The sequence below is a fragment of the Clostridium beijerinckii HUN142 genome (genome assembly GCF_000621745.1).
Taxonomy (GTDB): domain Bacteria; phylum Bacillota; class Clostridia; order Clostridiales; family Clostridiaceae; genus Clostridium; species Clostridium beijerinckii_A.
Genome location: NZ_JHXK01000030.1, coordinates 1 through 57,671, shown reverse-complemented (window position 1 = coordinate 57,671; position 57,671 = coordinate 1). Strand labels below are relative to the sequence as shown.

General features: G+C 29.7%; 53 protein-coding genes, 2 other RNA genes and 2 riboswitches (1 of these 57 running past the window's edge). Of the genes, 15 read left to right on the top strand and 40 right to left on the bottom strand.

Features of this window, described 5'->3' with window-relative positions; all coding sequences use genetic code 11:
* Together T483_RS0114140 and T483_RS0114135 are read right to left on the bottom strand one after the other, a co-directional pair.
* On the bottom strand, positions 1-296 hold the 5' portion of the coding sequence (locus tag T483_RS0114140; protein ID WP_026887453.1) for a hypothetical protein. 163 nt of this gene lie to the left of the window's left edge; only the first 296 of its 459 coding nucleotides appear in the window; its start codon is at positions 294-296; the stop codon falls past the left edge of the window.
* Positions 297-462: 166 nt separating this feature from the next.
* On the bottom strand, positions 463-831 hold the full coding sequence (locus T483_RS0114135; protein ID WP_026887452.1) for a hypothetical protein: 369 nt from the start codon (positions 829-831) through the stop codon (positions 463-465).
* 422 nt (positions 832-1,253) lie between these two features.
* Here T483_RS0114135 and pknB point away from each other — a divergent pair, with 422 nt between their 5' ends.
* Complete coding sequence (gene pknB, locus T483_RS0114130) at positions 1,254-2,747, top strand: Stk1 family PASTA domain-containing Ser/Thr kinase (protein WP_026887451.1); 1,494 nt, start codon at positions 1,254-1,256, stop codon at positions 2,745-2,747.
* 34 nt (positions 2,748-2,781) lie between these two features.
* On the opposite strand, the gene T483_RS0114125 is transcribed toward pknB, so the two are convergent.
* Complete coding sequence (locus T483_RS0114125; RefSeq protein WP_026887450.1) at positions 2,782-3,888, bottom strand: DUF3810 domain-containing protein; 1,107 nt, start codon at positions 3,886-3,888, stop codon at positions 2,782-2,784.
* A gap of 277 nt (positions 3,889-4,165) precedes the next feature.
* Complete coding sequence (locus T483_RS0114120) at positions 4,166-6,160, bottom strand: FAD-dependent oxidoreductase (protein WP_026887449.1); 1,995 nt, start codon at positions 6,158-6,160, stop codon at positions 4,166-4,168.
* 215 nt (positions 6,161-6,375) lie between these two features.
* Between T483_RS0114120 and T483_RS0114115 the strand changes: the two genes are divergently transcribed.
* Together T483_RS0114115 and T483_RS0114110 are read left to right on the top strand one after the other, a co-directional pair.
* The gene (locus T483_RS0114115; RefSeq protein WP_026887448.1) at positions 6,376-6,921 is read left to right on the top strand and encodes a PadR family transcriptional regulator; all 546 of its coding nucleotides are present in this window, start codon (positions 6,376-6,378) and stop codon (positions 6,919-6,921) included.
* A gap of 573 nt (positions 6,922-7,494) precedes the next feature.
* The gene (locus T483_RS0114110) at positions 7,495-8,013 is read left to right on the top strand and encodes a hypothetical protein (RefSeq protein ID WP_026887447.1); all 519 of its coding nucleotides are present in this window, start codon (positions 7,495-7,497) and stop codon (positions 8,011-8,013) included.
* A 49-nt stretch (positions 8,014-8,062) separates the two neighbouring features.
* On the opposite strand, the gene aspD is transcribed toward T483_RS0114110, so the two are convergent.
* Positions 8,063-9,700 carry an aspartate 4-decarboxylase gene (gene aspD, locus T483_RS0114105; RefSeq protein WP_026887446.1) on the bottom strand — a complete coding sequence of 546 codons (1,638 nt, stop codon included), beginning with the start codon at positions 9,698-9,700 and terminating at the stop codon, positions 8,063-8,065.
* 230 nt (positions 9,701-9,930) lie between these two features.
* On the opposite strand from aspD, the gene ffs reads away from it, so the two are divergent.
* An RNA gene (ffs, locus tag T483_RS30505) (signal recognition particle sRNA large type) lies at positions 9,931-10,196 on the top strand.
* A gap of 275 nt (positions 10,197-10,471) precedes the next feature.
* Here the strand turns inward: ffs and T483_RS0114100 are convergent.
* Positions 10,472-11,677: an MFS transporter gene (locus T483_RS0114100; protein WP_026887445.1), complete on the bottom strand. Its 1,206-nt coding sequence runs from the start codon at positions 11,675-11,677 to the stop codon at positions 10,472-10,474.
* Between the two features lie 398 nt (positions 11,678-12,075).
* Here T483_RS0114100 and T483_RS0114090 point away from each other — a divergent pair, with 398 nt between their 5' ends.
* A complete protein-coding gene (locus tag T483_RS0114090) occupies positions 12,076-13,119 on the top strand; it encodes an agmatine deiminase family protein (RefSeq protein ID WP_026887444.1) in 1,044 nt (347 codons plus the stop codon).
* Between the two features lie 22 nt (positions 13,120-13,141).
* Complete coding sequence (gene aguB / locus T483_RS0114085; protein ID WP_026887443.1) at positions 13,142-14,020, top strand: N-carbamoylputrescine amidase; 879 nt, start codon at positions 13,142-13,144, stop codon at positions 14,018-14,020.
* A gap of 119 nt (positions 14,021-14,139) precedes the next feature.
* On the opposite strand, the gene T483_RS31025 is transcribed toward aguB, so the two are convergent.
* From T483_RS31025 to murQ, 5 genes are all read right to left on the bottom strand, one after another.
* Positions 14,140-14,301 (bottom strand): hypothetical protein, encoded by a 162-nt coding sequence (locus tag T483_RS31025; RefSeq protein WP_155268480.1) that lies wholly within the window; start codon positions 14,299-14,301, stop codon positions 14,140-14,142.
* Positions 14,302-14,668: 367 nt separating this feature from the next.
* The gene (locus T483_RS0114075; RefSeq protein WP_026887442.1) at positions 14,669-15,520 is read right to left on the bottom strand and encodes a MurR/RpiR family transcriptional regulator; all 852 of its coding nucleotides are present in this window, start codon (positions 15,518-15,520) and stop codon (positions 14,669-14,671) included.
* 38 nt (positions 15,521-15,558) lie between these two features.
* A complete protein-coding gene (locus tag T483_RS0114070; RefSeq protein ID WP_026887441.1) occupies positions 15,559-16,632 on the bottom strand; it encodes a MupG family TIM beta-alpha barrel fold protein in 1,074 nt (357 codons plus the stop codon).
* A 151-nt stretch (positions 16,633-16,783) separates the two neighbouring features.
* Positions 16,784-18,148, bottom strand: a complete 1,365-nt coding sequence (locus T483_RS0114065; protein ID WP_026887440.1) for a PTS transporter subunit EIIC — start codon at positions 18,146-18,148, stop codon at positions 16,784-16,786.
* Between the two features lie 14 nt (positions 18,149-18,162).
* Positions 18,163-19,083 carry an N-acetylmuramic acid 6-phosphate etherase gene (murQ, locus tag T483_RS0114060; protein ID WP_431603154.1) on the bottom strand — a complete coding sequence of 307 codons (921 nt, stop codon included), beginning with the start codon at positions 19,081-19,083 and terminating at the stop codon, positions 18,163-18,165.
* Positions 19,084-19,460: 377 nt separating this feature from the next.
* On the opposite strand from murQ, the gene ssrS reads away from it, so the two are divergent.
* Positions 19,461-19,653: non-coding RNA, 6S RNA (ssrS, locus tag T483_RS30500), on the top strand.
* Between the two features lie 137 nt (positions 19,654-19,790).
* Here ssrS and T483_RS0114055 read toward each other — a convergent pair.
* Together T483_RS0114055 and T483_RS0114050 are read right to left on the bottom strand one after the other, a co-directional pair.
* Positions 19,791-20,471: an SIMPL domain-containing protein gene (locus tag T483_RS0114055; protein WP_026887438.1), complete on the bottom strand. Its 681-nt coding sequence runs from the start codon at positions 20,469-20,471 to the stop codon at positions 19,791-19,793.
* A gap of 291 nt (positions 20,472-20,762) precedes the next feature.
* A complete protein-coding gene (locus tag T483_RS0114050; protein WP_026887437.1) occupies positions 20,763-21,227 on the bottom strand; it encodes a hypothetical protein in 465 nt (154 codons plus the stop codon).
* A gap of 297 nt (positions 21,228-21,524) precedes the next feature.
* Between T483_RS0114050 and bioB the strand changes: the two genes are divergently transcribed.
* Together bioB and T483_RS0114040 are read left to right on the top strand one after the other, a co-directional pair.
* Entirely contained in the window at positions 21,525-22,487 is a 963-nt protein-coding gene (bioB, locus tag T483_RS0114045) for a biotin synthase BioB (RefSeq protein ID WP_026887436.1), read from the top strand.
* A gap of 35 nt (positions 22,488-22,522) precedes the next feature.
* Entirely contained in the window at positions 22,523-23,071 is a 549-nt protein-coding gene (locus T483_RS0114040; protein ID WP_026887435.1) for a biotin transporter BioY, read from the top strand.
* 201 nt (positions 23,072-23,272) lie between these two features.
* Here T483_RS0114040 and T483_RS31620 read toward each other — a convergent pair whose 3' ends face one another.
* From T483_RS31620 to T483_RS0114000, 7 genes are all read right to left on the bottom strand, one after another.
* Complete coding sequence (locus T483_RS31620) at positions 23,273-23,446, bottom strand: hypothetical protein (protein WP_196244878.1); 174 nt, start codon at positions 23,444-23,446, stop codon at positions 23,273-23,275.
* 212 nt (positions 23,447-23,658) lie between these two features.
* On the bottom strand, positions 23,659-23,862 hold the full coding sequence (locus tag T483_RS0114025) for a hypothetical protein (RefSeq protein WP_026887434.1): 204 nt from the start codon (positions 23,860-23,862) through the stop codon (positions 23,659-23,661).
* A 126-nt stretch (positions 23,863-23,988) separates the two neighbouring features.
* A riboswitch (cyclic di-GMP riboswitch) is annotated at positions 23,989-24,072 on the bottom strand.
* A gap of 544 nt (positions 24,073-24,616) precedes the next feature.
* Entirely contained in the window at positions 24,617-26,011 is a 1,395-nt protein-coding gene (locus T483_RS0114020) for an NAD(P)/FAD-dependent oxidoreductase (protein ID WP_026887433.1), read from the bottom strand.
* A gap of 26 nt (positions 26,012-26,037) precedes the next feature.
* A riboswitch (purine riboswitch) is annotated at positions 26,038-26,142 on the bottom strand.
* Between the two features lie 247 nt (positions 26,143-26,389).
* The gene (locus T483_RS0114015; RefSeq protein WP_026887432.1) at positions 26,390-27,001 is read right to left on the bottom strand and encodes an ECF transporter S component; all 612 of its coding nucleotides are present in this window, start codon (positions 26,999-27,001) and stop codon (positions 26,390-26,392) included.
* Positions 27,002-27,232: 231 nt separating this feature from the next.
* On the bottom strand, positions 27,233-28,633 hold the full coding sequence (locus T483_RS0114010; RefSeq protein WP_196244877.1) for a hypothetical protein: 1,401 nt from the start codon (positions 28,631-28,633) through the stop codon (positions 27,233-27,235).
* A gap of 127 nt (positions 28,634-28,760) precedes the next feature.
* Positions 28,761-29,042 (bottom strand): SoxR reducing system RseC family protein, encoded by a 282-nt coding sequence (locus T483_RS0114005; protein ID WP_051560391.1) that lies wholly within the window; start codon positions 29,040-29,042, stop codon positions 28,761-28,763.
* Positions 29,043-29,282: 240 nt separating this feature from the next.
* Positions 29,283-31,769 carry a CoA-disulfide reductase gene (locus T483_RS0114000; protein ID WP_026887429.1) on the bottom strand — a complete coding sequence of 829 codons (2,487 nt, stop codon included), beginning with the start codon at positions 31,767-31,769 and terminating at the stop codon, positions 29,283-29,285.
* A gap of 350 nt (positions 31,770-32,119) precedes the next feature.
* On the opposite strand from T483_RS0114000, the gene T483_RS0113995 reads away from it, so the two are divergent.
* A complete protein-coding gene (locus T483_RS0113995; RefSeq protein WP_026887428.1) occupies positions 32,120-32,329 on the top strand; it encodes a cold-shock protein in 210 nt (69 codons plus the stop codon).
* Positions 32,330-32,494: 165 nt separating this feature from the next.
* Here the strand turns inward: T483_RS0113995 and T483_RS0113990 are convergent, their stop codons facing one another.
* Both T483_RS0113990 and T483_RS0113985 read right to left on the bottom strand, forming a co-directional pair.
* Complete coding sequence (locus T483_RS0113990) at positions 32,495-32,650, bottom strand: zinc-ribbon domain-containing protein (protein WP_026887427.1); 156 nt, start codon at positions 32,648-32,650, stop codon at positions 32,495-32,497.
* Positions 32,651-32,794: 144 nt separating this feature from the next.
* Positions 32,795-33,292 carry a CarD family transcriptional regulator gene (locus tag T483_RS0113985; RefSeq protein ID WP_026887426.1) on the bottom strand — a complete coding sequence of 166 codons (498 nt, stop codon included), beginning with the start codon at positions 33,290-33,292 and terminating at the stop codon, positions 32,795-32,797.
* A 494-nt stretch (positions 33,293-33,786) separates the two neighbouring features.
* Here T483_RS0113985 and fba point away from each other — a divergent pair, with 494 nt between their 5' ends.
* Entirely contained in the window at positions 33,787-34,653 is an 867-nt protein-coding gene (gene fba / locus T483_RS0113980) for a class II fructose-1,6-bisphosphate aldolase (RefSeq protein ID WP_026887425.1), read from the top strand.
* Positions 34,654-34,783: 130 nt separating this feature from the next.
* Here fba and T483_RS32165 read toward each other — a convergent pair whose 3' ends face one another.
* Positions 34,784-35,446: a hypothetical protein gene (locus tag T483_RS32165; protein ID WP_242841864.1), complete on the bottom strand. Its 663-nt coding sequence runs from the start codon at positions 35,444-35,446 to the stop codon at positions 34,784-34,786.
* A gap of 247 nt (positions 35,447-35,693) precedes the next feature.
* Between T483_RS32165 and T483_RS0113970 the strand changes: the two genes are divergently transcribed.
* Positions 35,694-37,043, top strand: a complete 1,350-nt coding sequence (locus tag T483_RS0113970; RefSeq protein ID WP_026887424.1) for a [Fe-Fe] hydrogenase large subunit C-terminal domain-containing protein — start codon at positions 35,694-35,696, stop codon at positions 37,041-37,043.
* Between the two features lie 118 nt (positions 37,044-37,161).
* Here the strand turns inward: T483_RS0113970 and T483_RS0113965 are convergent, their stop codons facing one another.
* Together T483_RS0113965 and gloA are read right to left on the bottom strand one after the other, a co-directional pair.
* Complete coding sequence (locus tag T483_RS0113965) at positions 37,162-39,195, bottom strand: penicillin-binding transpeptidase domain-containing protein (RefSeq protein ID WP_026887423.1); 2,034 nt, start codon at positions 39,193-39,195, stop codon at positions 37,162-37,164.
* Positions 39,196-39,360: 165 nt separating this feature from the next.
* A complete protein-coding gene (gene gloA / locus T483_RS0113960; RefSeq protein WP_026887422.1) occupies positions 39,361-39,738 on the bottom strand; it encodes a lactoylglutathione lyase in 378 nt (125 codons plus the stop codon).
* A gap of 347 nt (positions 39,739-40,085) precedes the next feature.
* Here gloA and cax point away from each other — a divergent pair, with 347 nt between their 5' ends.
* Complete coding sequence (gene cax, locus T483_RS0113955) at positions 40,086-41,132, top strand: calcium/proton exchanger (protein WP_026887421.1); 1,047 nt, start codon at positions 40,086-40,088, stop codon at positions 41,130-41,132.
* An 82-nt stretch (positions 41,133-41,214) separates the two neighbouring features.
* Here cax and T483_RS0113950 read toward each other — a convergent pair whose 3' ends face one another.
* Positions 41,215-42,135, bottom strand: a complete 921-nt coding sequence (locus T483_RS0113950; protein ID WP_026887420.1) for a magnesium transporter CorA family protein — start codon at positions 42,133-42,135, stop codon at positions 41,215-41,217.
* Between the two features lie 277 nt (positions 42,136-42,412).
* Here T483_RS0113950 and T483_RS0113945 point away from each other — a divergent pair, with 277 nt between their 5' ends.
* Together T483_RS0113945 and T483_RS0113940 are read left to right on the top strand one after the other, a co-directional pair.
* The gene (locus T483_RS0113945) at positions 42,413-42,979 is read left to right on the top strand and encodes a LemA family protein (RefSeq protein ID WP_026887419.1); all 567 of its coding nucleotides are present in this window, start codon (positions 42,413-42,415) and stop codon (positions 42,977-42,979) included.
* On the top strand, positions 42,976-43,770 hold the full coding sequence (locus T483_RS0113940; protein WP_026887418.1) for a TPM domain-containing protein: 795 nt from the start codon (positions 42,976-42,978) through the stop codon (positions 43,768-43,770). The genes T483_RS0113945 and T483_RS0113940 overlap by 4 nt, the downstream gene beginning before the upstream one ends.
* Before the next feature lie 98 nt (positions 43,771-43,868).
* Here T483_RS0113940 and T483_RS0113935 read toward each other — a convergent pair whose 3' ends face one another.
* The 14 genes from T483_RS0113935 to T483_RS0113870 form a co-directional block, all read right to left on the bottom strand.
* A complete protein-coding gene (locus T483_RS0113935) occupies positions 43,869-44,138 on the bottom strand; it encodes a late competence development ComFB family protein (RefSeq protein ID WP_026887417.1) in 270 nt (89 codons plus the stop codon).
* Between the two features lie 233 nt (positions 44,139-44,371).
* Entirely contained in the window at positions 44,372-45,331 is a 960-nt protein-coding gene (locus T483_RS0113930; RefSeq protein ID WP_026887416.1) for a methyl-accepting chemotaxis protein, read from the bottom strand.
* Positions 45,332-45,346: 15 nt separating this feature from the next.
* Complete coding sequence (locus tag T483_RS0113925) at positions 45,347-46,378, bottom strand: FIST signal transduction protein (protein WP_026887415.1); 1,032 nt, start codon at positions 46,376-46,378, stop codon at positions 45,347-45,349.
* Between the two features lie 273 nt (positions 46,379-46,651).
* On the bottom strand, positions 46,652-47,977 hold the full coding sequence (locus tag T483_RS0113920) for a CCA tRNA nucleotidyltransferase (RefSeq protein ID WP_026887414.1): 1,326 nt from the start codon (positions 47,975-47,977) through the stop codon (positions 46,652-46,654).
* A gap of 107 nt (positions 47,978-48,084) precedes the next feature.
* Positions 48,085-48,981 carry a MurR/RpiR family transcriptional regulator gene (locus T483_RS0113915; RefSeq protein WP_026887413.1) on the bottom strand — a complete coding sequence of 299 codons (897 nt, stop codon included), beginning with the start codon at positions 48,979-48,981 and terminating at the stop codon, positions 48,085-48,087.
* A gap of 228 nt (positions 48,982-49,209) precedes the next feature.
* Positions 49,210-49,920 (bottom strand): pseudouridine synthase, encoded by a 711-nt coding sequence (locus T483_RS0113910; protein ID WP_026887412.1) that lies wholly within the window; start codon positions 49,918-49,920, stop codon positions 49,210-49,212.
* 378 nt (positions 49,921-50,298) lie between these two features.
* Positions 50,299-50,553 carry a ground-like protein gene (locus T483_RS0113905; RefSeq protein WP_080696996.1) on the bottom strand — a complete coding sequence of 85 codons (255 nt, stop codon included), beginning with the start codon at positions 50,551-50,553 and terminating at the stop codon, positions 50,299-50,301.
* A gap of 170 nt (positions 50,554-50,723) precedes the next feature.
* Positions 50,724-51,791 carry a hypothetical protein gene (locus T483_RS0113900; protein ID WP_026887410.1) on the bottom strand — a complete coding sequence of 356 codons (1,068 nt, stop codon included), beginning with the start codon at positions 51,789-51,791 and terminating at the stop codon, positions 50,724-50,726.
* Positions 51,772-52,668, bottom strand: a complete 897-nt coding sequence (locus T483_RS0113895; RefSeq protein WP_026887409.1) for an ABC transporter ATP-binding protein — start codon at positions 52,666-52,668, stop codon at positions 51,772-51,774. The genes T483_RS0113900 and T483_RS0113895 overlap by 20 nt, the downstream gene beginning before the upstream one ends.
* A complete protein-coding gene (locus tag T483_RS0113890) occupies positions 52,652-53,050 on the bottom strand; it encodes a GntR family transcriptional regulator (protein WP_026887408.1) in 399 nt (132 codons plus the stop codon). Before T483_RS0113890 ends, T483_RS0113895 begins: the two co-directional genes overlap by 17 nt.
* On the bottom strand, positions 53,043-53,573 hold the full coding sequence (locus T483_RS0113885; protein ID WP_026887407.1) for a hypothetical protein: 531 nt from the start codon (positions 53,571-53,573) through the stop codon (positions 53,043-53,045). Before T483_RS0113885 ends, T483_RS0113890 begins: the two co-directional genes overlap by 8 nt.
* A gap of 337 nt (positions 53,574-53,910) precedes the next feature.
* Positions 53,911-55,407, bottom strand: coding sequence for a glutamate/gamma-aminobutyrate family transporter YjeM (gene yjeM / locus T483_RS0113880; protein WP_026887406.1), 1,497 nt, complete (start codon positions 55,405-55,407; stop codon positions 53,911-53,913).
* A 285-nt stretch (positions 55,408-55,692) separates the two neighbouring features.
* A complete protein-coding gene (locus T483_RS0113875; RefSeq protein WP_026887405.1) occupies positions 55,693-56,103 on the bottom strand; it encodes a YmaF family protein in 411 nt (136 codons plus the stop codon).
* A gap of 237 nt (positions 56,104-56,340) precedes the next feature.
* Complete coding sequence (locus T483_RS0113870) at positions 56,341-57,570, bottom strand: FAD-dependent oxidoreductase (RefSeq protein WP_051560389.1); 1,230 nt, start codon at positions 57,568-57,570, stop codon at positions 56,341-56,343.
* Positions 57,571-57,671 lie beyond the last annotated feature (101 nt).

The following is a 57,671-nucleotide window of genomic DNA, read 5'->3' as shown; positions in this document are numbered from 1 at the left end:
ACAATTACCTTATAATTTACATCAGCTATTTCCTCAAAACCGCCCATACCGCTTACCATTGGATTTGCAGCTGCCATTGGTCCATAACCCTGATCAACTGTAGGATTATCATTGGATAATATTAAATTTGCCAAACTGTTTGTGCTGCTTTCAGTGCCTGGCCTGTTTTGTCCTGGGTTATCATTTGTATAGTGATCATTTATATCTGCAACCGCATCTTTTATACCTATTTTATTTAATGCTTCTACAGCTTGATTAGCTGCTTTTATACCACTAAAGTAACCTTCTATTTTCATAAAAAACACCTCCTATTATAATTAAACTCAATGGTATTTTTTCAATATGTTTAAACTATTATTCCTAAATCTTGAATATCAAAATATCTTTTTAAAATCCTTTGCAATAAAAAGCAATTGCAGGTTGCTTTTATTTACTTATCCTGCAATTGCTTTTTATAATTACCTATTTATTGGGTTCACATGGATATATATAATTGCCTATAGTACGGACTCTCAATCTTTCTGGGTCACATTCTTCATGATCTGGAATTACGAAGACTATTTTACGTTCGATAGTTCCGCATGCATCACGATCACAAGGATCTTCCTGTGCCATTGTTACAAATCCTTTGAACGCAAGTATTCTATCACAATCATCATATAAAATAGCTGCAATAGCTACTTTTTTGCCTAAGCAAACATTATTTACTTTTATTTTTACAGTTACTAATTTTGCACCATGCTTTTCCAAATTAATTGGTTTTGACTTGATTGTACTACATAATTCGCAGTCATGCTTAGTACACTTACACTTATTTTCATATCTTTCCATTCTATACAACTCCTTGCATATAAACTCAAAATGAAATAAAAGTTACTTATATTGATTTGGTCATTTTAAATTTTTATAGTTACATATATCATTAAAATATATCTTCAACATAAAGTATAAGTTGATATATGTTCTCCAAAATCAAATGAGTATCTTAAGACGCTTTTATTGCATATATGCAATGTTTTATTAATAACGAATTATCAATGAAAATATTTAATGCGCTTCCTATGTTTATAATATATTCTATAATAAATATTTATGTGAAAGAAAACGACATTTTTTCCTATAAAATAAAATCATCAATTCAAATAAGAATGATATTTCCCGTAATAACCTTCTTTTTTCTTTTCTATTATTTGAAAACAAATATAAAATTAGTTATGATATAATAGATATACAACTGTTTTAGGGGGACATATATGATTGGAACATTACTTATAAACAGGTATGAGTTGCTTGAAAAAATAGGTGAAGGCGGCATGGGAATTGTCTATAAAGCAAAATGCCATTTATTAAATAGATTTGTAGCTGTAAAAATATTAAAATCAGAGTTAAGCAATAATGAAGAATTTATTCTCAGATTTAAGAGAGAGGCAAATTCAATTGCAAGTTTATCCCATCCAAATATAGTAAATATTTATGATATTGGTTCAGAGAATGATATTAATTTTATTGTTATGGAATATATTAATGGTAAAACATTAAAGCAAGTATTAAAAGATAATATAAGACTCAGCCCTGCTAATACCTTAAATATATCTTTACAAATAGCCAAAGCTTTAATATATGCTCATAAAAATAATATAATTCATCGAGATATAAAGTGTGATAATATTTTAATTTCAGATGATAACATCGCAAAATTAGCAGACTTTGGAATTGCAAAACTTCCAAATTCTTCAACAATAACAAATTCAAATAAAATTATAGGTTCAGTACACTACTTTTCACCAGAACAAGCTAAAGGAGAATACGTTGACTTCAGAACTGACATCTACGCTCTTGGCATTGTCATGTATGAAATGATTACAGGCAGCGTTCCTTTTAATGGAAACACATCCATTTCAGTAGCCATTATGCATATACAAGAACCTGTTATTCCGCCAAAGTATGTTATTTCAGATATACCTGAGAACATTAATTTAGTAATTCTAAAAGCCTTAGAAAAAGATCCGGTCAATAGATTTAAATCAGCCAAAGAATTTGCTAATGTTTTAAGTTCAATAAAAGAAAATCCTAACTTTAAAATAGACTTTAACAGCACATTAATAGAGGATTCAACCGTGATGATTGAACCTTATAAGGAAATTGACCCCACTGTGATTATGAATAAAGAGCCGATGCAAGAAACTGTGCTATTAAAAAACGTCACTGATACTTTACATAAAAATAATCTAAAAAGTAAAATCAAAAAAGTTATTTTGCCAATTGGGCTGATTGCTTTTTGCATTGCTGCCTTTGCCTTAGGAAAGTATTTCTATGGAGGATTCTCTAAAAATACCGAATACAAAGTTTCTCCTATAAATAGCAGCATTGAAGAAAATACTTTAGGAACCACTAGTCAAGAAAATAATAACAAGTTACAGTCAAGTAAAAAGGAGCAGCAGGTACCACTATTAGTTGGAAAATCTAAAGATACTGCTGAATCTATTATAAATAGTAATGATTTTTTACTTGGAACCATCAGTTATGAATACAGCGATAACGTATCAAATGGCCTAGTTATAAGTCAATCTCCCACTGTGGGTACGTCTTATGAAAAAAGTGGAAAGATAGATTTGATTATAAGTCAGGGACAAAAAATTACTCAACCTGCACCAGAAACAAAGAAAAATAATGCCAATAATAATATTAATAACGGCAATGGTAACGGTAATGGCAAAGAAAAAGAAAAAAAGCAAAAAAATAAATGACCAAAGGAAAATTTATCTCCTTGGTCATTTTTTATTAAAATTGAACTTTATATCCCGATATTAGTAGTTTCACGACAGCATTATAACTTTTAATTCCTTCTGTTTGACCGCCAGCTTTTAGTATCTTATCATATACATTATCATACAGCTTTGATATTTTACCTCTGTAATTGTTCCAGTATAGTGAATCATTTTTTAATTCTAATTTCACATTATCTGAAAGCTCATTGTTTATTCTTTTAAAGGCTTCTTGATTGAAATAATACAAGTCATTCATACAGTAAGAATATGCCATAAGATATCCACTATATTGGTATTCATAATTTTTAGAGTTAACACATGCAAGAAAACTTATATAATTTGCCTCATTTTCACTATTAAAACCTCTTACATGGCTCAATTCATGGCAAATTGTACTCGGAACATTCCATTTTGGCATATCATTATTATAATTAGCTTCAAGGGTAAAAGTTGTTTCTCCCTCCAATAATTGATATGACATAAGCTTTGAAAAAACAATCGGCTTCGGATTTGGATAAAATCCTTGCAAAGATGGATAAATTTCTCCTATATGTTCCATACTGATTATTCCTTCTTTTTTTGCATCATAATCTAGCTTTAATGATCCATTTTCATCTCTTTTTATCTTTCCATCTAACTCATTTAATCTAACTTTTAAATAGTCGCAAAGTTCGATTAATTTTTCTTCTGAATTATCCTGCACTTTTAATCCAGTTAATTCAATAAAGTTTGATCTAAATGAATTTACCCCTAGAGTCATTATATTTAAAAATATAAACGCTGATATATATACAAGTACATTTGAAGTGGCTCGTATTATCACTTTTTTTAATGAAAGTTGTTTTGAAAGAAGTAAATAGGCATAAATTACTATTCTTACAAGAATATATATAAAAAAGACATATAATATTATTTCGTATACTGAAAATGGTATTAATGATAAACATCTTGAAAATGTATTTACCAGTGTTAAATAAACATACTTATAATAGAAATTTGAAAATCCATATATATATCGTGCCATTGCAAATAAAATGATACTAAATCCCAGTAGTAATCCACTTATTATAACCTTATTTTTAATTGATATTATCTTTTTTCTTTTTGATAAATTGCCCATTCTTAATGTTCCTTTCTTGCTAAGAAACTAACCCTTCTAATATTGTAAATCAGTTCCAATATTATTATAATATCACTTTTTATTTGTACATTCTATATAAAAAAAGATAGTAAATTTATAAATACAAATTCACCATCTTTTTATAATTCATATATGTAACTTACAATATTGATTTTGAAAATAGAACATACTCCTGTAAAATTTTTTAAAAATGTACTTACCAAATATAAAGTGCCATATAAATAACTTATATGGCACTTTACTATAATTAAATTAATTATATATGGTTTGCAACTTCATATGCATCCCAGATAGCATACATGATATTTGAAACCTTACGTGCATCTCCTAAAAGATAAATTTCTGGAATTTCAAATTCTAATTCTTTATATAAAGAATTTTCTTCTTTGTATCCTACTGAAAGTATTACTGAATCGCATTTAATTTTCTCTACTCCATTTTTTGTTTCTATCTCAAGATTTCCATCTTTATAAGCTTTAACTTTTGAATTTACTTTTACTTCTATACCGTTAAATGGTATTAATTTTTCAAGCATTTCACTATTTGCAGAACATAAAGGTCCATTTAGTGCAAGAATCTTATGCAATGCTTCTACTATAGTAACTTTCTTACCCTTCTTAGCTAGATCAAGCGCTAATTCACAACCAACTAATCCACCGCCAACTACTACAGTATTACTACCTGACTCTTTCTTTCCTAATAATACATCTACTGCTGTAAATACTTTCTCATCATCTCCCAATGAAAATACTTTAGGAGTAGATCCTGTTGCTATAATCACAGAATCTGCCTTATAACTTAATATTTGTTCTTTTGTGGTTTCACTATTTAAATTAACTTCCACATTTAGTTCATTCAATGTGTTTGCATACCAATTAGCTAATGCAATATCATCTTCCTTAAAGTCTGGCGAACCTCCTGGTATAAGATTTCCACCTAATCTATCAGTCTTTTCATAAAGTACTGGTTCATGCCCTCTAAGAGCTAAAACTCTTGCAGCTTCACAACCTGCAACTCCGCCACCAACTATAAGTACTTTTTTCTTTCCTAATATAGGAGTTAATGCATTGTCCTTTTCTTTACATGCTTGTGGATTTACTGCACAGTTAAGCATAGCATAATTTTGAAGACGTCCCATACATCCTTGTTGACATGATATACAAGGTCTAATTGAATTGCACTTATTTGCCCTTAATTTATTTACATAATCAGGATCTGCAAGAAGTGGCCTTCCAAGACTCACAATATCACAAGTTCCATTTTCAATTGCCTCAAGAGCCATATCAGGATTGTCCATTCTTCCAGCGCATATTACTGGAACATCAACAGTTTCTTTCATTAATTTAGCATATGGTCTGTATAACCCCTTTTCTTGATACATTGGTGGGTGACTCCACCACCATGAATCATAAGATCCAACGTCTGTATCTAATGAATCATATCCATAAGACACAAGTAACTTAGCAGCTTCAATACCTTCTTCTAAATCTCTTCCTTTTTCAATAAATTCTTCTCCTGGAAGTGCTCCATCTCTTAAATCTTTAATAAAACTCTTTGGAGAATATCTAAGAGTTACAGGGAAATCCTCTCCACATCTATCTTTAATTTCTTCTACTATTTCACGTGCAAATCTAAGTCTATTTTCTAGGCTTCCACCATATTCATCAGTTCTATGATTAAATAATGAAATAGCAAATTGATCTATTAAATAACCTTCATGTACAGCATGAATTTGCACTCCATCAAATCCTGCTCTCTTTGCGTTATAAGCCCCATCTCCAAATTTTTTAACTATAGATTTAATTTCATCTATTGTAAGCTCACGACATATTTTATCAAGCCATCTATGTTGAATTGCTGATGGTGCAACTGGTGGATATTCTCCAAGATTAGTAGGAATAGTAACTCTACCAAATCCACCTGACATTTGTAAAAATACTTTTGCATTATATGCATGTATCCTTTCAGTCATTTCTTTGCTTGTTCTAACAAAATGTACTTGATTATGTGTAGGACATGGAGTACTTGGCATACCATGTTCTTCTACTTCATTATCTACAAAAGTAACTCCAGTGATAATTAAGCCTGTCCCACCTTTGGCTCTTTCAGTATAGTAGTCAATTCCTCTTTGATTAAATCCACCTTCGCTGTCAGCTAGTCCAAGTGGCCCCATTGGTGCTAATGCAAAACGATTCTTTATCTCACAGCTACCAATTTTAATAGGTTCAAATAGCTTTTTATACTTATTCATAAATTTCCTCCTATAATGTTTAAACGTTTAATTATCTGATTAATTGGGTACCTCTAATCAATTATAATACTGAAAAAATAAACATGTCAATATTTACATGTTTGGTGCTTAATATCTTTCTGTTTCACTTTATATTTTACTATGCTAAAATTGTCATTGAATAAACTTAAACAAATAACATTTAGATAAGATATAGAAATATTAGAGGTGCATGTATGAGAACTTTAAAATATGCTATTTTAGGACTTATTAATAGAAATCCTTTAACTGGATATGATATAACAAAAGAATTTAATTCTGGGTTAGTTGAATTTTGGTATGCTAAGCATAGCCAAATATATCCTGAATTAAAGAAATTAACCGACGAAGGGCTAATTTCCTACGAAACGGTTATACAGGGAGAAAAATTAGAAAAAAAGTTGTATAGTATAACTGAAAAAGGACGAAAATCATTGCAAAAATGGCTTTCAAAAGATGATCCTTTAGAACCAACACCAAAGGATATTTTTAAGCTTAAGGCTTATTTTTGTGATGAGATGGATCACGATACCTTAATAAAGCAGTTTAAAAATACATTAACTAAACACATGGAAAGATTAGAATACTTAGAAAATTCAATGGATGAGCTTTTAAAGACAAAAGACATCTCAACACTGTCATCTCCTGGCTTCGGAGACTATATAATATTAAATGGCGCTATCATGAGAGAGAAATCATACATAGAATGGCTGGAAGATTGTTTAAAAAAAATACATTCATAATATGCAATTTTCTCAGTAAATAAATCACTAAATGCTTAAACAATATAGATAAACCAATTATAAGCTAGATTTATACTATGGAATATATCCCAGCTAAAAAGCAGAAACATTTTTATGTAGCAGACATTTAAAAATGAGCTGCTAAAAGTTCTTAATTGTAGGTTGTTCCTCTAACGCTTGTCAAACTGAAAGTTGGGGCATGCTAAAGTTGATACAACCTGCTGCTTAGAACCTTCAGCGATATTTTCATAGATTTTGGGAACAAAATATTTATGATTTCGGTAAGTATGGAAATATTTCTATATACCTTAGATTTATTCATCTCGCCGAAATAAGAAGCATGCTTTAATCGTCTTTCCCAACTCCAAATGAAGCCTCCATTATAAAAGGATGTATACTCGCCTTGTCATATAATCTTATGTTACTATTTGAAGTACATCAACATGAATTTTCTAGTCCCATCTTCTTTACACAAATAAACTTGAAATTCAAATTATTTTTATGAATAAATCAGAATTATTTTTTAAATGTAAAAAAACTATATAATAGAATATGGTAAGGAGGCTCAAAAAAATGAAAAACTCTAAATCAAAAAAATTTTATATACTACTAATAATATTACTTATAGTACTCATAGCTGCATTTTCTTTTTTTAGATATTCTAATAGCAATCCCCCCAAGGACAATAACGATTCATCAAACAGTGAAAGTCAAGATTCTTCATATTATAGAAGTCTATATGGGACCTGGACTATTGAAAAGCATATACCTTCTAATATAAAAACAACTCTAAGCGAGTCTACTCTCTCTCTATGCATAGGTCAAAAATTTACTATAGAGAAAGATAAAATTTCTTCAATAATTGGATCTGTATCTGACCCAATTATTAATGAAGGAACAATTGCATCCTCAGAATTTTATAACACTTATAATGATACTTTCAAAAATATTGGTATTTCAGGTGATAAAATTAAATATATAAAAATAACTCAGCCGGAAAAGGCAGGTCATTCTGCAACTCTTTTTATTACAGATGATAAAAAGGTCTATGCCTTATTAGGTGGAGCACTTTTTGAGTTAAAGAAACAGTAAGAAAACTAAGAAGATAACTAAATCAACACTAGTTATCTTCTTAGTTTTCTTACAACTTATTTCCTTGATTTCTCCACGAATTAACATATTCATCTAAAATTTTATGAAGTGCCTCTCCAATTCTTGAATATGCATCGTCATTAAGATTAGCCAGAGATATTCTAATTGACCACTCTGGGCCTTTAAATCCTCCACCACTTAATAGAACTATGGCTGATTCCTCAGCTAATTTATATAAAATATCTACCGGCTTATAGTTAATTTGAAGATATTCGCCAAATTCACTTCCATAATAGCAAGTAGCCCATTCTAATAAATCAAATTCAGTATAATATGCAGCATCATACGGATCTTCTCTTAAATCTAATCCTAAACCCTTAAACAAAAGTTTTTGTCTTCGTTTGCAAATATCTTTTGTTTGTTTCTTATATATGTTTTCTTCGTCTAATAGAGCAAACGTACAAAAGAAGGCCATTTGGACTTGCTGTGGAGTTGATAATCCTGCCGTATGATTGAGGGCCACTTGACGACTGTCCGCTACAATTCTATCTATAAATTTTATATCATCCGGAGTTGTTGAAAGTGCTCCATACCTCTGCCTTAACTCAACCTTTTTATCTTCCGGCAAATTCTTTAATAATTTATCAAAGATATTCTCTGTATAAAGTGATACTGTTCCAAGCCTCCAGCCGGTTACTCCAAAATATTTCGAAAAAGAATAAACACCTATCGTATTATATGGTAAATCCGCCATTAGAGATCTATAATTATTTACAAATGTACTATAGACATCATCTGAAATAATCATTAAATCAGGGTTACAATTTTCTACTATATTTACTAACTGCCTAATACTCTCTGGCTTAATTGCCACAGAAGGCGGATTGCTTGGATTAACAACAAATAACGCTTTAATACTTGAATCTTTAAGCTTATTAAGTTCTGATTCTGGGTATTGCCAAGTATGAGTTCCATCCCTAGTTAATTCTATTGCTTTAATGTGTATAATTTCAAAATTATAACGTGGTAAATGTGGTATTTCTAAATAAGGTGTAAAAACTGGAACCATTAGTCCTATTTTATCTCCAGGGGCTAATAATTCATTTGCAATTAAACTATCGAATATATAGCACATTGCTGCAGTAGCCCCCTCAACAGCAAAGATATTAAATCTACCTACAGGAGGTTTATTATAGCAAAGTTCTGAGACAAGATACTCATGAACAATTTTTTCAATATGTATTAGCATTCTATCTGGTACTGGATAATTATCTCCTATAATCGAATCTGCAAGCTCAAATATCCATGAGTCTGCATCAAAACCTTGATTTTTAATACCATAATCAATTATTCTTCTTAAAAGCCCTATTCCTGCCATCTCTTTATTTTTATCTAAAAATTTATAAAACCTTTCTGCTATCCCCTCTTTTTTAGGCATACCAGCTAAATCGCCGTCATTCCAAACTCTTCTTGTTTCTTCTACCGCAAAAATTCCAAAAGTAAAAAAAGCCTCTCTAGGTGTTGCAGCCGTCCAGTTAGGATTACCTCTTCCTGCATTTAATAACGTACGGGCGCTCTTTTTTCTTTGCCCCTCAGCTAAATTTATTAATTCATTTTTGAATTCAAATGGACTTATTTTACCATAAACTTTTTCTATTTCTTGACGCTGAACATTTTTAATACTCATAAATAGTACTCCTTACTCAAGTTATATGAACATATTTGTTATTATTGTTCAACAAGTTATGATAATTTATTCCTAACTAATCATACAACTTTTTAGAAGAATATTTTTCCAAATACTGTAAACTTATCAAATATGCACTTAAATTCCCACGGAAATATCTCTTGAATATAAGCTTCAAAGATGTTATTATTATTTCACGGCAAGAAAATACTTGTCATTATAAGTAATTTTCGTGCTAGATGGGGAGATAGCGGTGCCCTGTAACCTGCAATCCGCTATAGCAGGATTGAATTCTCATTATAGGCTTTAATCTATTTGGTCAGTCTAATACAAGTGGTGTTGAGAATCGGGTCCCATGCAGCAGAAACTCGTGAATTCCGTCAGATCTGGAAGGAAGCAGCGGTAAATGATAACTTCTGAGTGCCGTGGATAAACCTAGTTTGAGCTAACTATATTAGTAGCGCAAGTATGTTAATTGTCAACAATGAGTGCACGTTTCCTTGATTATTAATTCTGAGATATTCGTTAAGCTCTTATTTTGAACCTACAAATTAAATTCGGGAGTTTAATATTTAGATGATGAAATGTACTTTTGAGTGAATCCTTTTACGGTTTTAAAAGCGATTGAGGCATCTGTGAAAACACCCACCTATCGAGAGATAGGCGTCAAAATTGGAGTACCGATATTTTGGATCTTATTTTAGAGATTTAAAGCCAATGCTTAACAACATTAAGCATTGGCTTTTTGATTTCTTGCAAATAATCGAGGTTCTATCCATGATTTTCTATCTTAATAAGTTTTAAAACTGATGATAAGCCAATTAGGATAAAAAATGCAATTGCTAAAAAGCATGATATCATAATAACAACGCCTTCCCATCCATATAAAGACCAAAAAGTTCCTCCAGCAGTTCCTCCAACGCTTGAGCCTACATAATAAAACAATAGATAAAGTGATGATGCCTGAGCCTTATCATGAGTTGCTATTTTTCCAATCCAACTACTAATTATTGAATGTCCTGCAAAGAAACCAAATGTCAAAAGAGCTATTCCAATAATCTTTAGCAAAAGACTTGCATTTAATGTAATGCTTATCCCAAATAACATTATAAAAATTGAAATGCATAACATTATATATTGCCCATGCTTATCAGCTAGACGTCCCATAAATGTTGAACTAAATGTGCCTACAATATATATCACAAAAATAAAACTAACTAAAGTTTGGCTTAAATTGTATGGTCTTTCAATTAATTGGAAACCTATAAAATTATATAGCGAAACAAAACTTCCCATAATCAAAAATCCAATACAATATAAGCAAAGAAGATTAGGATTCTTTAAATGATTAAAACTAGATTTAACTAATTTTTTAATTTCAAAAGATCTGGCCTCGAAATGCTTTGATAGAGGCAGTTTTCTCCAAAATAAAAAACTTGAAATAAGACCTAAAATACCTATAATAGCTAATGCTAATCTCCAATTAAAAAAATCATTAATTACTCCTATAATAATACGTCCACTCATTCCACCTATAGAATTACCACTTATATATAATCCCATTACTAATCCTAAACTTGATTTGTCGATTTCCTCGCTAATATAAGCCATAGCTATAGCAGGCAACCCTGCCAAAACGAATCCTTGCAAGCATCGTATTACTAACAAACTGTTAAAATTAGGAACAACAGCTGTTAATACTGCTAGTATTGATGATGCAAAAAGAGAAAAACACATAATTGGCTTTCTCCCCAATACCTCCGACAATGAACCAAAAATCAGCATACTAACTGCCAGCGTACATGTCGTAACCGATAGTGACAAACTCGCTATGGTAGGTGATATACCAAATTCCTTAGACAAATAAGGCATTAATGGTTGAGTACAATATAAAATCGCAAATGTATTAAAGCCGCCAGCAAATAACGCAATACTAGCATGGCGAAATTCACGTGTACCTTTTTGAATATAGTTCATAATAATCACTCCATACTTTATTCTATAAAACATGGTTATAATAACCACTATAATTTTAGCACAATGAATTATACGTTTAATCTATGAAAATAGTGTAATATTTTATATTAGGCCTATGATAACGTTTATAGATGTATATTTCTACAATTTTCACAAAAACATAATTAATTACGTGTTGCCATTTAATGATTGGCTATTACTAGTTAAATTACAATTGCAATAATTAAAATACGCATAAAAATTTATACCCTATTTTTTAAAATATAACTGTTAAAAATTCGTCTATATTCTTCCTGTAATTCAGGCCTTGACATTGATGCAATGTGGAGTTTATTATATGATAGATACTATATATAGTATTAAAAATATAAAATATAAGCATGAAAAAGAGGTATTGTATGTATCCAAAAGATTTTAATTATAAAATGCCTGCTGAATGGACTGCTCATGAGCGTACATTCATATCTTGGCCAGTGAAAGATTCAATGTGTCATCCAGATAACTATGAAGATGTTTGTGCTGGATATGCAGAATATATTCAAGCAATTGCTGAATTTGAGCCAGTTTCAGTAATTGTTAATCCAGATGAATTGGATAATGTAAAAAAACTTTTTAGTGAGTCTAATATAGAATTACTCCCTATTGAACATAGTGATGCATGGCTTAGAGATAATGGACCTACATTCATAATTGATGACGACGGAAATAGGGCAGGTGTAAATTGGAAATTTAATGCCTGGGGTGAAAAATATGCTCCATGGGATTTAGATGATAAAGTAGCTCCACAAATTTTAGAGCATTATAATATTAGAAGATTCGATGCTCCTTTAATTATGGAAGGTGGTTCTCTTCATACTGATGGTGAAGGAACATTAATTACTACTGAAGAATGTTTGCTAAATCCTAATAGAAACCCAGACCTTACCAGAGAACAAATTGAAACATACTTAAAACAATACTTAAATATAGAAAAAATTATCTGGCTTAAGAATGGACTTGATGGCGATGAAACTGACGGCCATGTTGATAATATAGCCTGCTTTGCTGAACCTGCTAAAATAATTATTCAAACTTGCGATGACCAAAATGATGCAAATTACAGAATTACTTTAGAAAATATTGAAATCCTAAAAAATTCTACAGATGCAAAAGGTAGAAAGTTTGAAATTATTCCAATCACTCAACCACCTAGAGCTGAATACAAAGGAGAAAGGCTAACTCTAAGTTATCTAAACTTTTATTTTGTTAATGATGGTATTATCTTACCAACTTTTGCTGGAAATGCATCAGAAGCAGACAAAATGGCTGAGAAGGTATTAAGTTTAACTTTCCCAAAAAGAAGAATAAGAACTGTAGATGGAATGGCTGTTATTAAAGAAGGCGGTAATGTACATTGCACAACTCAACAAATGCCATTTCCAAGAAACCTAAAAGTACTATAGAAAAATAAGATGAGGTGATAACATGAGAAAAGTTAAAGTTGCAGCTACACAAATGAGCTGTTCTTGTAATATTGATGAAAATATTTCTAAAGCAGAAAAATTCGTAAGAGAAGCAGCTGGAAAAGGTGCTCAAATTATTCTACTTCAAGAATTATTTGAAACTCCATATTTTTGTCAAAAAGAGAAGTCTGATTACTACGTATATGCTACCGAAGTAGCACAAAATAAAGCAATAAATCATTTTAAAGAAATTGCTAAAGAGCTTAAGGTAGTGTTACCAATCAGCTTCTATGAAAAGAAGAATTATGCTAGATATAATGCTATAGCGATAATCGATGCTAATGGTGAAATACTTGGAACTTACAGAAAGAGTCACATTCCTGATGGTCCTGGATATGAAGAAAAATTCTACTTTAATCCTGGAGATACCGGATTTAAAGTATGGAATACACGCTACGGAAAAATAGGTGTAGGTATCTGTTGGGACCAATGGTATCCTGAGGCTGCTAGATGCATGACTTTAATGGGAGCTGAAATGATATTCTATCCTACTGCTATTGGCTCTGAGCCACAAGACGGTTCTATTGATTCAAAAGACCATTGGCAGGCTTGCATGTTAGGTCATGCTGCTGCAAATTTAGTTCCTGTAATTGCATCAAACCGTGTTGGAGTTGAAGAAGATGAAGATTCTAAAATAACATTTTATGGTTCTTCTTTTATAGCAGGTCCTCAAGGAAATAAAATTGTTGAAGCTAATCGTACAGAAGAAACAGTATTAGTTTCTGAATTTGATTTAGATCAATTGGAGACACAACGTATTGAATGGGGAATATTCAGAGATCGTCGCCCTGATTTATATAAAATAATTACATCATATGATGGAGATTTAATAATTAAATAGCTACTATTTTCATTATTAAATATTAAAATTTTTGAAAAAAATAATAAGTGTTAAATACCTTTTAAAGTATTTTAACTCTCTGTAAATATTTTTAAAAATTCATTAGTCAAAAGCTATGATTATAAGATATCAACTAATCTTATAGCCATAGCTTTTATTTTACTCTTATGATATTTATAATTCTCCTTCTCCGCTATCTTTTCCTTTTTATTAACATCTTTTAGAAGATATTTGCCACGCATCTTCTTACTTATTACATTCCATAGCCTTTTATTCTGCATTAGAAATTGCTGTTTTGCAATTTATTCTTTGATATAAATGCTCTATATCCCTGATTTTTCCTATAAATTGTTATATTCTTAAATTGTTTTCTTTATACCTTTTTAAATTGTTAAATTTAAATACTTTTTCACTTTTAAATGTAAATATGTTTTAATTTTTAAATTTATAACTTCCTTTCTTTTCACTAATCTAATCCAATTTTTACCCATAAGAGCTTCAATTTTCCCTATTTACTCTTTAGATTATTATGGATTCTATTCTTAACTATTCTAATAATAGTTTACTTCATCAGAATGCAGAGTTTATATCTTCTCTATAATTTCTGCATAGCCAGTATTAACCCTTTCAATAACTTTTATATAACAATCACTGTTGTAGTTCTTTAACAGCCTTTCTTGTAGAAATTAATTTTTCTTCTACTTCTTTTATGTTATTTCTAATCATTCCAATAAATAGCATATCTATTACTGCTAATTGAGAAATTCTCGAACTAATCGCGCCCTCTCTTATGGATTTTTCTACAGCTGGTATACGAATCACTATATCAGAAATATCAGCTATAGTATTATTTACACTAGCCTTTGTTATTGCTATAACTGGAACTTTTCTATGCCTTGCATTTTTTACACACTTAATGACTTCCTTAGTCTCTCCTGAATATGATATTGCTAGAGCCACATCTCCATCTTCTAATAATACAGATGAAGTTATTTGAAGGTGCGTATCTGTATTACATATGCATCTCTTATTCATCCTGCTTAGTTTATAGTAAAAGTCCTGACCAACAAGCCCTGATACTCCTACACTAAAAATATAAATATTTTTAGCATTTATAAGTAGTTCTATTGCCTTATCTAAACATTCTTCATCTAGTAAACTAACCGTTTGCTCCATAATTGAATCTATTGATTTTTTAATTCCATAGATAATATTTTTTGTCCCCAAATCATTGTCTAAATATTGAAACTGTATAGATCCTGCTTCATCTTCTTTACTAATATTAATAGATAATTTAAGCTTCAATTCGTTTAAAGTATTAAAGCCTATTTTTTTAGCAAATCTAACTACTGTTGGAGCTGAAGTTTTGGTCGCCTCGGCTATATCTCTTGCAGACATTGATATAATCCGATCTTTAGTTTCTAATAAATAATCTGCTATTGATTTTTCTCTATCTGTAAAGCTATCATAATTTTGCTTAATATACTGTAATACATTCATGATCTCACACCTTATCGTACTTGTTTTTCCTCTTACAATTATTTTATATTAAAATAAAATCTTTTACCACCATCTATATATTTCAATAAATATAAGTAATTTTTCGCAACTGAAGCTATGACATTTGTTCTAATATCAGCTTTTTGATCTGTTTTAAGAATTTGTAGTTCTCCCATATATCTCATATAATTTACATTATCCAATGTAACATCACCAAAATTCTTATCTATTGTATTAAATGGTTTTATAATTTCTCCATTAATAAGCAATCTGCTTTCAGCTGCTCTTATTGCATCTCTAGCCTCATCTATTCTTTGGGTATAAGTTTCTTTTAGCAATTTTAAAGTTATCTCATTATAATCTTTTAACTCTATTAGTAGCTCAACTGCATTAGGATCTAATGATGATAAATCTTCTAGTTCTTTTTTACTTGGAAGAGAATCTCCAATGAAAACGCATTGATTTCCTAATGCAAATAAATGGTTAGCAGCTTCTCTTACATTTTTCCCTCTATGATCTTCTAATGTTGGCAATCCATCTTTTAGAGGTGCTCTTCTTCTATTATTCGATTGCACAAAAGCAGAGACTTTAATTCCTCGCTCACTCAAAATAGAATTTTTTTCTTTCATACATTTTTCAGAAATTCCAGTTCCCACCCTTGGATAAAAATTGTGAAGTGCATCTATATTCTCATAGTGTGGTAAATAATTATCTAATCTCTCAAAAAATCTCTTAGTAATTGTTGATGCATTTAATTGGATTTTAATTCCATAAGGATTTTTACTCATTCTCGCTATTTCTTCTTCGGTATATCCAAAATCTATTCTAATAGTCTTAACCCCCATATTACCCAATCCTTTTAAATCCATATTTCCCAATTCTAAAAATCTAAAAGTATTAGGTGAGATATCACTTATTATATCCATATTATATTCTTTTGCTAACTTAAAGAATTCTATTACTTCCAACTTTAAAACATCATAATTTGCCTCTGGTATATGAAGGGATGTGAATATCCTTGTAATATTAAGATTATGTGCATCCTTTAACAATTTTATATTTTCTTCTTTAGTATTATCCAGTCCAAAATAAGCAGAAAATCCATAATTCATAATGATACTCCTTTGATAAATTTATATGAGATTAAATAAAATTTGCATCCATATATAAGAATAAGATTGAGATTATAATAATCGGTATAATTATTATAATTCTATACTCTGATTGATTAACCAAAAAGACCCTTGCGGGTCTCTTAAAATTTTATTCAATTGGGTCATCAAAACCTAAAATATTAGTAAATAGGTATCCACTTGCATATGAAACCAATACTCCTATTAAGAACACTCCTATTTTCCCATTTGCAATTAATAATGCTAAAGGTAGTCCTGATACACCCATGGCAACTGCTCCTACTTTGAATATCGCCATTGCCTCACCACCTACTGCTGCTCCTAAACAAGCTCCAACGAAAGGTTTCCCAAGAGGTAAAGTTATTCCATATATTAACGGTTCTCCTATTCCTAAAAATCCTGGTACTAATCCATTCTTAGCGATTTTCTTTAATCTTTCATTTTTTGTTTTTCTTAGTACAGCTATAGTTGCTCCTACCTGTGCCATTCCTGCTGTTGCTAGTATAGGTAATAATACAGTATACCCAACATTAGCTATTAAATCTGCATGTATTGGAGTTAATGCCTGATGCATTCCTGTCATAACTAACGGCAAGAATAGACCTCCCGATACTGCTCCTGATATGACTGCTATAAAAGTATTGTCTGATGCTATTGTTTTTGCGACTAAAAACCCTATACTATCTGAAATAGCTCCTCCAATTGGTTGAAGAATAAATAATGCTGCTAACGCTGAAACAGAAAGCGTAACTAATGGCGTAACAAACAAATCTAATACGTCTGGTACAACTTTTCTGCATGCTTTTTCAATAAAACAAGCTAACACTACTACTAATATTACAGATATAACTCCACCACGGCCCGGAGTTAATTTTTGTCCAAAAAGAGTGATATTTGCAAGAGTTGCTGATGAAAGAATTCCGCCTAATACTCCACCTAACATTGGCATTTGTGACCCAAACTCTTTTGCTGCATTTACACCAACTAAAACTGATAGTATAGCAAATACTCCATTCCCTATAAGCCCTATAATTTGAGCGGCTGTTGTTTTTGTATAAGCATCTTTGAAATACACTCCTGCAATATTATTTATTGCAAGCACAAGGCCACAAGCCACAAATAAAGGAATTAAAGGAATGAAAACATTTCCTAGTTTTTTAAGAATATTTTTAAACTTAGTATCATTTTTTTCTTTCAATTTAGCCTTTGTTTTAGCTACTGCATCTTCTCCTATGGCTACTACCTTTGTTCCTACAACTTTCTTTACTTCTTCAGTTACTTTATTTACCTTTCCTGGCCCATAAATAACTTGTAGTTGTTCTTTAGTCTCAACTATCCCAAGAACTCCTTCTGACTTCTTAATTTCTTCTATATTAGCTTTTGAAAAGTTATTTAATTCAAATCTACAACGCGTCATACAATTAGTAACTGATTTTACGTTATCTTTACCTCCAACTAATTCTACTAATTTTATAGCAATGTCTTTATTTGTCATAAATCCCCTCTCCTTTACTTATTATCTATTTCTTGTAACGCTTTAGCTATATAACCTTTATTTTTATCTAATTTAATTCTCGCCTCATCTTTATTTAGCTTTGAAAGTATCATAAATATTGCTAGTTTGACATCGTAATCTGTTTTATTTAGTGCTTCTGTGGCCTCTTCCATGTTTATACCCGTTGCTTTACAAACTATTCCTTTAGCTCTTTCAATTAGCTTTTCATTTGTAGCTCTTAAATCTACCATTAGATTTCCATATACTTTTCCAAGCTTAATCATGACACCAGTTGATATCATATTTAATACTAGCTTTTGAGCTGTCCCAGACTTTAGTCTTGTTGAACCTGTTACAACTTCCGGGCCAACCACTGGTGCAATCGAAATATAAGCTTCCTTTGCAACATCTGAATTTTCGTTACAAGTCACTGAAACTGTTAATGCACCAATTTGATCAGCATACCTTAATCCTCCTATAACATAAGGGGTTCTTCCAGATGCTGCAAGTCCTATTATTGTATCATTCTCTGTTATATTTTTACTCTTTAAATCTTCCACTGCTAATTCTTCTGAATCCTCTGCTCCCTCTTTTGCTCTAAATATTGCTTCTTTTCCCCCAGCTATAATTCCTTGTACTAATTCTTCCGAAACTCCATATGTTGGTGGGCATTCTGAAGCATCCAATACACCAAGTCTTCCTGATGTTCCTGCACCTATATAAATTAATCTTCCTCCTCTATGAATTCTTTCGGCTATCATATCTATAGCTCTTGCTATTTTAGGAAGCTCTTTTTCTACAGCGTTTGCTACCTTTTTATCCTCATCATTCATGATTTTTACCATTTCTAACGTTGATACTTTATCTATATTTATTGTCGTTTCATTTCTACTTTCAGTGGTTAGATTTTTTAAATTTAAACTCTCCACAATCATCGCCTCCATATAAAACATTTAATTTTGACTACGTTTTCACTCGATACATATATGATAGCACTTTTGAAATTTTGTTTCAATATATTTAAACAAATATATCACTTTGTTTCTTATTTCCTATTTGAATGTATCAACTTCTCTCTTAAAGTCATATAGATTTAATTGTCTTTTTAGTAAGACGTAATTATGTTAATTCCAGATTGTTTTAATAAGAACTACTTCAATTCCTTGTATCTATAGTGTTACAAATTAACTATAAACATTAATCTAAATTATCATAAAAATCTCTTGCATAAGAAATTTAAATATGTTATTATATCTTCACGGCCTAAGAGCAAATGATATTAAGTTGTTCAAGCAGGTTAATATATTGATTATAAATTCTGGGATATTCGTTAAGCTCTTATTTTGAACCTACACTTAAACTACGGGAGTTCAATTATTTAGATGGGGAAATGTACTTTCATATGAGTCCTTTTACGGCTTTGAAGGCGATTGAATCATCTGTGAGATCACCCACCTATCGAAGGATAGGGGTCAAAATTAGAGTACCGGTATTTTGGATATTATATAGGACATTCTATGCCAATGCTTAATATTAAGCATTGGCTTTTTATTTTTCTAAACTGAAATAAATGTTTAAAATTTCAAATTAACTATCAATATCTTTTCTTGTGATTATTATAACTATTCTTCATGAACTATTTTTACTGTGCTACATATGTGAATATAGCCTCTATATCTGCATTTATCATATTTTCTCCGGCTTCAATAGGGGTAGTATTACTAGTAGACTTAAGAGTCATTACTAGTGGTGTACTATTAATCTCATTCTGTTCATTTATTTGAATTGGTATAATATTTAACTTTACTTTAAGTTGCTCAGCTACAATTCTTGCCTTATTTTGAGCATCTTGGATAGCTCTTCTCAATGCTTCATAATAATACTTTGTTTCATCTGAGACAATAAAGATAATCCCAGTTAAAGAATTTGCTCCATTGCTTACTGCAGTATCAATTACTAAACCTACATTATTAACATTACTAATTAGAATTTTTAAATTATTTATTACTTCATATCCTCTAAAGACCTGTTTTCCATTTATATAATCATAATTAGGTCTTATATTATAATTTTCAGTTTGTATATTCTTAAGAGGCACTCCCAATGCTCTTATACTGTTTATAACTTCTTGAGTTATTTTAGCATTTTCTTCCTGCGCAACTTCCAATTGTAAATCTTCAGTTATAACTCCAAGGACTACTTCTGCTAAATCTGGTTTTACACTTACCGTTCCTTTTCCTATAACTTTTAGCTTATTGGATGAGCATTGATCATTGTTAAAATCATTTAGACTATAGATACCTCCCTGCCCTAAAGTATGCATACCATTTTTCCCTTCAAAAAATTAATCATTAATTCATAATATGATGCATCATCAGAAATGTCTCTAAACTACACACAGCAATGTTAAGAATTCTTTTATTATAAACTTTATAATTAGAAAGAGCATTAAATTTATTTAAAATTTAATGCTCAAATATATAAATGTTCTCTAATATTTTTAAGTTCGTAGCTATAAAGTCTCACTATAAAATTATTGTATCATTAAATCTTATATTATTATTTGGCATAACGACATCATGCATTTAAAATATGATTTACTCAAGTCAATATCTTAAAAAGAATAATGTTTTTCCACAACTTCCCTTGTAAAACCATAATCAATGATGACTAGCTTTCCATCAATCATTCCCCAGCTGCTTTTCCTGCAAAAATCACCTAATAACAACTTATAATGTTTCTTTATTTCCTGTAATTCCTGAGTTTTTAAAAATTCATCCTTATTCGATACATTAAAATACTTCCATACATATAAAATATCATTTACCTTATTTGCTTTTTGCATTATAAGCAAACTAAAGTCACTTGAAACCTGTATAACTTTTGCAAATAACTTAGTGTGGTCATCGCCTGAAATTCTACATTCAGCTTTATTTTGTGCAATCCCAGCCTTATTTTTTGCTATTTTTAAAACATATCCATTCCCTAAATCGAATACTTTCCTACCAGAGCCTGAACCAATATATTTATAATAACCTTGTGTTATATTAAACATAACTTTATCAAAATCAATAGTCATTCTAGCACCCGCTCATAACCATATTTTAACCTATTCGAATACTCTACATATTATATTACTCTGCTATATAAAAATTTGTTCTGACTAAAATAAACTTTATTTTTATTGGTTCCATATATTTCCTTTTCTATATTGTGTAGGTTTATAAAATATTTTGCTAATACATTAATTTCTATTCATATACTCAAGCATAATTTCAAATCGTTAACCATATTCTAATATATGGTTGACAATATTAAATATTAATTATATACTTGTCTTGAAATTATTTAATAAATTGGGGCGAGGTAAAATTATATGGAGAAATTAGCAGAAGAAATTATTAATGGAAGACGATTAACTAGATGTGACGATTTAGAATTCTTATTAACTTGTGATCTAAAAAAGATTTGTGATGGCGCTGATAAGATTCGTAAAGCACTATGCGGAGAAAACGTAGACCTTTGTACAATTATAAATGGTCGTAGCGGAGGATGCAGCGAAAACTGTAAATTTTGTGCTCAATCAACTCACCATAAAACAGAAATTAAAGAATATGATTTTTTAGATCCTAATGTAATTTTAGAAGATTGCAAAAAAAATGAAGCAAATGGTGTACACCGATACTCCATTGTTACAGCTGGAAGAGCATTAGTTGGAAGTGATTTTGGCAAAGCTGTACAAGCATACAAAATGATGCATAAGGAATGTTCTATCAACTTATGTGCATCTCATGGCTTTTTAAAAGAAGAACAATTTATCCGCTTAAAAGAAGCTGGAGTCACAATGTACCATGCGAACATCGAAACTTCCAAAAGAAACTTTCATAATATTTGTACCACTCACTCATATGAGGACAAAATTAAAGAAATTAAACTAGCACAAAATGTAGGTTTAAAAGTTTGTTCAGGTGGTATTATAGGAATGGGTGAAACTTGGTATGATAGAATTGACATGGCTATAAGTTTATCAGAACTTGGCGTTGTATCTATTCCAATAAATGTATTAATGCCTATCAAAGGTACTCCATTAGAAAATCTAAAAAGGATTTCTAATGGCGATATCTTAAGAACAATTGCAATTTTTCGTTACATAAATCCAAGCTCCTATATTCGTATGGCCGCTGGAAGAACTTATTTTGAAGATGGTGGCATAGAAATTTTTCGTTCTGGAGCCAATGCAACAATAACTGGTGACATGCTGACTACTGTAGGCAATAATACATGTCAAGACAAAATGATGTTTCAAACACTAGGTTTTACAATTGAGAAAGAATTATAGAAAAAAAATATAATATACAAGGGAGATTTAAAACTATGGAAAATATACACAAAACTAGCGCGCGTCAGTTGACAATAATCGGAATAATGAGTGCTTTTCTATGTATCTCAGGGCCATTTTCAATCCCTATTGGTATAGTACCAATTTCATTAACAAATTTAGCAATTTACCTTACTATATATATAATTGGAAAAAAAGAAGGAACGATTAGTTACCTTATTTATCTTCTCATAGGTGTAGTAGGATTGCCCGTTTTTGCAGGATTCTCTGGAGGATTTACTAAATTAGCGGGTCCAACAGGTGGATATCTAATTGGATTCGCTTTTATGGCATTTATAAGCGGAATATTCATTGACAAATTTCCTAATAAAATTTTTATGTGTTTTTTAGGAATGTTAATAGGTACAATAGTAACCTACACTTTGGGAACAATATGGCTAGCATATGTGGTACATCTACCATTTAATAAAGCCCTAACAATTGGTGTTCTTCCATTTATTCCTGGTGACCTTGCAAAGATGATAATTGCATCACTAGCAGGACCTCAAATTAGGAAAAGAATTAAAAGTGCTGGATTATACTAGTTAAAAATACTCCAAACGCTATTATGTAAGTTCCAAATAGTATAATTCATTCTCAAACAAACTATTTGAGCTATTATCCGATAGTTTAAGATAAATTTTAATGAATTAAACTTTCTACAACATATATTAACTAAAAAGGATTTTCTTAAATTATAAAAATTAAAGAAAATCCTTTTTATTATAAATCATTCAACTTCACGTCTACTTCTTTCTAGCTTCTCTAAGTATTCTCTCACTTATCTCTTCAACTTCTTCATTATTCAATCCTTTTCTTTTAATAGCATTAGCAAATACATTTGTCATTTGTTCCCAATCACTAATTTTCTCTGAATGTAATTTTATCTCTTCTAATAATTCATATACCTTTTTATTCATACCATTACTCTCCTCGTCAAATCTACTATATTAGTATAACAAAAAAATAAGAATCATAAACAATATTTCTACTGTCTACGATTCTTATTAATTAAACCGCCTTGATAAGAAAAGTTCTTAATTACCTTATTTTTATCATCTTCTGTTTTCTTTATTTTACTTAATTTAATCCTAATGTTTATTATCATATCTTTCCTCATCCTATGTATTAATTAACGTGAATAGTTAATTTTTATATACGTATTATTTATTATTTTATAATTGAACTTCGCTTTTATACTATCAATACTCGATATTTTCTCAATATAATACATATCTGCTAAAGTTAGATCTCTTAACTCCGCAACAAATTCAAATTTAGAACATTTTGCTAAATTATCATTTATAACTTTCATGATTTCATTGTGTATCTTCATAGCATATCACCTCTCATATATATTAACTTTTAAAAAACAACCTGCTTCAATTATTTACTTTTAGCTATATTATATTTAATTGCTAAATATAAAAAACCAATCAAAACTAACTAAAAAAATTAATTAGTTTTGATTGGTGGGTTGCATCATTAACTCTAAATTCTCAAGATGCCCAAATACAGAGAATTCTTCATAGTTCCCAATCTTTGTATATTTATGTTACTTTATGTCTTTCTATGTATATATTATAACAATAATATAAGAAAAATCAACATTAAATGCAATAATTACCTTACAATATTTATTACATCTTTAAAGGTAATTATTAAATTTATAAAAAACTTTTTTACTGTCCTTAAATATCATATTTAAGTTTATTTTAATATAATGTTTATATTGAATTAACATATTTGTTATAATTTTGTAATAATTATCAGATATAATAGGGAAATAAGATAATTCCTTATTAATTATTTATCCTTATATATAAAATCGTTTATGGGTAACTTATTACGTATTGTAATAAGTTACCCTTGTTAATTTTATAATTCTCATATATTTCTTTATACAATTTATAATCTTAACTTTAGATTATTACCAATAACTACAACATTTAAATTAATATATCTTTTATAAAAAACAGCATCCCTCATAATTTTCATAAAAAATTATGTAGAATACTGTTTAATGGATGTTATCATCCCCTGTATTTATGAATACTTGATATTAATACAACTTAGTATTTTCAATATTTTTAAAGTTTTCTACCCATTATCACACCCATGGCTGATGCCATCATAAGTCCCCTAGTCCAGCCACTTGAGTCACCTAAACAATGTAAGCCTTTTATATTAGTTTCGAAATTTTTATCTAAATCAATTCTATTACTGTAGAATTTTATTTCTGGACCATATAATAATGTTTCTCTACTTGCAAATCCTGGGACTACTGTATCCATAGCTTGTATAAAGTTTAGAATATTTGTCATAGTTCTATATGGCATAGCTGATGTTAAGTCTCCTGCTTCTGCATCTGGTAATGTATGTCTAACGTTTGATTCATACAATTCCTTTTCCCAAGTTCTCTTACCATCTAATATATCGCCATATCTTTGAACTAATATTTTTCCATTCCCCAACATATTAACAAGTTCTGCAACCTTCTGCCCATATTCAATTGGTTCATTGAAAGGAGCCGAAAAATTATGTGAACTTAAAATTGCTAAGTTTGTATTATCAGATTTCTTATCTTTATAAGAGTGACCATTAACTATTGCTAAATTATTATCATAATTCTCTTGACTTACAAAACCGCCTGGATTTTGGCAGAAAGTCCTAACTTTATCTTTAAATGGCGCTGGATGCCCTATAAGTTTAGATTCGTAAAGTACATTATTTACACTTTCCATTACTTCATTTCTGAGCTCAACTCTAACACCTATATCAACTGGTCCTGCACTATGATTTATCTTGTGCTCAATACACATGTCTTTTAACCAATCAGCACCTTTTCTACCTGTTGCTACAACTACTTTATCTGAAAACATTTCTTCGTCATTACTTCTAGTTAATGAATCTGTTATTAATACCCCAGATACTTCATTGTTTCTTATCAAAAGATTTTTAACTGTTGTATCAAATTTAATTTCAACGCCAGCATTTAATAGATGTTTTTGAATCTTCAAATATATCTCTTGAGCTTTTTCAGTTCCTAAGTGTCTTATTGGACAATCTACTAATTTTAATCCACCTTGTATTGCTTTTCTTCTTATTTCTTTAACTGCTTCATTATTTCCTACACCTTCAACTTTAGTATCTGCTCCAAAGTCCAAATAAATTGAATCTGTATAATCTATGTATTCTTGTATTAAATCAGCTCCTGCAAGTTCAGGTAGATCTCCACCTACTTCATAGCTTAAAGATAGCTTTCCATCTGAAAACGCTCCTGCGCCAGAAAATCCAGTAGTAATATGACAATAAGGTTTGCATGATACACACTTTTTAGTTTTATCTTTTGGACAATGTCTCTTGTCAATACTCTTTCCTGATTCAACTAAAAGGATTTTAGATTGAGGTTTTTGTTTCTTTAGTTCATATGCAGTAAATATTCCTGCTGGACCAGCACCTACTATTATTACATCATAATTCATTCTTATCTCTCCTTGACATTAAATATAATTTTTAAGTAGACACTTATAGTCCTATAGCAATTTACGGTAGCTTGGTAGAAACATCCGACCCTTATTATCAGATTTATATAAGTGAATATTATTAACTTTTTTTCAAAAATAGTTCTTATTACTAGGTAATTTTAGCTCATATATTAATAAAAATCAATAACAAATTATTTTTCTCTTCTTTTTTTTCTTACAAACACGAACATTAACCTAAGCGCAAAGAATAAATCTCTCATCTATATGATCGTATTGCCTTATAAAAATAAAAATTTATTGTATTTTAAATTAGTAAAAACCACCAAAATCATAAATTGTGATTTTAATGGTTTCTTACATACAAAAATAAAGTTATTATTTTACTATAGATTTTCTTTCTCCAACTGGCAATAATAATCCAGACTTTGATAAAACAGGCCTTATAGCATTATAAATAATACTTACTAATATTACTGATACTACCGCATTAACAAAAGTTGCAAATACACTTACTTTTGCTAATACTGCTGCCATTTGCTGTGGCTGTCCAAGAATATATTGTTTATAAAAATATCCAGCAATAGGATCAAAAACAACATTAAAAGCTAATCCTCCAATTGCAGCAATAATAGTCCATTTAGCTATATACTTTTTATCACTACTTTCATCTATTTTTGCATATTTATGAGCAATTAACCCAGTTATTAAACCAATACATAGCTTTAAAATAAAGGTCTTAGGTGCTCCAATGGCATATGTTGGATCCAGTAGATCTGAAATTGTCATACCTATAGCCCCTGACAATCCACCATACCAGCCCCCAAGAAGCAATGCTGCTAATACACAAAATGCATTTCCAATGTGTAGCGAAACCGCATCCTCACCAACAGGTATTTTTATTGAAAGAAAAGTAAATGATACAAAGCATAATGCCGCAAGGACACCTGTCTGAATTACTTTTACAATTCTTGAATTCTTATTTTCCATATAATAGTCCCCCCTTATTGTATTATTCTATCTTCATAGGAAAATGTTGTGATTATTATAACACTATAAGATTTCTCTAGCAATTGTATGGGTCCATTTATATTTCATATTGCATTTTTTATTATATAAAAAATAAAGGCTCCCCTAAATCATAAATTAGCGGAGTCTTATAATAAGAATTCTTTATTTTAATTACAGTATATTTATTGAATTTAGCTTACTTCTCAATTGTTAAATAATAAATATTGCAACTATTGTTGTAATGATTAATCCTATAACAACCGGTTTGAGGTTCTTTTTAGCTAATTCAAATGCATCTACACCGCAAATCGCTGCTACTGGTATTAGTGCCCATGGGATCACGGTTCCTCCACCTACCCATATTCCGGCAATTTGTCCTAAAGCTGTTAATGTTGCTACACCACCACCCAAAGCGGTTGAGAATATTTTAGAGATAGATCCTACCAGAGATATTCCTGAAAATCCTGATCCATCTAATCCTGTAATTGCGCCAACTACTGTGAGTGTACCAGCAGAAATAGTTGAATTTATTGGAACGTTGTTTGCAAGTGCGGCACCTAAGTCATTAACTATACCATTTGAACCATCTGGAAGTATCTTCCCAAATATATCTATAAATGCTGAATCACCTAAATAAAAAAATGCTGCTATAGGTATAACAACCCCAAATATTTTGAAACCGAACTGGAGCCCTTTAACAAGATTATCAGTAATTTTATCTAAAGATTTTTCTTTGTAAGCTAATATTGAAATTAAACTCAAGATGAATATAGCAGTACCTCCAATAAGCGCTGTTGCATCACCACCCTGTAATTTAGCAATATACATTATAAAAATATCTAAGGCAAATAATACTAGAATTAATAAAGCTAAAAACCTTCTTATTTTTCTTGAAGAAATAAGCATTGAAGGACTTGAAATTGATGTTGAACTTTCTATTTCTTCATATTCACTAGGTAGCTCTCCTGATTTAATCTCCTTTCTAAGGAAATAAAATGCAGCCACAGTTGTAACTATTCCCATTGTTAGTTCAAGTGGAATACTTGCAGATATAACCTCAGAAACTGGTATACTTGCTGCATCAGCAGTAAGCTTTGGTGCTGCCTGAATTATATAGTCGCTTGATAAAGCTATACCATGCCCAAATAAATTCATTGAAATAGCTACTCCCATAGCTGGAAGTCCAGCTTTCTTAGCAATAGGTAGAAACAACGCCCCTATAAGTGCAACTGCTGGAGATGGCCAGAAAAACCACGATAAAACCATCATAAAAATTCCAATTACCCAATAAGCAATCCAATAATTTTTAATCACTTTTCTAAAAGGAGACACCATCTCATCATTTATTCCAGAGTCCATTAATGTATTACTCATTGCTGTTATTATTGATATTATAAAAATTGTTGGCATCAATTCCTTTGCTGCATAAACAAAACTATTAAATACTCCCATTACAGATTTATAAATTGATTCTGTTCCGGCCAATCCCAGAATAAAAATGCCTAGTATACATAAAAGAGAGATATCTTTCTTCTTCACCATAGCCAATATAATTATAATAATAAAAATAAGATAAATATAGTGAAGCGGTGTTAATACTAAGTTAATCATATATTTCTCCTATAAAAGTTCTTATACTTATAAATTATGTGGGAAATATATGCTTAGTTACTATATATCAAACAATTGTCAACAAATATTTTTTATTTAGTAATTCCTTATTATTTATATCAGTTATTTATAAATCATCCCAATAAATCTTCTCAGCCTTTTCATCTGTTTTTGAATGTTTATCAAACACCTTGACTATTATAGCTGATAACAAAAAGCCAACTACTCCACCTACTATTTTAAAAGTTCCTTTAGAAGCCAACTGTATATTTTCAGCTATTATTCCACCTATAAAAGCTCCTACAAATACCAATATTATTGGCAAAATGAAAATCATGAACGCAGCTAGTATCATACTAGTATTTTTCTTTTTTGTCTTTAAATTTGAGCCATTTTCTAAATCTCTCATAAAATTCCTCGCTTTCATATTAATATCTTTGTATAATCGTTTATTAACTTGTTTTACCTGCATGATAATATTTTTAGATTAAAATATATCCCATTCTAATTATATATTTTAATCCCGATACTTGTCTTCTATAATTTTATATTATCACCAATCATTGTAAAAACAAACAATAAAAAATAGACTTGGTGAAATTATTAATTACCAAGTCTATAAAATATTTATATTGCAAACAATTATTAATTAAATAAATAAGTTTAGTCCAGAACCTTCTGTTGATCCTAAATATGAAGCAACTCCACCAATTTCAACTCCATCAATAAATTCTTCTTTTTTAATACCCATTAACTCCATGCTCATAGAACACGCTACCACTTTAACTCCCATATCTATAGCATTTCTTATTAATTTTTCTAAGCTATCAACATTATGCTTTTTCATTATCTTCTTTATCATAACAGGTCCCATGCCCATCATGTTCATTTGTGATAATGGTAATTTACCAGCATGTGCTGGGAGCATAGTATCAAACATTTTTCCCATAATATCTTTAGTTATGCTAGGCTTATCTTGATCCTTTAATATATTTAGCCCCCAAAATGTAAAGAACATCGTTACTTCTTTCCCCATGGATGCTGCTCCTGTAGCTATAATAAACGAAGCTATTGCCTTATCTAAATCTCCGCTAAATACTACTAAAGTAGCTCCATTTTTTTCGGCAGTTTTTGGAGATAGTGTTTTTTCAACTGATTCTAACTCTTTTCCTTTTTGAATATACGCTACAAATGCTTTTTCTTTATTATCAAATTCTGATTTTAGCAATGTATTTCCTGTTGAGTCGCACCATGATTTTATATCCTTACTAAATCCAGGGTCACTTGCTTTAACTTCTAAAACACTTCCACTTTCCATTTTCTTAACTTCTTCAAACACTCTTTTTATTGGTCCTGGACATTGAAGGCCACATGCATTCAGCTTAATATCAGCATTTACTTTGCCCAAATCTATATTTTCTTCCCTCATTACGGCTACCTCATTATTAATTCTCTCACTCTTTTTAAACTGATTTCTAATCATTTCTTTAGCTCTCTTTACATATAGATATGTTTTCATTCCACCATCTATATTTGTACACTTTATTCCATTTTGTTCAAGGATTCTGCAAGCAATATATCCTCTTAGACCAACTTGGCATGTAACATATATATCCTTGTTTCTTGGGATTTCATTTAATCTATCTCTTAATTTTTCTAGAGGAATGTAAATAGAATTTTTCAAAGTACCTGTAACTAATTCAAATTCTTCTCTTATATCTATAATTGATGATTTTTGTTTATCTAAGCTATCAATTTCATTCCATTGAATTGTTTTCGTAATTCCTTCTATAATATTTGATGCATAATATCCAAGCATATTAACTGGATCTTTTGCAGAATTATATGGAGGTGCATAACACGGCTCAATATCTTGCAAATCAAAAACTGTAAGATTGCCTTTAATAGCTGTTGCGAGGACATCTATACGTTTCTCAACGCCATCAATTCCCACACCTTGTGCTCCAAATATTTTTCCTGACTTTGGATCGAACAACATCTTTAATGATATAGGAAAAGATCCTGGGTAATATCCAGCATGAGAACCTGGGTGTATATGAGTTGTTTCATATTCTATAGCTAGCCTCTTTAATAGCTTTTCATTATTGCCTGTTGTAGCTACCGTATAATCAAATATCTTTGCAACAGCTGATCCAAGGGTACCTTTATATTCAACATTTTTTCCACATATATTATCGGCTACTATCCTACCTTGTCTGTTCGCAGGCCAAGCTAAAGGAATCATTGTTGGTTTTTTATTTACAAAATCTATGACTTCTACTGCATCTCCCAATGCATAGATGCTCGAATCTGAAGTTTTCATAAATTTATCAACTATAATAGCGCCTCTTTCATTTAATTTAAGATTAGCTTGCCTTGCAATTGTTGTTTCTGGCCTAACTCCAATTGATAATATTATCATATCGGTTATTATTTCTTTTCCGCTGCTAAGTATGATTTTATTCCCGTTATCTTTAAATTCAGATACTCCATCACTTAATATTAATTCAACATTTTTATCTATTAGATGCTCATGTAATATACTTGCCATTTCTATATCAAGAGGAGCCATAACTTGATCACTTGCTTCTACAAGAGTAATATTTATACCCCTTGCATGAAGGTTTTCAACCATTTCAAGACCTATAAATCCTCCTCCTATTACTGTTGCATGTTTTGGTTTTTTATTATCTACGTAATATTTAATTTTATCTGTATCCGGTATATTTCTTAAAGTAAATAAATTATTGCATTCAGATATTCCATGTATTTGTGGCTTAATTGGTGCTGCTCCCGGAGATAAAACTAAAATATCATAAGTTTCGTCATATTCTTCTTTTGTTCTAAGATCTCTTACTCTAACTTTTTTGCTTTCCTTATCTATACTAATAACTTCATTTAAATTTCTTATATCTAAATTAAACTTACTGCTCATTTCTTCTACAGTTTGAACTATTAATTTTCCTCTTTCATCAATAGCCTCTCCTATATAGTATGGAAGTCCACAGTTAGCAAAAGATATATATTGACCTTTTTCTATCATAATGATTTCAGAATTTTCATCTAATCTTCTAAGTCTAGCTGCAGTTGATGCTCCCCCTGCAACTCCACCAACAATAACAAATTTTCTAACCATAATAGCTCTCTCCTTTTTATAAATTAATACATTGCTCAATCATATTCTTGTTTTTATAAAAATTAAGCATTATACTTGCCTAACGCTATAAAAATATAATATTAATATTTTTATAAATACAGTGCATTTCTTTAATTTAAGTTTAGCTAATACAGCTGATATGTTCTGTGACTTTATCACAAAGATTATAAATTTCAATCAATGCTATAATAAAATAATCGTATATAATTTCGGTAAAGTATTACATAAATCCATATTAAAAGCTGTTTATCTATAATTATTAACGTTTAAATATTCTGCTTTAAACAAATACTAAAAGTGAGAAATGAATACATTAAGGAGAGATTTTTATGTCAAAAACAACTGGTATAGTTAAATGGTTTAATTCTGAGAAAGGCTATGGTTTTTTATCTTCTGATAATGGTGATGATGTTTTCGTACACCACTCCCAAATTAAAGAACAAGGTCCTTCCAAAGATTTAAGTGAAGGTGAAAGTGTAACATTTGATATTGAGAATGGACCAAAAGGGCTCATGGCTACAAATGTCCAAAAGTTATGATTAGAATAAATGTGACTTGGCATGCGCACTTCGTGGTAATATATTTTCCTACCTGATACTACTGACCTAATTGACACAATTAGGTTTCAGTATTAAATCTTTTATAATTTCATAGACATAAAAAAAGAGTTGTAAGAAAATCTTACAACTCCTAATAAAATAATATTATCTTCTATTATTTTGTTCCTTCTTAATTCTTCTACAAGATATACATCTTGTAGGTTCATTAGTGAATCCTTTTTCTTGGTAGAATTCTTGTTCTCCTATAGTGAAAACAAATTCTTCTCCACAATCTCTGCATACTAAAGTTTTATCTGTCATATAAAGTTCCTCCTTTAACTAAAGATTAATATATTGATTCATATAATTCTCTAAAGGAGAAATTTACATATCTATAAAAAACCTTTTATTTCATTTACAATATTTATTATAACATACTTCAGTAAAATAGCAACCTTTTTCGACTTAACTTTTTAGATTCATTGAAAGATCTAATAACTCAGAGGCCTCATCACTTGTTAAGCATTTTGCTTGAGCAATCTCTTCCACTACAATTTTCTTTATATAATTTAACATTTGTTTTTCACTTGAATTTAAACTATGCCATCTTTTCAATTGTGTTAAATCAAAAATAACTTCAATAAATTCATCAAATGTACCTGACTTCATTTTTATTTTACTTATACTCCTTCTTTCTTTATAATTAACTTTAGAAAATTTTTCTGCTTCTGCCATGAATCTATCTACATGTTTTAAACTATTCTCTAATGTTTTAATATCGCTTACTAACCTCATATTAGATGTATTTGCTGCACTAATAGGTAAAGTTAATTTCATGGTATTATTAATTAAGTGTATTATATAACATTTTATTTTCTCACCTTTGAGTTCCTTTTCTTCTATAACATCAATTGTTCCTATTCCTTGACTTGGGTATACAACCTTATCTCCTATGTTAAACAAAAAATGACCTCCTCACATGTAATAAAATTAATAAAACTAAATTATATAAAATTTTAATATTGTAATTATTTTTTGAATATAGATACAATTAAGCACTCTAAATAGCTCATTTTCAAATGCCTACTCATCTTATATAGAAAAGTTTTCACTTTCTAGTATGGTATTTATTGAAAGGTAGAAATCCAATTTTTAATTGTTTATCTATGTCGTCAATTTCTCCATATAAGTCCTTTTTTTAATTGAATTCTACATGTTACCACTCTTTCATAAAACAAGATCTTTATTATCCAAAATATATTTTATGTAAATTTCGTATAAAAATACATATGATTTATTAAAAGAAGCAGATTTTTCAATTTATTGTTTTCATATAGTTAATTTTAGAGTATAATAAGTTTGAAAAAGGAAAAACTGATATGTAAAGTACATAAATCAGTTTTCTTACAGATATTATAGTTATTATAATAAATATACAAGTATACGGAGGTCGTAAAATGTTAACATCAGCTAAAGAAATGTTAAACAAAGCTAGAGAAGGAAAATATGCAGTTGGTCAATTCAACATCAACAACTTAGAATGGACTAAGGCTGTATTATTAACTGCACAAGAAAATAATTCACCAGTTATCTTAGGTGTATCTGAAGGTGCTGGAAAATATATGACAGGGTATAAGACTGTATCTGCAATGGTTAAAGCAATGATCGAAGAATTAAACATTACTGTACCAGTTGCTTTACACTTAGATCACGGTAGCTATGAAGGTGCAAAAAAATGTATCGAAGCTGGATTTTCATCAATCATGTTTGATGGATCTCATTATCCAATAGCTGAAAATATAGAAAAGACTAAAGAATTAGTTGCTATAACTAATGAAAAAGGACTTTCTTTAGAAGCAGAAGTTGGTTCAATTGGTGGAGAAGAAGACGGAGTTGTAGGTAAAGGTGAAGTTGCTGATGCAAATGAATGTAAGCAAATAGCTGAATTAGGAGTTACTATGTTAGCTGCTGGTATCGGAAATATTCACGGAAAATATCCTGCAAACTGGACTGGATTAGATTTTGAAGCATTAGCTAAAATTGAAGAAGCTGTTGGAACTTCTATGCCATTAGTATTACATGGTGGTACTGGAATTCCTGAAGATATGATAAAGAAAGCTATATCTCTTGGAGTTGCTAAGATCAATGTTAATACTGAATGCCAATTATCATTCCAAGAAGCTACTAGAAAATATATTGAAGCTGGAAAAGATTTAGAAGGAAAAGGATTTGACCCAAGAAAGTTATTAAATCCTGGATTCGAAGCTATCAAAGCTACAGTTAAAGAAAAAATGGAATTATTCGGTTCAGTAAACAGAGCTTAATTTCATTGAATATAAGGAGCGCTACTATTTAGTGCTCCTTTTTATTTTAAATTAATACTTCAATCAAATTCCCCTCTACATCTAAAACAGTGCTTTCATAATACTCTCCTGCCAATTCTTGCAATCGATCTCAGATACCATCCACTGCATTTCGAATCTCCTTCATTAACAAGTTTACCCTTTCCTTGCCTCCAGCTGGTATTGCCAATTGATTACATTCCTTTTTATAATTTTTTCCTGTTTTACTCTTAATGCCTATATTTCTAGCCATTCCCAATGCATCCTCAGACTCAGAATTTATAAAATAAGAATAAATTTCCTTATTCTCATTAATATATTTCTCTCCCAATATATCTTTAAAATATTTTACACTATACTCTCTTGTTTCTTCTATATTATTTGTCCACAAATCTTTGTTATCTACTATTGTGCATTCATTTACTTTAGCTTTCATTAACATGTTTTCTAGTATTGATATTGAATCCATAACTACTTTTTCTCTTTTTTTAATATAAAAATTATCATGTATACCTTCAAGTATCCAATTATAGTCATTATCAGCTACAAACTTACTTAAAAGCTCAATTCTGTCATTTCTATTCAATTTATATTTATCCAAAATTGCTATAACATCTCCTATTTTACTATTAAAACTTTTAAGATCAGAATCTCTTTTGATATTTGCTAATCTTGAAATGCAATCTGTATCATTAATAATTTCAATGTTTGATAACCCATCAATTTTATTTTTCCTTGCCCCATCATTTAAAATATTTAATATATAAATAAACATTTTTACATCTCCCCAATAAGAATAAAATTCAAATCTAATTATACGTTTACAATTTATAAAATTCAAGATTAATATAAAATTTATTAACTGTAATTTAAATATTAGTTCTACATCTACATTTGTTTTTCCTTCTATTTTCTTATTTTTTTCTATTTTAATTTAACTTATGCTGAATTTTAGTATTAATATATGCAAATAAATATATAATAATATATAATCGATATTTTTGCAATTTGGAGGTGTCTTAATGAATAATAAATATAATGATTTATTCGATGAGTTAGTTAAATCATATTACAATGGTAATTTTGATGAAACTCTTAAACGTATTATGGTATGTCATAAAAAGTCTCCACAAGAAACTTTTGAAATTATTAGATCGTTGTGTGGCGTTGATATGGAATTCGATAATAATTATGTATATAATTTAAAAAAAGCAATTACAGAATATACAGTTAATACAAGATTGATTGAAAAACTTAAAGGTTGTGATAAATCATGCCCTAGAAATGAAGATGGTAAATTTAGCTGTCAAGTCGCTTGTCCTTTTGATGCCATTCTTTATGATAAAAATGAAAGGTCAACCTACATAGACAATGATAAATGCCTAAATTGCGGGGTATGTGTAGATTCATGTAAGCATGGATTAATATTAGATAAAGTTTATTTTCTTCCTGTTTTAGATTTAATACAGAACAATGAACACGTCTTTGCCGCAGTTGCTCCTGCTATTAGCGGTCAATTTGGTGACGAGGTTACTATGGATCAAATCAGAGCTGCCCTTATAAAAATAGGTTTTACTGATATGATTGAAGTTGCCTTTGCTGCAGATGTATTAACAATAAAAGAAGCCGTTGAGTTTGATAAACACGTAAATGGTCCTAAAGACCTGATGATTACTTCATGCTGCTGCCCTATTTGGATAGGAATGCTAAGAAAAGTTTACAAGGAACTTGTTCCTGATTTATCCCCATCTGTTTCACCTATGGTTGCCGCTGCCAGAATGATTAAAAGTCTTAATTCAGATGCAAAAGTAGTTTTTATAGGTCCATGTATTGCAAAAAAGGCTGAAGCTAAGGATAAGGATTTAAATGATGCAGTAGATTTTGTATTAACATTTCAGGAACTTGAAGAAGTATTCAGATCTTTAGACATAAGTCCTGGTGATTTAAATGGTGTACCATCTGTTGAATATGCATCTAGAGGTGGAAGATTGTACGCTCGTAGTGGTGGTGTTTCAATTGCTGTTTCAGAAACAGTAGAAGAACTTTTTCCTGAAAAGCATAAATATTTTAAAGCCGCAAAAGCTTCTGGTGTGAAAGATTGTAAAGAACTTCTTGAAAACGCTCTAAATAGAAATGTTGATGCAAACTTCTTAGAAGGAATGGGATGTGTTGGCGGATGTGTTGGTGGCCCAAAGGCAATAATTCCTACAGAACAAGGTAAAGAATCAGCCGATAAATTTGCTTATGATTCACCTATAAAGGTTCCAGTTCATAGCAAAGTACTTGATGAAGTGTTGGATAAACTTGGTATAAACTCAATAGAAGACTTTCACGATCATGAAAAAGTGAGCATTTTTGAACGTGAATTTTAACATATCTTTATTTTGGATTCTTAATTCATCTGTAATTTTAGCTATACGCTAGCATGTTTAACTAAAAATGGCTGTATAAATCTACAGCCATTTTATATATAAATTATGATTATCAAACTTATTTTACACTTTCTAGAGCCTTTTTTACCTTAGGAACTACATAATGGCTACTGCCTCTATCTTTAACATCTTCAATCATCATCACTACCAATAGATTGTTGGGGGATTTATTAGTAGTCATTCCAACAAACCATCCTAATTCTGTACCATTGTTATCATCTTGAGATGCTTTTATTTCAGCTGTTCCTGTCTTCCCTGCTATAGTTAACCCACTAGTATAAGCTCCATGACCTGTACCGCCTGAATTTTCTACTACTTGTATTAAATCTTGAAGTACCGTATTAGCTGAGTCTTTTGACACAACATTAGCTTTCCATACTTTATTATCTGAATCATCCTTTGTCACAAGATAAGGTGTTAATATATTTCCTTCATTTTGAAACATAGTGTAAAGCGTCGCTAGATGCACTGGATTTACTAAAACTTCACCTTGCCCATAACCGCTGTCTGCTAGTTGTACCTCAGATTTAAAATCCTTATCACTTGAATATTGTGAATTATACAATGGATACTCAAATGGAATTTTATCAACAAATCCAAAACTATTTAACTTATCTTTAAGTATATCCTTTCCAATATCTAATGCAGCCTGAGCAAAGTAGATATTATCAGAATAAACAAGTGCATTCAACAGATTCGACGGCCCTTTATAATCGCTGACTCTTGTAACTGAGTAATTTCCCCAGCTGCTATCCTTCTTCCAACTAAGGCCAGTTATATTTTTATTTGCATTAGGATCTATCTTTTTTGTATCTAAACCAATGACTGCAGTAATCGGCTTAAAGGAAGAACCAGGGACTAATGTTGCTTGAAATCTATTATACATAGGCTTCTTAGGATCATTATTCAAGCTATTCCATTTGTCACCTGACATACCTAAAACGAAATCGTTGGGATTAAATGCAGGTGTGCTAACCAACGCCATAACCTCTCCTGTATTAGGATTCATAGCAACTGAAGTTCCTTTATCACTACCAAGCTGACTATATAATAAACTTTGCAGATTGCTATCAATTGTTAATTTTAAATCCGTACCGTTTTTAACATCTTTTGTTATAATTGATTTTTTCTTTTCTCCCTGAATATTTTGAATATATATTTCAACTCCATCAATTCCCCTCAATGTATCTTCGTATATTTTTTCAAGCCCTGATTTACCAATTATAGAATTTTCAGTATACTCCGCATCTTTATGTTTGTCCAATTCATCAGCATTTATAGCTTGCACATATCCTGTTAGATGCGCTATCTGCTCTCCTAGAGGATAAACTCTTGCATCTTTGTCATTAATTTTAACTCCTGAAATTTTAAGAAGACTTGGAATTCTTTCATCACCATATGGTATTGTCTTCACTGGAATGAACATATCTGGTTTAACATATGATGCATTTAGTTGACTATTTATATAATCAACAGTTATCCCTAATAGCTTTGCAATTTGATCAATTGATTTATCCTTGTTTTCACCTAAATTTCCCGGAATAATCCCAACACTAGATGAAAAAGAATCTGTTGCTAGCTTAACCCCATTTCTATCTAATATATCTCCTCTTTTAGATTTCATTATTTTAACTCTTATTTTGTCACTATCAGCTAAGTCAGGAAATATTACTTGAGAATTCCACTTTAAAGCATAATCCTTGCCAATCCTCCTACTCATAGTTACACTATTTGAAAATTCTAATTTTCCACATATAGTATCCATGCTAGTTTCATAATCTACAGTAGCCTCGTCACCATCTTTTCTTACATTTTTGACGTTGATTTCAATATTATCAGCATCAATACCTTCATAAATATTTTTATTTCTTGCAACAAAATCATCTTTGGACATCTTTTGTATGATTTCACCATCAGTCAAATCATACATTTTTTCATATTCTTTTGAATTTAATAAATTAAAATACTCAATTAATTTATTTTCTGGCTTATGTGTCCTATTGTAAAAAAAGAAAGCAGTTAAACTAATAATAAATGGAACTACTACTATTGCTGCTCCAATTAATATATAAATATTTTTCTTTTTACCCATAAAATCCAACCTTCTCTATTCTAAATATATTACTAAATTATACCATATAAGTGTATATCTTTACATATCCAATTCTACATTACTTAAATATAAAAAGAGATTACTTTTATATTCCCGCAATCTCTCTTTATCTAACATAATTTATTGTTTTCAGATATCAAAATACTATCTTCGTATAACTTCTACTTTATATCCATCTGGATCAGTTACAAAATAATATCCTGGTTTTTCACCCGGTAATCCTTTCAAAGGTGTAACTTCGTATCCTAGCTCTATATGTTTTTCTCTCATTTCTTCTAAATTTTCAACACCTATTGCAGTATGGCTAAATCCATTTCCTAAATCATATTTTTCAACACCATAATTGTAGGTAAGTTCGATTTCATACCCACCCATCTCATTTGATAGATAAACAAGAGTGAATTTATGTTCTGGGAATTCCTTTCTTCTAGTTTCTATAAGACCTAATGCATCTCTATAAAACTTTAAAGATTCCTCTAAATTTTTAACTCTAATACATGTATGCAACATTTTTACTGACATTTCAGTCCCTCCTTGATTTAAATAATTTTATAATTATATAATTCACTTACAATAATAGCATATATTTCCCTATACAACATTACTTTGCATTTATATACACTAATTTCTTATATTAATATACCATATAAAATGTAAATAATAAAATAGTTTCCTATTTCTAAAATAAAATACAAATAACTTTAGCTATTTTGCTAATTAGAAAAATATAGCATAATGTCAAATTATAGTTTATAATATTATGATATATTTATTAAACACTAAATATTATTCAAATCATATTTAGGTTTATAATTAAAATTAGTTAAAGTTACTAGATTTATAATAATTATTCAAGGAGGCAATATTTTATGAAATTACTAAAATACATGCTTATTTTTATTCCAATAAGCTTTATAGCAGAATTTGTTATGCATGTATCTCCATCAATAATGTTTATACTTGCAGCATTATCTATAGTACCACTGGCTGGACTTATGGGTGAAGCAACTGAAGAAATTTCATTCTACTCAGGCCCCAAAATTGGCGGCTTTTTAAATGGCACCTTCGGAAATGCAACAGAACTAATAATATCATTTTTTGCTCTTAAAGAAGGTCTTTTTGATGTTGTCAAATCTTCTATCGCTGGGTCTGTAATAGGCAATATATTATTAGTGCTTGGTGCCAGTATGCTTGCTGGAGGATTAAAACATAAAACTCAGACTTTTAACAAAAGAGTTGTTGAAGTTTCTTCAAGTATGTTACTATTTGCTGTTGTTGGCTTGTGTGTACCTGCTTTATTTACCCATACTGTAGACCCTACTCTTTTGAATACTAGATATGAAGGATTAAGTATAATAGTTGCAATAGTAATGCTTTCTATTTACATTTTAAGTCTTATTTTTTCATTCTTTACTCACAAAGATATTTATACAGTTTCTCACGAAGAAGAAGGTAGTGCTAAATGGACATTAAAAAAAGCGATAGCTATATTAGTTACTGCTACAGTATTAATAGCTATTGAAAGTGAATTCTTAGTAAGCGGAATAGAATCTATAACTTCAAGTTTAGGTCTTAGTGAATTTTTCGTTGGTATTATTTTAATCCCTATTATAGGAAATGCAGCCGAACATAGTACTTCTATTGTTATGGCAATGAAAAATAAAATGGATGTTGCTTTGGAAATAGCTATTGGCTCAAGCTTGCAAATTATATTATTTGTAGCACCAGTATTAATATTTTTAAGTTTGTTATTTACTCCTATGAGTATTGTTTTTAATGAATTTGAGCTGATTGGCCTTATAGTTGCCGTATTAATAGCTAATAGAGTTTCTAACGATGGAGAATCAAATTGGTTGGAGGGGGTTCAACTCCTTGCTGTCTATTTAATAGTTGCAGCGTCATTCTTTATTTTATAAGGTTTAAAAAATAATCTAATTTCATTTTAATGTTAATGCCTCATAATTTTCTTATTTAGGAAATTATGAGGCATCATTTCATTTATAACCACTTATTCTTCTTAAACCACACTCCGCATAATACAACTACACTAACACTTATTGAAATTACAAAGGGATATCCATAGCTCCAACTATATTCTGGCATATTAAAATTCATCCCATACCACCCTACTATAAGAGTAAGTGGCAAAAATATAGTGGTAACCACTGTGAATAACCTCATTAATTGATTTTGATTTATATCAACTTGCGCTTGATATGCCTCTCTAACTTGTGTAACATAATCCCTAAGATTATTCACATTCTGATACAATCTATTAATACGATTAGTGAACATTCTAAAGTATCTTATTATTTTTTTATCAATCAGTCCATTATCATTTTCTTCTATAGATTCTGCAATATTTAAAAACCTTTCATAATAACGCTTTAATTTTAATAATTTTTTTCTTAACATAACAATCTTCTTCAAATAATTATCACTCTTTGAAGTTATTAACCCTTCTTCAAGTGCTGCAATTTCATATTCAAGTTCTTCGATATGATAGGTATCCTCAAATGTAAGTTTATCAAAAAATGCATATAAGAGTTTGCTAAGATTTAAGCCTTTAATCTCACCTGACCTACACTTACAAATAACCTCTTCTAAAATATCATTTTCATCACTTACAAATACAAGTACGTTTTTCTGAAGAAACATACTTACTTTTTTTGATGTTTTCAACACATTGTTAACTTGCGGAATCTTTAAAGATATGTAATCTAATCCTTCATAACTTTCAAATTTAGATGTTCTTCCATTTATGCACTCATATAATAATTTTTCGTTTATATTTAGGATATCGGAAACCGATTTAAGCTCATCAAATCTAATAGAAACAACAAATGATTTATTATTATTTATAACAATATTTTCCAATGCATCACTTTTTAATATATCATTCTCTAAAATATAGACCATTTTTAATCTCCTAATTGTAAATTTATTATATTTTAACATATTAGCATAATTATTTCAGCATATCCTTAAAATTTATAATAATTCACTAATAAAAATAAATTCATACTTATTTTTATTATATCTAAATTATAATTCCACAAAATTCTCCGTATTTAGTCTCAAATTTCGTATTTGATAGTTTTAGGCGCTCTTTTGATATTTTGTTATATAGTTAATTTACTATATAAAATTTATATTTCTGCACATAATATAATTAACTTAGAAAGGAGGCTTTTTAATGCGAAAAGGTACAAAAATAGCAATAATTGTAGTAATAATTTTGATAATAGTAGGTATTCCTATAAGTGGCTATAATCAGTTGGTTTCTCTAGAACAGACTACTAATTCTGCATCTTCAAATATTGATACTCAATTACAAAGAAGATCAGATCTAATTCCTAATTTAGTTAATACAGTTAAAGGCTATGCTACTCAAGAGAAATCTATATTTACTGATATCGCTAATGCAAGAAGCAGGTTATCTGGTGCAACGAATATACAGGAACAGGCTAATGCTGATAATCAGCTTTCTGGTTCTCTTTCAAGATTATTGGCTATAGTAGAAAATTATCCTGATCTAAAATCTAATCAAAATTTCAGAGATTTATCAGTTCAGTTGGAAGGAACAGAAAATAGAATTGCAATAGCAAGGCAAGATTATAATACTGCCGCAACAAATTATAATACTAAAAGAAGAAGTTTTCCAAGCAATATAGTATCTTCATTATTCGGTTTTCAAGAAAAACCACTTTATAAAGCTAGCGAAGGTTCAAAAGAAGTTCCTTCAGTAGATTTTGCAAAATGATAATAAAATTAATACATAAATCTTTAAAATCATTATTATTTTCTCTTCTTTTAGTTGCCTTTTCCCTTTTCCTCCTTCCAGCAAACGCTGAAAGTAAGGTTCCTTCTCCGACTTCTTACAAATATTTAAATGATTATGTTAATATATTCAATGAAACTGAATTAAATAGTTTAATTTCTATCGGAAAGGAATTAGAAAATAAAACTGGGGCACAAGCTGTTGTAGTTATCATAAATTCAACTAGTAATGTTCCTATTGAGGACTATGCTAATACTCTTTTTAGATCATGGGGAATCGGAGAAAAAGGTAAAGATAATGGTTTGTTAATTCTTTTAGCGTTAAATGATAGGGCATGGAGAGTTGAAGTTGGCCGCGGACTTGAAGGTGCTATTCCAGATGTTTTAAGCAATAGAATCATGGAATCAATTGCTAAACCTAGCTTTATAGAAGGAAAATACAGTGAAGGGTTACTTAATTCTTATAGTACTTTCTGCGATCATATCGCAAAAGAATATAATGTTACTCTAGATAAATCATTAAATATCTCAGAAAAAAATACGAATGTTGTCAAGTCTAATACCGGAACTAAGATATTCGGAAGTATCGTATTAGGCCTACTATTTCTAGATATTATATTTAATAGAGGTAGAATTTCTTTTTCGTTACTTCAGATTATTTTCTGGAGCAATATCTTTAGAGGTAATGGTCCCAGAGGCGGGTCATCTGGTGGTGGTTTTGGCGGCTTCGGTGGTGGTTCCTCTGGTGGTGGTGGTTCTAGCGGAAACTGGTAAAACACCACCAAAGCCATAAAATAAAGCCGCTCTTTTAAAAGAAAATTTTATAGTTTTTTGAGATTCTGAGTATGATTAGTAATATTTTTCTGAAATATTTATCTATCATGATTAGGGTTATCACTAACCTTTTTTATCGCTGTTGTAACTTGTACTATTATATCAGTTTCAACTTGTTGTTTAGTACTTTCTATTTTAGCCATTATCTTTCCCAAAGGTGTCGCTACATAATACGGTTTTAAATTGTTAAGAGAAAGTGTGAAGATGTCTCTTTTACATTTATCGCATTTACATCCATCTGTTTTTGCTAACAAAATTTCCATATACTCCTTAACCCATATTTCCATATAATTAATAACATTCTCCATTATGTTTTCTCCTTAATATTAAAATCTTAAGCATTATCTAGTTGTTACCACCGATAATGAAATTGTACCACAATTTGCTAACAGAACAATTATATCACTAATCTTTAAACATTTTAACCCTTATAAACTTAATTATATGTATTTAAAATAATAGAAGATGAGTTTTACTAGGATCATCTTTTATTACTTTATATTTATTGGTGTGCTCACTATTCTAATTTTTTTGTATAGTATTATTCCTTTTTAAGAATCTTAACTTGATTTATATAATTAAGTATATTTAGATAACAATCACCTTTTTTCTGTATGCTATATACTATATTTTGTAATTGTTGATTTTCGGTTCTTGATTTCTCAACTAAATTAGTTAAATTTGTTGATATTTCCTTTATTCCATATAAATTATTCTTTTGAGACTCTTGAACTCCTTGTACATGTTTATATACTTCTGACTCTGCATCTACTATTTTATCTAATATAGATGAAGATCCTTCAATAATACTTGTAGTTTTATTTATAACCTCAGTTCCTTCATTTGATTTACTAGATAATTGCTCCATTGATTTTGTTAAATGCTCTAAAGAATTCATAATATCTTTAGCATTTTTCTGAGTATCAACAGAAAGTTTTTTTATTTCATTAGCTACAACAGTAAACCCTTTTCCTGCTTCACCAACTCTAGCTGCTTCAATAGCTGCATTTAATGACAATAAATTTGTTTGTTGAGCAATTCCATTTATAATATTAGCGAACCCTTGAATGCTGTTATATTGATTTTGTATCTCTGAAATCAAATTGATAAATTCATCAAAAACCCTAGAAACTATACCGACTTGATTAATTAATTCATTAAAATCATTTCTTGCATTATCTATTTCTTTTTGAGAATTATCAAGACTGAAAAACACATCCTTTACGAGATTTCCTGTCTTATCGCTGTTATTAGATAAAACTTGTAAATACTCATTAACATTTTCTGTTTGGTTAGTAGTATATTCAGCTCCTTTAAGAAGCCTATCTACCCCATACGTCACATTTTCTTCTTCATTAATAATTGTTCTTATATTGTTTTCGATTATAGTCGTTAACTCCATAACTTCATCTATATATAGAAAGTGTTCTTCTTTTTCGTTAATGTTAACCTCATTTTGATTTTGTATAGTTCTTATTTCTTTGCTTTTAAATTTAAACATATTAATATCCTCCCTTTATTCGACTGCTAATATTACCATAGTTTGATTTACATGTTTTTTATAAAATTGCTCTCCATAGCTTATAAATCCGGTAGTATTAGGGCAAAACGAAAGGATTTCTTTATCTATTTCTTTCCAAATATTATCTTGTTGAAATTTCAAACTTCTTAATATGCAATGAATTGATAACATAAAGCTAGGTTTAAATCCAATTTTTCTAACTGTATCTCTTATTTGACTTGCTGGATCTACAGGCTTTAGAACCTCTACGAAAGTACTTGACATAACTTGGCTATAAAATGTAATTGATTTATCAGGATTTACTTTCATAGGCGAAGATATAAAAATTTCATCTTCATATATTTTACCTAAAGGATTATTCATAAAATAATTAGGAAGTTCACTTTCTTTTATGTTTAAAACTCTTGCATATTCAGTACTGGCCGGAACTTTATTAAATGCCTTTATTGTCCTACTTATAGGATCAGCTTCTGTGACTAATAGCCTTTGTCCCATTGGTATGTATATATTCTCCTTAATTATAGTAGTTCTTCTTTTTATATTAAAGAAGATCACTGCACTACAAACACGTCTTCCGCCTATAAATATGAATGTTTCTTTAAACTTAAGATTATCCCCAGCACTTCCACCTATGACTTTAAAATTATCATCTACAAAATATAGCGTACCTATAGTGCTTTCTTCCATTCCAGTTAAACCATCGCATAACAAAAGTGCAAAAGCATTCTTATTGTTTTTTATTTTTTTATAAGCCTCTTTTAAATTATTTATACTTTTTATTGGTGGATGAAGTATTTCTATTACTTCCCCATCACAAAGTTCATACTGAAATCCTGAAATAATTCCATTTTCATAACCATATTTTCCATACTCGCCAGACGTAGAACAAAGTATCACGTTTGTAGATACTAATTGGGATAATTCTATAACATTTTCTACATTTGAAAATAATACAAATCCCATACTAGTATTACTATTCGTGAAATTTGACGCTTCTTGCACATTCGAAAATATTAAATCTATCATAATCCTATCTCCACTCTTAATTTTTTCTTAAATGTCAAATTTTCCTTGAATTTTAATATAATTATATCCAATTATTCTACAAAATACAATCTTATGATTATTTTCCCTATTTAAGAGACTCTGTATAATAAATTAAAGTAAACAAGAAATTAAGTATTTACAAATATAAGTTAAGAAAATCAAAATAAAAGGTACATATTTAAAATAAGAGTTACTTATTTTAAATATGTACCTTATGATTATTAACATACGCTATATTAATAAATTCCAGCTTCATCTTTTCATAGCTAATTTAATTAGTTCCTGTTTCTCATTCCATTTAGGATTTTCAATTACAATATCCAGCAAATAATTCAGGACTTCTCCAATCTCTTTTCCTTTATTAAATCCTAGAGATAATAAATCTCCACCATTAATTTTTAAATTCTTTAAAGTAAAACACTCATCGTTATCAATTATTTCATTAAGAATACTTTCAGCCTCAGCTAAATTTATTAAATGTTTTCTAGAGTATTTAGAATCCTGAGCAAGTATATCTGCTCGCTGAATTTTAATTAAATCTTTAAAAAGATCTATACCTATTTTACTTAGTAGTTTTTTTATAGATACTTTGTTTTCCATTATATAATCATGGTACTGTACAAGAATTATAACTTTATTAAGTATATCATTATCATATTTTAAATATTTCAATATTTCACTAGCCATTCTTGAAGATTCTTTTGAATAAGAACAGTAATGTGAAATACCATTTTCATCAGTTTTTCTTATACAAGTCCTTCCAAATTCATGAAATAGCATGCTCAATTTCAAATATATTTTTGGCTCTACCATCTCAGTTGCTATAATAGTATGATTATATAAATCCTGTAAATGATAAGAACTATTTTGATTAAAATTATAGATTTTGCTTATTCCTGGTACTATGTATTCTAAAATCCCACATTCCCTCAGTGTTTCTATTTTTCTTGGATTATTAAGCAATATCTTGTTAAATTCTTCTCGGATTCTCTCTTTTGATATGTTTTTTATATTATCCTTAAGTTCCTTTATTGAATTTAGTGTTAACCTGTCAATATCAAAATCTAGTTGAGCAGAAAACCTAATTGCTCTAAGCATTCTTAACGCATCTTCATTAAATCTTTTTTTAGGATCTCCTACAGTTTTTATTACTTTCCTGCATAAATCCTCTACTCCATTAAAATAATCCACTAATCCATTTATCTCATTATATGCCATTGAATTAATTGTAAAATCTCTTCTTGCTAAATCTTCCTTTAAAGAACTCACAAACTTAACCTCTTTAGGATGTCTATTGTCTTCATATTCACCGTCAGATCTATAAGTTGTTATCTCATAACTCTCTTTATCCAATATTATTGTAACTGTTCCATGCTTTAATCCAGTTAATATAACTTTATCAAATAACGCCACTATTTCTAGTGGCTTAGCATTAGTTGTTATATCCCAATCTTTAGGTTCTTTTCCTAGAATACAATCTCTAACACATCCTCCAACCAAATAAGCTTCATAACCATTCTTTAGCATTATATCAATAATTAGCCTAACATTTTTAGGTATATTTATTCTAATATTCAATATTTTCACCCCTAACATTATCATTCCTATTAAAATAAATGTTTCTTTATTTAATAAAACAAGCTGCCCTCATTATAACTCTGAGAACAGCTCTATTTACTAGAATTTTAATCATCTGCAACATTTCTATTATTATAAGAATAAACATTATATGTCTGCCATATTTGCTCCAAATTACCAAAAATATCAGATATATTTTCCTTTTCTCTCATTCCAACTGCGATAATTAGTGCATTTATTACCGACATAGGTGCAACTAAAGAATCTACAAATGATGCCATATTACTTTGTGCAATTAATGTGTGATCAGCTTTAGACGCAAGAGGTGATAGTAAACTATCCGTGAGCGCAACCACTTTGGCTCCTCTATCTTGTGAAAATTCTAATGCATCAATAGTTTTAGCAGCATATCGAGGGAAACCAATTCCTATAACTAAATCTCCATCTCCCACGTTTATCATTTGTTCAAAGACATCTGAAATTCCATAGCTTACAATTTTAACATTTTGCAGTATTATATTTAGATAAAACCCTAAAAACTCAGCAAGAGCAGTAGAACTTCTAAGACCAATTATGTATATTCTATTTGCCTCAAAAATCCCCTTTACTACGTCTTCAAACGTATTTTGATTAATTTTTTCAAGAGTGGCACGTATATTTTCCATATCAGCTTTTAACACGCCTTTTAAAGCATCTCCATCAGAAAAATAATCATTTCTAAGTTCTAATCTCTGTACAGTTGTTAATTTATTTTTTATAAGTTCTTGTAATGCTTTTTGTAATTTAGGATACCCTGAAAATCCAAGCTCAATCGCAAATCTTACAACTGTTGATTCAGAGACTCCCACAGATATGCCTAATTTAGCCGCTGTCATAAATGCTGCTTTATCATAATTTTTTAATATGTACTCAGCTATTAATTTCTGGCCTTTACTTAGCCTTATAAATTTTCCTTGAATTAATCTCATTAAATCTCTACTATTTTCGTTATTTACTTCATCCATCTTTTGCCTTCCTGTTACAACATTGAATAATATTATCTTAATTCTATCATCTTATTTCTAAATATTCAACAAATAACTTGTTTTTCACGGAACATATTAAAATTCTGCAATATTTTATTAAGCTACTTTCATTACGTATCATATTTTTAAAATAAATATTTTTTATTCCCATTTACTAATGCTATACAGTAAAATCCTCTAATCTACTCTTTATGATTTAGTGATTTTCTATAAACCATTAATATAATCTAATTCTTCTTTATTTAACTTTCTATATTCTCCTCTTTTTAAATACCCTAGTTTCAGCTCTCCTATAGATATTCTTTTCAAAGATAATACATCATGATGTATTGCAGCACACATTTTTCTTATTTGCCTGTTCTTTCCTTCATGAATACCAATCTCAATAGTAGAAATACCTTTATCATAACTAATAATTCTAAGCTCAGCTGGAGCAGTAATATAACCTCCAATATCTATGCCTATTTCAAATTTAATTTTATCTTTATCAGTTACTTCACCCTTAACTACCGCTACATATCTTTTTATTATTTCTACCCTTGGGTGAATTATTTTATTATAAATTTCTCCGTCATTAGTTAATAACAATAATCCCGAGCTATCATAGTCTAATCTTCCAATTGGATATATTCTCTCGTTAACCTTAACTATATCCAAAATAGTAGCTCTGCCTTTTTCGTCTTTGACCGAACTAATATACCCTTCAGGCTTATTGAGCATTATATAAACTTTATCTTCTTTCTTTTTTATTTCCTTTCCATTATATTCTATTACATCTTTTAATTGATCTATTTTTATTCCAACTTCATTAACTATAACTCCATTTACTTTAACTTTACCTGAAATTATTAATTCCTCACATTTTCTTCTTGAAGCTACTCCACAATTTGCGAGATATTTCTGCAATCTTTCTTCCATAATTCAAATCACTCCGTTTAGCATATAAATACATTTATCCTTTTACATTTTAGATTATATCTGTTTCACTTATATAATACAACTTTCTAATTACTTTTATTCGAATAAGAACAAAATCGCAGGCAATTGTGGAGCCGGAGATTTTTTCACGCATCTGCCTTTTCGAACGCATGTGAGAAAAATTTGGCAGGCGAATAAGATTTCTTTTTTATTCTTTTAAAAATACAAAAATTTGTTAATCAACCTTTTTTAAGTTATCAGCATATTTTATTGGAATATAAATTCCTAAAGAATAAAATAATAGAAACGCTGTTACCAGCGTTTCTATTATCTAATTATAAGGCTACTTTTAAATTGTACTCCTTATGATTAATCAAATTACCAGAGAAATCCTCCGCAACCTGCTCCGCCACCAAGGAATAAAATTAGTAAGATCCAAAGCCAGCTTCCGCCGCATCCGCCGCCGCCAAAGCCACATCCGCCACCAAAGCCTCCAAGTCCGCCGCCAAAGCCGCCGTAACCACCGTATCCTCCGCAGCCGCCGCCGCATCCGCAAGTATTGCAACAACTAGGTTTGCAAGAGCAACAAGAATTACATTTACAGCAGCAACAATCATTAGAATGTTTAGACATGTTGATCATCTCCTATTCTTTTGTTAATATATTCTATTCGATACATATATTTTTTGTTCTTTATGATTTAAATAAAATATGAGAACCATTTACAAGTATTCTTACTGTCTATGGCTCTCACAAATTAAAAACTATTAATATTTTCTTTAACAAAAATTTCTTTTATTTACCTAAACTATATTTTTCAATAATTTTTTTATTACTTTATAGGCTATAAATCCGATTAAAAGTATGCATATTACGTCTAAGCCAAGCCCCTTGATTAAGTCTGATCCTATTAACACCATAGAATTTCCATTCTTTCGTTGCAAACTATGAATAAAACCTTCAGTTAAAAATAACGATGCAAATGATCCAATTGCTATTGATATTAGTATTATTAAAATCCTTTCGTTATTTTTGGATGAAAATAGCTTATTAGCGTTTTCTAGTTTATACTTATTTTGAACTATGTTGTAAACAATAATCATGATTATAATAATAAATAAGATAATTACCGTCTCACTCCATAAATTTCTAATTGTTATATCTTTAACGCTAATTCTATCAAATACAACCTCAAAAAAACCTCTTCCTAATTTATTTTTATAATCTCCCCCTCTTATTTTATCCAACAAACTATAATCCCTATTAACTCCAAAATATTCAAATATAGAAATAACCTTAGCTATTATTATAGAAATAGATACAGGTATTATCGAAATCATGCTAATAAATCCTATTACTGAATTAGAAAACATCAAATCTATTATTAACATAAACATTATACCAATAATTCCAAGTAAGATTATCTTTGAAGTTTCTATAGTAACTATATTCCAATATCCTTCAACAACCGATATAAATTCAGCATTACCGAAATATGATACTATTGCTATATAACTATAAGTTATTACAAAAAGCATTAATGTAATCAAAAGACATATGAATTCATTATATCTAATCTGCTTTTGGGTATATGGTCCACTACATAAGAACATTTCAGTATTTCTCTTATTAATTCCCTTTGCTATAAAATATATAGCTACAAATATAATTGCTAACATGAAATATTCGTGCCAAGCATTCGTATAATAGTAGTTATCAAAATTGTTTGCAAGTCCATTTTTAACATCATTTAAATTGCTTTTTATGATTTCATATGCTACGGCTCCCCATACTAATAGCCCTATAGCGATAGCAGCTTTAGCAGAATTGAACCATGCATATAACAATCCTTTATTTAAATATTTTTTCATCGTTATCCTCCTTATCAACTTTATAGATAAAGATATCTTCTAGGCTTAGATCTATTTCTTCAATAAACAAAGGTTTAAATTTTTCTAAGCTTTTTATAAATTCCCCATCATATTCATCAGTTATTATAGTAAATACTCTTCCAACTCTACTAATTTTAAATATTCCTTTAAGTTTTAAATCTTCTTCATAAACAGGTTCATCAAAAGCCACTTGTATCTTTTTTATCTTATTTTTCATATTTTCCACGGAATTTTCATATGTAACTACGCCTTTGTCTAAAATAGCTACATCATCACAAATTCTTTCAAGTTCATTTAAATGATGAGAACTTATTATTATAGTTGTATCATTTTCAAAAACTTCATCTGCAAATATCTTTAGTAATTTATTTTTTAATATTGCATCCAATCCTGATGTTGGCTCATCTAATATTAAATATTTAGCATGAATAGAAAAAGCAAGCATTATAGAAAGTCTCATCTTCATTCCTTTTGATAATTGGAATATATACTTATTAGTTTGAACTTTAAAAATTTTATTTAATTCATTAAATTTCTTTTCATCAAAATTTTTATATGAATATTTGTAATACTTTAATATTTCGCTAACTTTAAAATTTGTTTGCATGATATTCTCATCTGCTACATAGCCAATCTTATTTTTAACACTTATATTATCATAAACCTCTTGTCCATCATAAAATACATTTCCTGATGTTCCTTTATAAATTCCCGTTAAACATCTTAAAAGTGTAGTTTTCCCAACACCATTTGGCCCTATAATACCAAATATTTTATTTTTATCTATTCTAATATTTATATTTTCTAAAATTGGTTTTCCATCAATTTCAAAGGATAAATTACTTACTTCTATCATTATCATTCACCCCTAACTCAGAGAATATTTGAAGCGCCAATCTCATAAACTCTTTCTTACTAACGCCACCATAACTTGCTTCAAGTATAATTTTTTTCAATTCATTTGAAATATGCTCCATTTTTTTATGATCCCCCTTACCTTCATAATTAGATGTTATAAAAGTTCCCTTTCCCCTTAAAGTTTCAATTATACCTTCTCTTTCAAGTTCACCATATGCTTTGCTTATTGTATTGGGGTTTATCATAAGTATTGATGCCAACTCTCTAACTGATGGTAATTTCTCTCCCATCTTTAAAGCTCCTTTTAAAATAAGTTCCTTTATCCCAAGTTCTATTTGTTCATAAATAGGAGTACTACTCCTTGGATCAATTCTAAGCATTGTCATTACCTTCTACATAAGAATGATACATAATATAATCAATTACTAAACCTTCGCCTTCATCTACGAGAACCAAGTTGACTTTTAGTTTTTGTGGTCTATCATCTTTTTCCTCATATATGGATCTATAATTATGCGCATTAACAATTAAGCTTACTGGCTCTTCTCTTGTTATAGGACGTCTTTTAGAAAAATTATTTCGGAATCCATCATATTCGCTTAGCATCTCATTTTTATCCTTTTCGCTAAGATCACATACCTTTTCTATGTTTACCTTCGAAAAATTAAAATCAAAATTAGTTAACCTTTTCCGTTCTGAAAAACATTCCTTAAATTCATTTGTTTCAGTTAGTTTTCCGGTGTCATCAATTACTTTTAACTGTTTATCATTTAGTTGATCTAGAATCTCATTCATAGTTTCGAAATGCTTCTGTTTTTGGTACATTTTATTATTATCCATACCAAGAAAAGCAGTAATTACAATGATAATTCCAAACATAATAATTATAGTTGATTTTTTCATAAACTTCCCTCCTAATTGTATTAAGTGTATTAGCTCATATAGTACACTTGAATTATAAAACTCATTTGTTACTTTTTCAATTAATAATTGTTTAATATTTCTTAATTTTTCCTTAACATACATAAGTTTATATTTAAAATTCTATATGATATATATTAAAGTCAGATCTTTGAATTTTATTCCCAACGTGAAATTTAGCTCACTAGAATCTTAGACGTGCATTTATAATATACATTGAGTTATATTCTTGCCTTTGACTTCAATATGAATTTCTAAAGAGCAAAAAATAACTAGAGATTGCAACCTCTAGTTATTTTTATTATGTATAAACAGTTTTCTAAATATCTTTTTTCTTCTCTCCATTAGTATAAATTAAGAATGCTGCTACAGCAAAAACTACAGGTCCACCAATCATAGCAAATGTTGATTTGTAATCACCATGAATTGCTGGCTCAATAATTGTAAAGAAATTAGCGAATCCAACCACCGCTGTAACTATAAATCCTATAAATATAGCAAATGATTTATTTTTTAATATTATAAAAGGCTTCTCTATACTATCTTTTTTTCTAAATGATATATACGCACTTGATAGAAATAGATAGGGTATTGTCATTGCAACATTAGTCATTAATACTAACATTGTAAAAAATAATTTTGCACTACTTCCTCCCATAGAAACAAATAATACCATAACTGCTACTATAATAGTTTGGATAAACATTGCATTTATCGGCATTTCATTTTCATCAATGGCAGCCATCTTTCCTGGCCAAAGTTTTGCTGGAGTTCCCTCTATCAACTGCTTAAGCGGAGAATATGATAGTGTAAAAAATGCCCCTGTCAATGCCAAAAACATTGATAATCCAACGAATCTAGCCACCCAATTTCCAAGTTGTATAGATACCAAATCACTTAACCCCATTGAGCTACCTAAAGTATACCCTAAATTATTCATAACAACATATGCAACATTTGCCATATTGATGTTTTCACTCGAAAGAGTAGCCGACCAATTTGTAAATATTCCAATTAAGAAAATTCCAAGGGAGTAACCAACAGAAATTATAGCTGCGGCTATTAAAATCCCCTTAGGAAACGTCTTTTCTGGATTTTCAGTTTGGTCAACAAGCCCACTCACAGCTTCGATACCGCCATATGCAAATAAAGCAAAAACCAGAAATGATAAAACTGAACTAATATTTTGATAAGCTGGGTTTGGTGAATTAACAAAAGACATTGTAGATGTAATTGACTCTCTAAATTGTCCTTTATTTAATATAAATATTATAATTGCACCTATTATCAAAACTATGTTTAGAAGTGCTACCGCTATTCCTCCAACTGATGTAATTTTAGTTATTTTACTTATCCCTCTTTTGGATATAAGGTATGTTGCAGATACCCATATAACGCCAAGCACACCTAAAACTCGAGTTGAATTCAATCCAAATATGGCCCAATTTGATGTAGTATCTACTCCAAATATTGTATTTGATAATGGAATCCAAATAGTAGAACATATATTTATCATCCATACTACGTAAGAAGAATACCACATGAAAACTCCTACAAATGCAAATTTAGGACCTACAGACTTTTCCATCCATGAATATATACCTCCCTTTTCCTCTTTAAATGCAGATCCATATTCCGCCATCATAAATGCAAAAGGTATGAAATATGTTACCCCTCCTAATATAAACCAAGGAATTGCACCATAACCCATAAGATAAAAAGATCTTGGCATATTAGCAAATCCAAAAACTGATGTAAAAATCATAAGAATCAGCGTAATCAATTTTAATTTCTTTTGTTTATTACTTTTTGTCATTTTTATTACTCCTTAATTTTAAATACTTAACATACTCAAATAAAATGAATAGTATTTTTCTTTATTATTTGCATTTTCGCTATATTTTTATGCTATATTTAAATTTATAAATATATTATGTCATATAACGCATAATGCAATCGTTCTTTCGATAATTCAAACTAATGTTTTTAACTTTTAGTCAGATTTAAATTAACCACACTCTATTCATATTAGAGTGTGGTTAATAGCTATGAAGACTCATATTTTTCAGCAAATAATATCTGCAAAGAAAAAGATTTTTATTTATCTTTCATTAGTGTTTGGTACATTAGACGGATCATCAATTAGAGTAGTAAAAAAATAATCGTGATCATGTCCATCATTAAATGATGTTTGCCCCTGAACTATATGAATATGCTTATTTCGTGAAATATAAATTGCAGGGCCAGTTGTAACGCAAACTCTATGATTATGATCGTTAAATGTGTCTGTAACATCTTCAATTCTATGAACATGAGATAGTCCAACCCTAATTGCTGGGCCAGTAGTTCCAGCAATACGATGATTGTGCTCTTCGCAATTCTCATCCTCTTCGTAATTTGTACTTGATACAAATTCATGATTATGATCCCTATACCTATAATAATTATCACCAAGTTGATTTCCTCTATAATGACGACCATGAACAATATCGCAATTATTATTGTTGCTCATATCTTATTCCTCCTCAGTTTTTATATACTATATGTTATGTACAATCATATGATTGGTGTTAAAAAGCCGACTTATTTCATTTATCTTTCTAATTAACTAAAGTTTAATTAACATCAGCTTCTAAAATAAGATTCTCTTAACTAATTTATAATAATATAAAATATATATTTCTTTGTTAAAAATAAAAGACATGATCTCAAATACCACGTCTTTTAAATCTTTGCAACCTCTTCTTAATTATAATAATCTTTGACTAAAAACATTATCTAAATTTACTTTTTGAATCCTTTTAGAAATTTCATCCACATCTATTGTATATAACCCTAGTTCTTTCATTCTATTAAAGTAAACAGAACCCGCAAAAGTATATCTATCTTTCCTTCCCTCTCTAGTACTAGCCTTTTCATTTGCATAAGTTATTATATCTCCGATCGCTATAGATGACGGAAGTATCAAAAGTGGCATTCCCATAGCCAATCTTACCGCATTGTGTCCAGCTAAAGCGCCAGTACACATTGCCTCTGTATGACCAACAAATAAGCCACTTTTCTCACCGGCGCAAAACAAATTATCTACTCCAATTACCTTTAAATCATTAGTTCTTGGTGCAACTGACAAATACCTAATAGAGTTTCCTTTACTTCCCGCGTATGGATCAACATATTTCGCATTTTCTAATCCTTTTATTTTTCTTAATTTGTGTAATGGATAGTAAGTCGTCATTAGTTTTGCATGTCCAGTATCCAGAAGTATAATATTCTCAGCAAACTCTTTCAAAGCATATTGTTGACATACTTTTGTACTTAATTTATCATAATTTATATCTTCCTTCGGAACTTTTAAAATTACAACACCTTTAGAATCCAACTCATTTCTTATTTCATCTGACAAGCTTTCTTTAGCCAATTTGCAAGAACCTGAAAACGCTCCTAAGATATCATCTCCTCTTTCTCCTTGAATATCTAAAACTCCGCATCTTTCACTTATACTAATCCTAGGTCCAAAAGCAGGACATCTTAAAACACACATTGAACAGCCATTTCCATAGCGCAAGCAATTTCCCATAGGTCCTGTTGTTCCTGTTGTTTCTATAAATACGTCACCTTCTATATAAGTTCCATCGCTAAGGTAAACTCCTTTTATTTTTTGTCCATCAAAATTAATGTCATTAACTCTACTCTCCATCATTAAGTTTATCTCTAATGACTTTAAATATTTACTAACTTCTCCTTCTATTAAATTAACATTATAAAGTGTAGCATGTTTATGTCCAGGGAAGTCTATATTCTTATGAGTTGAAATCTCATCTGTAATTTTAACGAGATCCCCTCCACCAAGAGCTATTAATTCTTCTGCAGCAGTATATCTGCCATTATTACGCATTATTCCACCTACGTTACCAAGACCAAGCAACAAGTCTGTCTTTTCGATAATAGTAACATCAGCTCCAGCCTTCTTACTTGAAATCGCTGCTGCACAACCTAACCATCATAAATACCAGTAAAAAAATAAATCTAAAACTTTCGCTTAGCCTTTAAAAAATTCTTTATATATCAGTAACATTTTAT

Coding starts and splice junctions, on each gene's coding strand:
- T483_RS0114135 (WP_026887452.1), bottom strand. CDS start 831: ATGGAAAGATATGAAAATAAGTGTAAGTGTACTAAGCATGACTGCGAA.
- pknB (WP_026887451.1), top strand. CDS start 1,254: ATGATTGGAACATTACTTATAAACAGGTATGAGTTGCTTGAAAAAATA.
- T483_RS0114125 (WP_026887450.1), bottom strand. CDS start 3,888: ATGGGCAATTTATCAAAAAGAAAAAAGATAATATCAATTAAAAATAAG.
- T483_RS0114120 (WP_026887449.1), bottom strand. CDS start 6,160: ATGAATAAGTATAAAAAGCTATTTGAACCTATTAAAATTGGTAGCTGT.
- T483_RS0114115 (WP_026887448.1), top strand. CDS start 6,376: ATGAGAACTTTAAAATATGCTATTTTAGGACTTATTAATAGAAATCCT.
- T483_RS0114110 (WP_026887447.1), top strand. CDS start 7,495: ATGAAAAACTCTAAATCAAAAAAATTTTATATACTACTAATAATATTA.
- aspD (WP_026887446.1), bottom strand. CDS start 9,700: ATGAGTATTAAAAATGTTCAGCGTCAAGAAATAGAAAAAGTTTATGGT.
- T483_RS0114100 (WP_026887445.1), bottom strand. CDS start 11,677: ATGAACTATATTCAAAAAGGTACACGTGAATTTCGCCATGCTAGTATT.
- T483_RS0114090 (WP_026887444.1), top strand. CDS start 12,076: ATGTATCCAAAAGATTTTAATTATAAAATGCCTGCTGAATGGACTGCT.
- aguB (WP_026887443.1), top strand. CDS start 13,142: ATGAGAAAAGTTAAAGTTGCAGCTACACAAATGAGCTGTTCTTGTAAT.
- T483_RS31025 (WP_155268480.1), bottom strand. CDS start 14,301: ATGCAGAATAAAAGGCTATGGAATGTAATAAGTAAGAAGATGCGTGGC.
- T483_RS0114075 (WP_026887442.1), bottom strand. CDS start 15,520: ATGAATGTATTACAGTATATTAAGCAAAATTATGATAGCTTTACAGAT.
- T483_RS0114070 (WP_026887441.1), bottom strand. CDS start 16,632: ATGAATTATGGATTTTCTGCTTATTTTGGACTGGATAATACTAAAGAA.
- T483_RS0114065 (WP_026887440.1), bottom strand. CDS start 18,148: ATGACAAATAAAGACATTGCTATAAAATTAGTAGAATTAGTTGGAGGT.
- murQ (WP_431603154.1), bottom strand. CDS start 19,083: ATGATTGTGGAGAGTTTAAATTTAAAAAATCTAACCACTGAAAGTAGA.
- T483_RS0114055 (WP_026887438.1), bottom strand. CDS start 20,471: ATGCATACTTTAGGGCAGGGAGGTATCTATAGTCTAAATGATTTTAAC.
- T483_RS0114050 (WP_026887437.1), bottom strand. CDS start 21,227: ATGACTATTGATTTTGATAAAGTTATGTTTAATATAACACAAGGTTAT.
- bioB (WP_026887436.1), top strand. CDS start 21,525: ATGGAGAAATTAGCAGAAGAAATTATTAATGGAAGACGATTAACTAGA.
- T483_RS0114040 (WP_026887435.1), top strand. CDS start 22,523: ATGGAAAATATACACAAAACTAGCGCGCGTCAGTTGACAATAATCGGA.
- T483_RS31620 (WP_196244878.1), bottom strand. CDS start 23,446: ATGAATAAAAAGGTATATGAATTATTAGAAGAGATAAAATTACATTCA.
- T483_RS0114025 (WP_026887434.1), bottom strand. CDS start 23,862: ATGAAGATACACAATGAAATCATGAAAGTTATAAATGATAATTTAGCA.
- T483_RS0114020 (WP_026887433.1), bottom strand. CDS start 26,011: ATGAATTATGATGTAATAATAGTAGGTGCTGGTCCAGCAGGAATATTT.
- T483_RS0114015 (WP_026887432.1), bottom strand. CDS start 27,001: ATGGAAAATAAGAATTCAAGAATTGTAAAAGTAATTCAGACAGGTGTC.
- T483_RS0114010 (WP_196244877.1), bottom strand. CDS start 28,633: ATGATTAACTTAGTATTAACACCGCTTCACTATATTTATCTTATTTTT.
- T483_RS0114005 (WP_051560391.1), bottom strand. CDS start 29,042: ATGAGAGATTTAGAAAATGGCTCAAATTTAAAGACAAAAAAGAAAAAT.
- T483_RS0114000 (WP_026887429.1), bottom strand. CDS start 31,769: ATGGTTAGAAAATTTGTTATTGTTGGTGGAGTTGCAGGGGGAGCATCA.
- T483_RS0113995 (WP_026887428.1), top strand. CDS start 32,120: ATGTCAAAAACAACTGGTATAGTTAAATGGTTTAATTCTGAGAAAGGC.
- T483_RS0113990 (WP_026887427.1), bottom strand. CDS start 32,650: ATGACAGATAAAACTTTAGTATGCAGAGATTGTGGAGAAGAATTTGTT.
- fba (WP_026887425.1), top strand. CDS start 33,787: ATGTTAACATCAGCTAAAGAAATGTTAAACAAAGCTAGAGAAGGAAAA.
- T483_RS32165 (WP_242841864.1), bottom strand. CDS start 35,446: ATGTTTATTTATATATTAAATATTTTAAATGATGGGGCAAGGAAAAAT.
- T483_RS0113970 (WP_026887424.1), top strand. CDS start 35,694: ATGAATAATAAATATAATGATTTATTCGATGAGTTAGTTAAATCATAT.
- T483_RS0113965 (WP_026887423.1), bottom strand. CDS start 39,195: ATGGGTAAAAAGAAAAATATTTATATATTAATTGGAGCAGCAATAGTA.
- gloA (WP_026887422.1), bottom strand. CDS start 39,738: ATGTCAGTAAAAATGTTGCATACATGTATTAGAGTTAAAAATTTAGAG.
- cax (WP_026887421.1), top strand. CDS start 40,086: ATGAAATTACTAAAATACATGCTTATTTTTATTCCAATAAGCTTTATA.
- T483_RS0113950 (WP_026887420.1), bottom strand. CDS start 42,135: ATGGTCTATATTTTAGAGAATGATATATTAAAAAGTGATGCATTGGAA.
- T483_RS0113945 (WP_026887419.1), top strand. CDS start 42,413: ATGCGAAAAGGTACAAAAATAGCAATAATTGTAGTAATAATTTTGATA.
- T483_RS0113940 (WP_026887418.1), top strand. CDS start 42,976: ATGATAATAAAATTAATACATAAATCTTTAAAATCATTATTATTTTCT.
- T483_RS0113935 (WP_026887417.1), bottom strand. CDS start 44,138: ATGGAGAATGTTATTAATTATATGGAAATATGGGTTAAGGAGTATATG.
- T483_RS0113930 (WP_026887416.1), bottom strand. CDS start 45,331: ATGTTTAAATTTAAAAGCAAAGAAATAAGAACTATACAAAATCAAAAT.
- T483_RS0113925 (WP_026887415.1), bottom strand. CDS start 46,378: ATGATAGATTTAATATTTTCGAATGTGCAAGAAGCGTCAAATTTCACG.
- T483_RS0113915 (WP_026887413.1), bottom strand. CDS start 48,981: ATGGATGAAGTAAATAACGAAAATAGTAGAGATTTAATGAGATTAATT.
- T483_RS0113910 (WP_026887412.1), bottom strand. CDS start 49,920: ATGGAAGAAAGATTGCAGAAATATCTCGCAAATTGTGGAGTAGCTTCA.
- T483_RS0113905 (WP_080696996.1), bottom strand. CDS start 50,553: ATGTCTAAACATTCTAATGATTGTTGCTGCTGTAAATGTAATTCTTGT.
- T483_RS0113900 (WP_026887410.1), bottom strand. CDS start 51,791: ATGAAAAAATATTTAAATAAAGGATTGTTATATGCATGGTTCAATTCT.
- T483_RS0113895 (WP_026887409.1), bottom strand. CDS start 52,668: ATGATAGAAGTAAGTAATTTATCCTTTGAAATTGATGGAAAACCAATT.
- T483_RS0113890 (WP_026887408.1), bottom strand. CDS start 53,050: ATGCTTAGAATTGATCCAAGGAGTAGTACTCCTATTTATGAACAAATA.
- T483_RS0113885 (WP_026887407.1), bottom strand. CDS start 53,573: ATGAAAAAATCAACTATAATTATTATGTTTGGAATTATCATTGTAATT.
- yjeM (WP_026887406.1), bottom strand. CDS start 55,407: ATGACAAAAAGTAATAAACAAAAGAAATTAAAATTGATTACGCTGATT.
- T483_RS0113875 (WP_026887405.1), bottom strand. CDS start 56,103: ATGAGCAACAATAATAATTGCGATATTGTTCATGGTCGTCATTATAGA.